Below are 57,134 nucleotides of genomic sequence, written 5' to 3'. Positions count from 1 at the left end.
ATGCCAAGAAAAACCTAGTGCGTATTCCTTTGAACAAGGTAACTGTTCCCCATGAGCAAAAAGGGAAGTACGGTGGTGCCCGGGTTTTTATTAAACCTGCATCCCACGGTACCGGGGTAATCGCCGGTGGTGCTGTAAGGGCGGTATTGGAAGCTGTTGGAGTACATGACGTATTGTCAAAATCCCAAGGTTCTTCAAACCCTCACAACGTGGTAAAAGCAACTTTTGATGCACTTTTGCAGTTGAGAAGTGCTGACACCGTAGCGCAGCAGAGAGGTATTTCTTTGGAAAAAGTCTTTAAAGGATAAATAGAGGATATTATGTCAAAGATAAAAGTAACACAGGTAAAGAGCGCTATCAAAAAGCCACAGAACCAAAAGAGAACTTTGGAGGCTCTAGGGTTGCGCAAGATTGGACAGGTTGTTGAGCATGATGCAACTCCCAATATCCTTGGAATGGTAAATAAGGTAAAACACTTGGTTTCCACAGAGGAAGCTTAAAATATAACGGCACATGGATTTACATAATCTTAAACCAGCGGAAGGCGCTGTGCACAAAGAGGGAAAACGTGTAGGTAGAGGAGAAGGCACCGGAAAAGGTGGTACCGCTACCCGTGGACACAAAGGAGCCAAGTCTAGATCTGGATATTCCAAAAAGATTGGTTTTGAAGGTGGTCAGATGCCTTTGCAGAGACGTGTTCCCAAGTTTGGTTTCACAAACATCAACCGTAAAGAATACAAAGGTATCAACTTGGGTAAATTGCAAGAGTTGGTAGACAATGGAGTTGTAAAGAAAGAAGTAACTTTGGACACCCTTGTTGAAAACGGTTTGGCCCATAAAAACGATTTGGTAAAGATTTTAGGAAATGGCGAATTAAAAGCCGGCCTAAAAGTGTCTGTACATAAATTTAGTGCTTCCGCAAAAGCTGCCATTGAGAAAGCTGGAGGTGAGGCAATAAGTTTATAAGGAATAATTATAGCATGAAGAAATTTATAGAGACCATATCAAATATCTGGAAAATTGATGAGCTAAGACAGCGTATCATCTTAACCCTAGGGTTGCTTTTGGTATACCGTTTTGGTACCCGAATTGTTCTTCCAGGTATAGATACTACCCAATTGACCCAGTTGGCTTCACAGACCGATTCTGGTATTTTGGGAATTCTTAATGCTTTCACAGGAGGCGCTTTTGCCAATGCATCAGTATTTGCGTTGGGAATTATGCCCTATATCTCCGCCTCCATTGTAGTTCAGTTGATGGGAATAGCCATTCCGTATCTTCAAAAACTACAAAAAGAAGGAGAAAGTGGCAGAAAGACCATCAATCAGATTACACGTTGGTTGACCATCGGAATCTGTATTGTTCAGGCCCCTGCATACTTGTACGGTTTGGGTGCACTTGGTGTTCCAGACAGTGCTTTTGTATTGGGTAAAGGATTGGATTTTATCATTCCAGCTGTAATTATCTTGGTGACCGGATGTGTGTTTGCCATGTGGTTGGGTGAGAAGATTACGGACAAAGGTATCGGAAACGGTATATCCTTGTTGATCATGGTTGGGATCATTGCCACCATGCCACAATCCTTCGCACAGGAATTTGTTTCAAGGACCACCAACAACACTGGAGGTATCATGTTCATGTTGATCGAGGTTATTGTTTGGTTCTTGGTAATCTTGGCCAGTGTCCTTTTGGTGATGGCTGTACGACAGATTCCAGTGCAATATGCAAGAAGAACAGCTTCTGGTGGTTATGAAAAGAACATCATGGGAGCACGCCAGTACATTCCTTTGAAATTGAATGCATCTGGAGTAATGCCCATCATTTTTGCGCAAGCCATTATGTTTGCCCCAGGTTTGTTGGGAAGAACATTCAATGACACAGCAGTGGGACAGTGGATGGAAGTTCAGTTTGCCGATATTTTTGGATTGGCCTATAACATCCTTTTCGCCGTATTGATCATCATTTTCACGTATTTCTATACAGCGATTACCGTACCTACCAATAAAATGGCAGATGATTTAAAACGAAGCGGAGGGTTTATCCCCGGTATTCGTCCCGGAAAAGAAACAGGTGATTATTTGGATAAGATTATGTCGCTGATAACATTACCTGGATCCGTGTTCTTGGCACTATTGGCTGTTTTACCAGCTATTGTGGTAAAGCTGATGGATGTACAGGCCGGTTGGGCATTGTTTTACGGAGGAACATCCCTGTTGATCATGGTTGGTGTGGCGATAGACACTGTACAACAAGTAAATTCATATTTGTTGAACAGACATTATGATGGCCTGATGAAGACCGGAAAAAACAGAAAAGTAGCATAATACATGGCAAAGCAAGCAGCAATAGAACAAGATGGGACTATTATTGAAGCATTGTCTAATGCAATGTTCAGGGTAGAACTTGAAAATGGACATGTTGTAACGGCGCATATATCGGGAAAAATGAGAATGCACTACATTAAGTTGCTTCCCGGTGATAAAGTAAAGTTGGAAATGAGTCCATACGATTTAACAAAAGCAAGAATTACGTATAGATACTAGTTACAATGAAAGTAAGAGCATCAATAAAGAAGAGAAGTGCCGACTGCATAATTGTTCGCAGAAAGGGCAGATTGTACGTTATCAACAAAAAGAATCCTAGATTTAAACAAAGACAAGGGTAATTATGGCAAGAATTGCAGGGGTAGATATACCTAAACAAAAGCGTGGTGTTATTTCGCTTACCTACATCTTCGGAATAGGTAAAAGCAGAGCGCAAGAAATTTTGGCTAAGGCCCAAGTAAGTGAAGATACCAAGGTTTCTGATTGGAACGATGATGAAATTGGTCGTATTAGGGAAGCTGTTTCCGAATACACCATTGAAGGAGAACTTCGTTCAGAGACCCAATTGAACATCAAACGTTTGATGGATATTGGTTGCTACCGTGGAATTCGCCACAGAGCTGGATTGCCACTTAGAGGTCAGCGTACCAAGAATAACTCTAGGACCAGAAAAGGAAAAAGAAAAACAGTTGCCAACAAGAAAAAAGCAACTAAATAATAAAACATAGTCATTAGTCTTTAGACGTTAGAAGAATCTGTTTGAAATGTAAAAGTCTAGGATTCCAATAACTCAGAACTAACACTAGAAACTAAAAAATATGGCAAAGGCAAGTACCAAAACAGTAAAAAAACGCAAGGTAATCGTAGAGTCTACCGGAGAGGCACACGTTGTTGCATCCTTCAATAACATCATTATTTCCCTTACCAACAAAAAGGGTGATGTTATCTCTTGGTCTTCTGCAGGAAAAATGGGATTCCGCGGTTCTAAAAAGAACACTCCTTATGCTGCTCAAGTAGCCGCTGAGGATTGCGCTAAAGTGGCCCACGAAGCAGGATTACGTAAAGTAAAGGTGTATGTGAAAGGACCAGGTAACGGTAGAGAATCTGCTATCCGTTCCATTCACAATGCAGGAATTGAGGTTACCGAGATCGTTGATGTTACCCCACTTCCACACAACGGTTGTAGACCACCCAAAAGAAGAAGAGTTTAATCAATTATAGTTTAATGGCCCCAAAAGGGTCTTCACCCCGAAGGTGCAGTTTAGATTATCGAAGGATAAGCCTTAATTCATAATCGCACTTTCCAATTAATAGAAGATGGCAAGATACACAGGACCAAAAACAAAGATCGCTAGAAAATTTGGAGAAGCGATTTTCGGAGACGACAAGTCTTTTGAAAAGAAAAATTACCCTCCAGGACAGCACGGTAACAACAGACGCCGTGGTAAAAAATCAGAATATGCTATCCAGTTGATGGAAAAGCAAAAGGCCAAATATACCTACGGTATTTTGGAGCGTCAATTTAGAAACTTGTTCGCCGAGGCCAAAAGAAAAGAAGGAGTAACCGGTGAGATTCTTCTTCAATTGTGTGAATCCCGTTTAGATAACGTAGTCTTCAGAATGGGAATCTCCCCTTCACGAAGAGGAGCACGCCAATTGGTTTCACACCGTCACATTACCGTCAATGGTAATGTTGTGAACATTCCATCATACTCTCTTAAAGCTGGAGACGTTGTAGGTGTTCGTGAAAAATCAAAATCTGTACAATCCATTGAGGATTCTTTGTCTGCCAACAGCAGCGTATACGAATGGATCACTTGGAATTCCGAAAAGAAAGAAGGTACGTATGTAGCTGTTCCAGAAAGAATTCAAATCCCTGAAAATATCAAGGAACAGTTGATCGTCGAATTGTACTCTAAATAAAATTCAACATTAATCCAATTATGGCATTACTTAATTTTCAGAAGCCCGATAAAGTTATAATGATAGATTCAACAGATTTCGAAGGGAAATTTGAATTCCGCCCTTTGGAACCTGGCTATGGATTAACAGTTGGGAATGCGCTGAGAAGGGTATTGCTTTCCTCTTTGGAAGGTTTTGCCATCACTTCTGTGCGCATAGATGGAGTTGAACATGAGTTTTCTGTTATCCCAGGCGTTGTTGAAGACGTAACTGAGATCATTTTGAACCTAAAACAGGTTCGTTTTAAAAGACAGATTGATGATGTTGAGAGCGAGACTGTTTCAATTTCCGTTAGCGGAAAAGAGCAGTTGACTGCTGGTGATTTTCAAAAATTCATCTCTGGGTACCAAGTGCTCAACCCAGAATTGGTGATCTGTAACATGGATCCCAAAGTGAGCATCAACCTTGAGATTATCATAGAAAAAGGACGTGGTTACGTTCCTGCGGAGGAAAACAAAAAATCCAATGCACCTTTGGGAAGCATTGCGGTTGACTCTGTTTACACTCCAGTAAAGAACGTAAAATACAGCATCGAAAACTTCAGGGTAGAGCAAAAGACCGATTACGAAAAATTGGTTTTTGAAATCCTTACCGATGGTTCCATCCATCCTAAGGATGCTTTGACCGAAGCTGCCAAAGTATTGATTCACCACTTTATGTTGTTCTCTGATGAACGTATCACCCTTGAGGCTGATGAAATTGCTCAGACTGAGACCTACGATGAGGAATCTTTGCATATGCGTCAGTTGTTGAAGACCAAATTGGTAGATATGGATTTGTCCGTTAGGGCTTTGAACTGTCTTAAAGCTGCCGAAGTTGATACTTTGGGTGATTTGGTTTCCTTCAACAAGAATGATTTGATGAAGTTCAGAAACTTCGGTAAAAAATCATTGACCGAGTTGGAAGAGTTGGTCATCAACAAAGGCCTACAATTTGGTATGGACCTTTCCAAATACAAATTAGATAAAGATTAATAATCATATTTTGCTCCCCAAGTTCAATTGGGTTTGGTAGCAAGATGATAAACCACAAAGATGAGACACGGAAAGAAATTCAATCACTTAGGAAGAACATCTGCCCACAGAAAGGCGATGTTGGCCAACATGGCTTGCTCCCTTATCGAGCACAAGAGAATCAATACCACTGTGGCCAAAGCAAAAGCTTTGAAGCAGTTTATTGAGCCTTTGATCACCAAAGCTAAGACCGAGAACAACCAAACTACCGAAAAAGGTACACACAACAGAAGGGTTGTTTTCAGTAACTTAAGAAGCAAGGAAGCCATCACAGAACTGTTTAGCACTGTTGCTGAAAAAGTAGCAGACAGACCAGGAGGATACACCCGAATCATTAAGTTGGGTAACCGATTGGGAGATAACGCTGATATGGCCATGATAGAACTAGTGGATTTCAACGAGGTATACAATGCTGGTAAACCTGCCAAGAAATCAACCAGAAGAAGTAGAAGAGGAGGAGGCAAGAAAGCGGAGCCTGTGGCACCGGTCGCTGAAACCAAAACTGACGATTCTGAAGAATAAGAAAGATGTTATTAACTATTGTATTAGTGGAAAAAGGATAAGTGAGAACTTATCCTTTTTTTATGTTTTTTTGTAAACTGAAAAATTGGAACACTTCATGAAGTATCACGAAAAGAAAAAAGCACTGTTATTGTTGGCGGATGGTACCATTTTCTACGGGAAAGCTGTAGGAGGCAAAGAAGGTACTGCCGTTGGGGAAGTATGTTTTAATACCGGTATGACGGGGTATCAGGAAATCTTTACTGACCCATCGTATTTCGGACAGCTGATGGTCACCACCAATGCCCATATTGGGAACTACGGTGCCCATTTGGATGAAATTGAATCCGACTCCGTAAAAATAGCCGGGCTTATCTGTAAAAATTTCAGCTACGAATATTCAAGACCCGATGCCAGCATGAGTTTGTTGGAATTCTTGAGCAACAACAACCTGTTTGCCATCTCTGATGTGGATACCCGCGCCTTGGTAAGTTACATTCGGGATAACGGTGCCATGAACGCCCTGATTTCCACAAGAGTCGATGAGATTGATACGTTGAAAGAGGAATTAAAACAAGTTCCGAGTATGGAAGGGTTGGAACTTTCCTCTAAAGTATCTACCAAGGAGCCCTATTTCTACGGAGATGAAAATTCAGCCTATAAGATTTCCGCACTGGATATCGGTATCAAAAAGAATATCCTTAGAAACTTAGCCAAAAGGGGAGCCTACATCAAAGTATTTCCATACAATACTTCCTTCGAGGAAATGGAAAAATGGAATCCAGATGGGTACTTTATTTCCAACGGACCTGGAGATCCAGAACCATTGACGGATGCCATCACCGCGGCCAAGAAAATGATCACTTCGGATAAGCCGTTGTTTGGAATCTGTTTGGGACACCAAGTGTTGGCCTTGGCCAATGGTGTTTCCACCTACAAGATGCACAACGGGCACCGAGGCATCAATCACCCCATCCTAAATTTAGTTACGGGCAAAGGTGAAATTACATCCCAGAACCACGGGTTTGCCATCAATAGGGAAGAGACTGAGGCGCATCCTGAGTTGGAGATTACGCATACCCACTTGAATGATCATACCGTGGCCGGAATTAAAATGAAGGATAAGGATGTATTTTCGGTACAGTATCACCCAGAAGCAAGTCCGGGACCACACGATGCCGACTATCTTTTCGACCAATTTTTTGATGCCATCAAAACAGGAAAGAACTAAAACGTTATAGTTTTTTTTTAGGTTACCAAGACCGTATTAGAGGTGATAACATAATGTTAAAAGGCACGTCTTTTCGTATCTTTGACCAATTAATTACAATCATAAACTAAGAGTAAAATGAGCATTATTGTCAACATTCATGCAAGACAGATATTAGATTCGAGAGGTAACCCTACCGTGGAGGTAGATGTAGTTACCGAAAATGGAATTTTGGGAAGGGCGGCTGTTCCTTCTGGAGCCTCAACCGGAGAACATGAGGCCGTTGAATTACGCGACGGAGGAAGTTCTTTTATGGGAAAAGGTGTTGGAAAGGCCGTGAACAATGTAAACACTGTCATTGCGGAAGAATTGGTTGGAACATCCGTTTTTGATCAAAACGCTATCGACCAGACCATGATTGAATTGGATGGTACGCCGAACAAATCTAAATTGGGAGCCAATGCCATTTTGGGGGTTTCCTTGGCCGTGGCCAAAGCTGCTGCCAATGAATTGGGAATGCCATTGTACCGATACGTAGGTGGTGTTAGCGCCAACACGCTTCCGGTACCTATGATGAACATCATCAACGGTGGTTCTCACTCTGATGCTCCCATTGCGTTCCAAGAGTTTATGATCATGCCTGTAAAAGCGAAGGATTTCAGCCACTCCATGCAAATGGGTACTGAAATTTTCCACAACCTTAAAAAAGTATTGCACGACCGCGGTCTGAGTACAGCTGTGGGTGATGAAGGTGGTTTTGCTCCAACGTTGGAAGGTGGTACCGAAGATGCTTTGGATACCATTGGTAAAGCAGTGGAAAAGGCAGGCTACAAATTGGGTGATGACGTGATGATCGCTTTGGATTGTGCTTCCGCTGAATTCTATGTGGATGGCAAATACGACTACACTAAGTTTGAAGGTGATAAAGGAATGGTTAGAACCTCAGAGGAGCAAGCTCAATATTTGGCTGACCTTTGTGAAAAATACCCTATCATCTCCATCGAAGATGGAATGGATGAAAACGATTGGGAAGGTTGGAAACTCCTTACCGATAAAATTGGAGACAAAGTTCAGTTGGTAGGTGATGATTTATTCGTGACCAATGTAGAGCGTTTGTCCAGAGGTATTGAAAACGGAATCGCCAACTCCATTTTGATCAAGGTAAACCAAATCGGAACCTTGAGTGAAACTATTGCCGCTGTGAATATGGCCAAAAATGCTGGTTATACGTCTGTAATGTCGCACCGTTCTGGTGAAACTGAAGACAACACCATCGCTGATTTAGCCGTGGCATTGAACACAGGTCAGATTAAGACTGGTTCCGCTTCTCGAAGTGATCGTATGGCAAAATACAACCAGTTGCTTCGAATTGAGGAAGAATTGGGAAGTGTAGCCTATTATCCTCAAGAAAAAGCCTTTAAAGTAAAATAAGGATAAAGATTATTTAGCATAATAAAAGCCTTTCTCATTTGGGAAAGGCTTTTTTTTGTTACAATAACAAACTTTAGCTAAATTAAAGGATTGAACTAAGAATACTACCAAAAAGTACCTCATGAACAACTTTCTATTTGTTGCAGCGGAAAATGATGCCTTGCCCAATTGCAAGGCTGGCGGGATGGGAGACGTGGTCCGCGATGTTCCAAGACAGATTTCAGAACGTGGAGATAAAGTGCACGTCATTGTGCCGTCCTATTCCAGGCTTCACAAAGATGGATTGTTCAAAACGAACCTGAATTTTTATCTACGGGGATTGCGTTACACCGCTGAGTTGTATGAGGTAAAACCCAAGAAGGAATTTCCAAATATTGTGCACTACGTGCTCCATCATCCAGAGATTGAGCCGGGAGATATTGCACATATCTACCACAATGACCCTGAAGAGCCATTCTACACCGATGCCATCAAATATTTTATTTTTTGTACAGCAGTGGCCGAAGCAGTAAAACAGGGTGCTTTTGGCGAAATCGATGTGGTGCATTTGCACGATTGGCATTCCAGTTTGCTGCTATTTTTAAGGGAGTATCACCCCGAATACAAAAATTTGAAGGATATCCGGTTTGTATACAGCATCCACAATTTAGCCATACAGGGTATCCGTCCATTTGATGGCAATTATTCTTCCATAAAAAACTGGTTTCCGACCGTGCCGTTAGATTACCAAAAGTTGATGGATTACCGATATCAGGACTGCATCAACCTTATGGCTGTAGGAATCCGTTTCGCTGATGCGGTGCATACCGTTTCACCATCCTACAAAGAGGATGTCTTGAAACCTAGTTCCCCTCCTGAATTTATAGGTGGTGAAGGTCTGGAAAAAGATTTGCAAAAAGCAGATAAGGAAGGAAGGCTGTTTGGTATTTTGAATGGCTGTAATTACAAGAACATCAATGCCGAGGCAAAGGGACAGATTTATAGAAATACGGTAAAAGCGCTATTTGGATGGCTTCAGCAAGAAGATAAAAAATACAAAGCCGACTTTTTGGCCCATACCGGTGAAAAGATTATGGATTATGTGGGGAATCGACCCAAGTTCATTGCATCCAGCGTAGCCCGATTGACCGAACAAAAGTTTTACTTCTTCATGCGCTCCCCAGAGGCGTTTGTGGAAATCCTAAAAAAACTGGAAAAGGTAGATGGTATTTTTATGTTGTTGGGTACCGGTGCTCCAGAGTATGAGGAGCTCTTCAGAAAACTCAGTTATGAGCACAAGAATTTTATCTTCACCAACGGGCAGTCAGAAAGCCTCATCGACTCCATGTATTTGGAATCGGACCTTTACTTCATGCCCAGCCTTTTTGAACCCTGCGGAATCAGTCAAATGTTGGCCATGCGAAACGGGCATCCCTGTTTGGTACATCATACCGGAGGATTAAAGGATACCGTTGAACACATGAAAACAGGCTTTAGTTTTGATGGTGATAGCTATGATGATAAAATAAAAAACATGCTGAAAGTGATGGATGAAGCCCTCGACGTGTTTGAAAATGACAAGCCCACTTGGAAAAAGATTCAAGCTGCTGCAAAACGAAAGCGTTTTACCTGGAAAAAGTCGGTTGATGCGTACTATGACCTTCTGTACGACATGGCCTGAACGTATTTTTTAATACCATTGATATTTTATTGTTAATAACTGCACAAATAAGAGTTGGAAATTGTTAATGGCTGCGCTTTTTCGTAATTTCCGCATTCTATTTTTACTAATCTATTAAAACATAAAATGTCGGATAAAGCTATACTCGAATATGGTGGAAAACAGTATGAGTTCCCCGTAATCAAAGGTACTGAAGATGAATTGGCAATTGATATTAAATCACTAAGGGCGGATACTGGAATGGTTACGATAGATCCCGGTTATAAAAACACGGGTTCTTGTGAAAGCGCCATTACTTTCTTGGATGGGGAGAAAGGAATTCTACGGTACAGAGGATATTCCATTGAGGATTTAGCAGAAAAGGCCGATTTTTTGGAAGTGGCCTACCTACTTATTTTTGGTGAGCTGCCCAATAAAGAACAATTACAGAAATTCCACAACGATATTAAAGAGGAATCCCATGTGGACGAGGAGATGAAAAAGATTTTGGATGCCTTTCCAAAAGCGGCGCACCCTATGGGCGTACTTTCCTCATTGACAAGTGCCTTGGTAGCTTTTAATCCTATTTCGGTAGATGTTTCCTCAGAGAAGGCGATGTATGGCTCAATCGTACGCATTTTGGCCAAATTCCCGGTATTGGTGGCATGGACCCAAAGAAAGAAAAAAGGACTTCCATTGGACTATGGGGATGATAGTCTGGGTTACGTAGAGAACATTCACAAGATGATGTTCAAAAAACCAAACCAAGAGTACAAAAAGGACCCAATTGCCATTGAAGCCTTGGATAAATTATTGATTCTGCATGCGGACCACGAGCAAAACTGCTCCACATCCACAGTGCGAATCGTAGGATCTTCACATGCAGGATTGTTTGCTTCGTTGTCAGCTGGAATCTCTGCGCTTTGGGGACCATTGCACGGAGGTGCCAACCAAGCCGTATTGGAGATGTTGGAAGCTATTGAAGCCGATGGTGGTGATACCAAAAAATATATGGCCAAAGCAAAAGACAAGGACGACCCGTTCAGATTGATGGGCTTCGGACACCGTGTCTATAAAAACTTTGACCCAAGGGCTAAGATCATTAAAAAGTCTGCAGACGATGTGTTGGGGAACCTTGGAATTGAGGACCCTATCTTAGACATTGCCAAAGGGTTGGAAAAAGAAGCTTTGGAAGACACCTATTTTGTGGACCGCAAGCTTTATCCCAACGTGGATTTCTATTCAGGAATAATTTACAGGGCGCTGGGCATACCAACGGATATGTTCACTGTAATGTTCGCTTTGGGAAGACTTCCCGGTTGGATTGCACAATGGAGGGAAATGCGCCTTCGAAAAGAACCCATAGGAAGACCCCGACAAGTATATATCGGGGAAAACCTAAGGCCTTTTGTTCCATTGGAAAAAAGATAAGACTTGGGGGACAGTCAAAAAAACGTGGGCGATATTAACATCGCCCTTTTTTAGTTAAAGGCTATGTGGGTTATTCCCAGAACCAAGGTTCAATAGCCTATCGTTGTCATAGCATATGCGCATGATCTCTCGGAGGTAATGGGCACGTATCCATGAAAGATCCTTGCTGTTTAATATGGTATTTTTTGAACGTTCAAACTCATGATGCAGAAAATTATGGGCATCGATTGCATTCAAATTCTTGATGGTAGAATCCAAGGATTGTCCGTATCTGTTAATGGATGAATTTACTTTCATTAAATCCCAGTCATTTTCAATGATGATCTTATCATTGGAGAAAGACCCCTCTGGAAAATCGCTTTGCATAATACAATCCCTATACTTTGCGGAATACAAAGAATCAGCATTCTTATCAAAAGAAGAATACGTTGCAGTAACCTTTTTCTTCTGGAATGCATTCATTGGTCCCCACAATGCAAATGCGGCTAAAACCAATAAAGATGAAATGAACAATTTTTTCATTTGTAGGAAAAATCTGAATACAAATGTAATAATAAAAAATGTACAGGCAACATTTATTATATAAAAAATCACATCAAGTGGTGAATTTTAACGCATTAACTTTCAGTTAGTTAAATTTTAAATATTTCTCATTTTTGTACTGGGAAAATCGCATAAATAAAAAAAGTGTTTTTGCCAATTTGTAGGAGGATAATAGGGGGCAAAACACTAGATTTGCCATAGAATTTTTGGGGAAAATCCCTATTTCAGTTCAAAAGATTCAAGGATTACGGTATGATGCAATTGAACATTGTAGATGAAACTAGCCCTTTAAAGGCCGTGATTTTGGGTACAGCTGTTAGCTGCGGGCCAACGCCCACCCCAGAGGAAGCCTATGACCCAAAGTCATTGGAACATATTTTAGCGGGTACGTACCCTATTGAGGCTGATATGGTAAAGGAGATGGAAGCATTTGCAAAGGTGTTCGATAAATATGGTGTAAAAGTCTATCGACCAGAAGTTCTTGAAAATTGTAATCAAATCTTTTCCAGGGATATCGCCTTTGTTATTGAAGACAAATTGTTCCATGCCAATATCCTGCCCGACCGCGAACGGGAGTTTGTGGCCATTCATGAAGTCTTGGAAAGTATCGATCCAAAAAAAATAATTCGCCCACCTGAAGAAGTACATATTGAAGGCGGCGACGTGATGCCGTGGAACGATTACATTTTTATTGGCACTTACACGGGACCGAATTATCCAGATTTTATCACTGCCCGAACCAATAAAGAAGCCGTGGAGTATATCCGAAGGATGTTTCCACACAAAACGGTAAAATCCTTTGAGCTGAGAAAATCAAATACCGACCCCAAGGAAAATGCCCTGCATTTGGACTGCTGTTTTCAACCTGTTGGAAAGGACAAGGCCATTTTACATAAAAATGGATTTTTGATGGAGGAAGAATACCAATGGTTGGTGGATTATTTCGGAAAGGACAATGTTTTTGAGATCACCAAGGATGAAATGTACCAAATGTTCAGCAATGTATTTTCCATTTCACCCGAAGTGGTCGTATCGGAAAAGAGCTTCACCCGACTCAACAATTGGCTGCGCGAACAAGGTTTTACGGTAGAAGAGATTCCATATGCCGAAATTGCCAAGCAAGAGGGGCTGCTCCGATGCAGCACCATGCCCCTCATCAGAGCATAAAGATTACCTCACAACAACATACATAACAAACAAACAAATTGAGAGCACAGATTACCAATACCATTCTAATGATTCGCCCGGTGAATTTCCGGATGAATGAACAGACCGCGGTCAACAATTATTTTCAGGAAGACTTGCACCTTAAAAATGCCGAAATAAACCGCAAGGCGCAAGAGGAGTTCGATGCCTTTGTGAAGGTTCTTCGCGAAAACGGCGTGAACGTAATTGTGGTTGACGATACCAAAGAGCGCGATACCCCAGATTCCATTTTTCCGAACAATTGGGTCTCTTTTCATGAGAGTGGGACCATCTGCGTGTATCCCATGTTTGCTGAAAACCGAAGAAAGGAACGCCGTGAGGATATTTTTGAAATCTTGGAAAAGGAAGGTTTTGTCATCAACAACATCATGGATTACACTTCGGCTGAGGATGAAGGTGTGTTTTTAGAAGGTACTGGGAGTATCCTAAAAGACCGTGCCAATCAAAAAGCGTATTGCGCGTTGTCTGAACGCGCCCATGAAGAGCTTTTTATTGAGTTCTGTGAGGATTTTGACTGTTTCCCTGTCATTTTCACCGCTTACCAATCGGTGGGTGGGGAACGATTACCTATTTACCATACCAACGTGATGATGGCGATGGCCGAAACCTTTGTGGTCATCTGTTTAAAGTCCATCGATGATAAAAAGGAGCGCAAGAGTGTTGTGGAACATATTAAAATGGATGGTCGGGAAATCATAGAGATCACCGAAGAGCAGCTTTATCACTTTGCTGGCAACATGCTCCAAGTGATCGGGGCCAACGATCAACGTTTTATGGTGATGAGCACCCAAGCCTACAATAGCCTTCGTGAAGATCAAATCAAGGCCATTGAAAAACATTGTGGCATCATCCACAGCCCTTTGGATACTATTGAGTCTTGTGGCGGGGGTAGTGCCCGTTGCATGATGGCGGAGGTTTTTTTGCCCAAGAAGTAGTCGTCACCCTGAACCAGTTTCAGGGTCTCATGAGTTGAGATGGGATGCCGAATCTAGTTCGGCATGAAGAATTACATTGTCCCCTTGAGAGCTTGCACTGAGCGAAGTCGAAGTGGGACTTCAGGGGTGTTTACTATCGATTGCCCCGAAATGAGCTCAAAAATACCGCAGCCATAAACACCATAAAAAAGGCAAAGGGCAAAGAGGTGATGATCAGCAATTTCTGAACGGCGGTAAGCACATCAATGTCCGGTTTGGCATTGCCGAGAAGAATAAGCGCCAAGGTGGCCAACAAAATAAAGATGGACCAGATGAGTCGGTGTTTGCGTTGTGGGTCGGGATTGCCTTTGTCCGTGAACATGCTGAGCACGAATACGGCGGAGTCCACCGAAGTGACCAAAAAGCTCACCAAAAGCAAAATCGTGATGCCATTCAATAGTCCTGAAAGTGGATATTCCCCAAAAAAGAGAAAGATGGAGGAGAACACACTGCCAAATTCATTATTGTAGCTGCCCCAACTTTCAATGATTTCAAAGGCCGAAGTGCCAAAGACCGAAAACCAAAAGAACGTTCCCAATGAAGGTAATATCAATACCCCCAACAACATTTGCCGCAAGGTGCGACCTCGGGAAATGCGGGCGATGAAGATACCTGTAAAAGGTGCCCAGGCCAACCAGAAAGCCCAATAGTAAAACGTCCAATCGGTGAGGAATTCGATGCCGGGGTTGTAGCGCCCCACAGTGATGCTCATCGGAACAAAATCTTTGAGGTAGTGCAACGAAGCCTTTCCGAAGGAAAGCAGGATATTCCCCATATTGCTATTGACAAACACAAAGGCCAACAGCAGCAACGTCACCAATATATTGAACTTGGAAATTTGTTTGATGCCCTTATCCACCCCCAACCACACCGAGACAAACGCAATGGCGGAAATCAGGAGTGCCAACAGCAGGGTGACCGTCACCCCAAACTCGGATTGAAACACGTGGTTGAGCCCTCCGGTAATCTGGGCGGTGCCCAAACCAATGGCGGCAATCAACCCGAAAACGGTGGTGATGATGGCTAGAATATCCACCGCATTGGCCCGTTTGGTACCCTTGAATTTATGCGGAATGGAACTGCTCACCAGTACTTTTTGGTTTTTGGCAAAGAGCGCATGGCCAATGATCAGGGCAAACAGTCCGTAAAAGGCCCAAGCGGTAAAGCCCCATTGGTAAAAGGTAAACTCCAGCGCCAAAATTTCCGGGGTGGTGTTGGTGGCAAAGGGTGGATTTTGCTGCATAAAAACAGGTTCTTGCACGGCCCGGAGCAAAATACCGGCCCCCATGCCCGTGCTGTAGAGCATACTGGCCCACGCCCAAGTGGAATGTTCCGGTTTTTCGTTGGGTGGGCCCAATTTAAGCTTGCCCCAGGGCGATATGGCAATGCCCAAGAGTAGCAATACACAACCGAGGCCCAGATACAGGTAAAAATACCCAAAGTGACTCCGCACCCAGAGCGAGAGCACCTCAATGGATTGGTAGCTCCACTCCGTAAAAAGGAACACTACTGCCGAAAACAGCAACAGTAGCCCCGTGGAGACCGCCAATAGTGGGTTGTTTTTTAGGAAGTTGTAAATGGCTATTGTTTTTCCCGAAGATAACAGGAAATCCCCAAATAAGGCTGTCCCCTTGAGGGGACTTTAGGGGTGTTTATGGTTTGACACGCCTGCCTGCCGCAGGCAGGAATTCCACGAATTATCTCGAATGCTCTATGTCATTCCTGCGAAAGCTGGAATCTTTTTCTTTTTGGCATGGTGGATTCCCGCGTGCGCGGGAATGACAGGGCAGGCTTGTTTCAGGGTCTTATGCTTTTGGGATGGGATGCCGAAACCCCGTGCCTAACGGCAGGCAGGAGTTCGGCATGACGCAGGATGGGTACTACACTGTCCCCTTGAGGGGACTTTAGGGGTGTTATTGCTAATTGTACATTGTCTATTGCCCATTGCAATAAGCATTATCGCGCAAGCATGTAAGATAATTTGGTAAAAAAAGTTTATATTGGTTTGATTTTTAGAAGTTTCCCTCCTGATTAAGATTGTATAAAACAAGCTTTATAATTAAAAATTTATCTAGAAAGTCTTTGGCTTTATCTGTTATTACCTATACCAGAAAATATGAGTAAAATAAATCCATTCAACCCCAACTCTCCAAGTGGGCCAGGAATGTTCGCTGGAAGATTACATGAAATAGAAACCATTGAAAAATTATTATTGCAAACAAAAGCTAACAAGGGTCATGGCTTTTTGTTGACTGGTCAAAGAGGGATAGGGAAAACTTCTTTGTTAAATTTAGTAAAATATCAAGCTGAGGGAGATATTGAGGTCAATGGGGAAAAATTAAACTTTCTTGTTGTAGATATTGATATTTCCAAGGACACAACACAGCACACTTTAATTAAGAAAATTGAACTCGCACTAAAAAGAAAATTGGCTCGGACGGAGAAAACTAGAGCGGTATTTGGAGAAATTTGGAGTTTCATTGGTAGAGTAGAAGCTGTTGGGGTAAAAATAGATACTAGTTCTAATGGAAAAAGCGAATTGATATTTGAAGAATTTTGCTATTCTTTGGCAGACACTTTAAATAGAGTTACTAAGGCAAAAGAGAATTCAGTTTTTGATAATTCTTATGATGGCCTTCTCATAATGATTGATGAAGCAGATAATGCTTGCTCCGAATTGGATTTAGGTACATTTGTAAAATTACTGTACGAAAGATTACAAAAAGAGGGTACACAACATCTAATGATTGGTGTTTCTGGTCTTCCCCAAATTAAACGGATTTTGTTGGATAGCCATCCTTCTTCACTTAGAATATTTGAAGAATTAAATCTTGATAGACTTGAAGAGCCTGATATCAAATACATTATAAAAAAGGTACTGGATCACTCTAGCGAGGCAAATGGTTTTAGCACTAAAATTGTTGAACGTGCTGAAAAACTTCTTATAAACCTTTCAGAAGGATTCCCACATTTTATACATCAATATGGATACTCTGCCTTTGACTTATCAGATGGTAAAACAATAAATGAAGATGATGTAGTTCAGGGAGCATTTGGGTCAAATGGAGCTATTGAAAAGATTGGAGATAGGTACTATAGAGATGATTATTACAATAAAATAAAGAAAGATAGCTATCGACAAGTGCTTATTATTATGTCTGACAAACTTGATTCATGGGTATCAAGAACATTTATAAAGAATAGATTCAAAGGAAAGGATACAACGCTGAATAATGCTATTGCAGCTTTAAGAAATAGGGGTATTATTCTTGACAAAGAGGGTTCGCGAGGAATGTATAGATTACAAGATAAAGGTTTTGCATGGTGGATTGTTATGAATCAGAAAAGAGAAGAAAGAGATAAAAGAGCACAGCATAAGAAATAGAGGTGATTCTTACATTGTTCTTAGTCTAACCACAATCCCTCTAATAGCCGCCACCACATTTTGCACTTCCTTTTGTTCAAAAGAACCTTCTTCCAAATAAAATAGCATTTCAATCCCGTAATCCAGAATTTTAGCCAATTCTTCCGGAGTTCCGTAGGTATCTTCAATCCAGTTCAATACAATTTCTGCTTTTTCCATAGTTGGAGCAAGAAAAAGGTTTTTCGGCAACGGGTACATGCCATATATGGCAAGTTGGGTGAAGGGTGTTGGGTTTTTGGTAAAAGGGTAAAGGGTTTTGGGTTAAAGGGAAAACACTGCTACCATCTACATCCTTTACCGCATCAGCCAAGCTTTGGATGTTCCTTTAGCTGACCTCTGCAATCTGACCTCTGAGAACTGAAAACTAAAAACTCAACCCTTACAACTATTCTTCCACAGTGAATTCCCGTATCGCTTGGTTGGGCTCCATAATGGTATGGCCTTGCCAAAACTCGGGGTCATAGGTGGGCATATAGGTGGCGCGTGCGGTCTTGTCCTCTGTAAAGTTGGTAAACTGGGCTTCGGGCACCACGGTTTGGTCAAACACTACCAGTTCCCATTTTTGGGTGGGGCTCATCCTAAAATCGATGTTCAGCGAGAGTTCGTTCTGCTTGCGGCGACCCTTTACGTGCTTGTTCTTTTCAATCACTTTTAGGGGGCGGTCCACGGCAAAGTAGCGGCCAAAGGTAAAGTCCATAAAGCGGAGGTCGTACTTGCCATTGGGCAGTTGGGCAAAGCGCATGGTGCCCTTGTAGAGCACTTCGCGGTAGGTAATGCCCAGCAGCCTAAAATTGCGCAGGCGCTCGGTGTTCTGCACATCCAACCGCATAATGGCGAAGTCCTCTATATTTATATAGAGACGGCCCTTGAACTCGGCACTGCTGCGCTTGGGTTCAAAGTCGATAACGTACACCCCGGCATCTTCAATTTCGGCATAGCCGGCCAGGGTAAACCGGTAGCGGTTGTTTTTTTCGATGAGGTCCAGTTTGCTGTTCTCGTTGTAGTACAGTTCGTTGAGCAGTTCCTTAAAAGCACTGCGCTGGCTGTCCACCAATCCTGAGTTTTTCTTTTTCTCAAGGTTTTGCGCTAGCTCTTCGGCCTCTTTGGCCTGCTCTTTTTCCATATCGCTGAGGATGGAATCTACCTGCACCTTTTGGCTAAAGATGCCCGATTTTATCTTCAGGTAGGAATCTGGTTTTATGTTCTGGGTGAAAATGGTCTGCATGCGCTCACCCAGTTCCTCAAAAGAGCTCACTTGGTTCTTGTCGTAAAGATCGGCGGCCTTGATGATGTCCAGTTTGTACTTGCCGTTGTTTTTATAGAGGTCGCCCAGACTTTCAGTATAGTGGTGGCCATTTCTAGGGATGGAAAGGGCAATGCTGTCCATGAGTTCCTTGTTGAGCTCTTCGATGGTGGATTTCTCAAAACCGAAGTCCACCTTGTCGATGTTAACAAACTCGGACTGCCGCAAAAAGAAGCGTTGCTTTACGGGTGCTTTGTTGACGTTCTGTGGAACGCGTTCCACCATTTTCTCGATGATATCGTCCACGGAAAGCTCTTTGTCGAAGACATACACGCCACTAAGTTCAATGGCTTTTGGTTGAAGTAGCACCACACTGTCCTGCAATTGCGCCAGGGTGAAACCCTTTTTGGAGTACCCCATGGAAGAAATGTAGATGGAGTCGGGGGCGGTGGTTTCGTCCAACGAAAAACTGAAACGGCCTTCATCGTTGGTGATCACGCCCTTGTGTTCCCCATATTGAATGGTGGCATACGGAATGCCTTTTTGGGTCTTGGGATCCACCAATTTGGAGCTGATGGTCTGGGCGGTCATGGGCAAGGCCATGAGAAAAAGTAACACGGGGAAGATCTTGGTGTTGGACAAGGTCATCTGTTCGTTTTTTGATGTGTTTTTTATATAGACAATGCAAACTGCAAAAGGTTGCATACGGGTTAGACGAACTGGGGTGGATTTTGTAACAGAGATTTTAAGAACTGTCCCCTTGAGGCCTTTCACTGAGCGAAGTCGAAATGGGACTTTAGGGGTGTTAGGGGTTTGACACGCCTGCCTGCCGCAGGCAGGAATTTCACGAATTTTCTCGAATATCTTTTTGTCATTTCGTACTGTCAGATTGAGCGCCCGCCTGCCGGACGGTCAGGTAGTCGAAATCAAAGTGAGAAATCTAAACCTCAGCAGAGATTTCTCAATCGCTCTGCTCATTTCGAAATGACCAGTTGTTACTTTTTAAAAATTTATCGCTTAGCTACCCTGTACATTTTAAAGACGTAGTAGAGCGGTAATAGCCCATTCAATACCCAAAGGGCAATAAGCGCTTTAATGTCCAGCGCATGCACCCAACCCAATATGTTGAAAAGGATGATCACGGTGGTGATCAAAAATGCAACGACAAAGCAGAGGTTCATCACAATGAGCATCCGACGTGCGATAGGGTAGAGTTTGGGAGCGTTTTCGGTGGTCACCCGTACCGGATAATTCATGTGCCACGGTTTCATTTTGGTGGCCATCAGTCCCATGGCCAAATAGAGTCCGGCACTGAGCATGGGAATGGCCCACAGGGTGGATTTATGCCCGTAGCCATCCACCCGCCCCTGAAGGTTAAAATGGGTTGGTATGGTTTCAGGGAGGTCAAAATAGAACTTCAACACCAAAATGGCATTCAGGATCACTACAAACCAGCCGGCCATGAACAATTTTTTATCTAGGGGAGAGGGTTTTACCTCAATTTTTGGGTTTTTTCTGAGTAGGCTCATAAATCCTCAATGGAAGTGGGCATATTGTCCGCTTTGTGGTCCAGCAATTTTTTAAAGAACCGCTGTATGGCTTGGGTATCCGATTTCACTTTGATGAAATGGTGGTCCATATAAATGGAATGAACGGTGCTCTCACCCTTGTAGAGCTTCAATTTGTAGTATGGGATGATGAGCCCATAGGTTTCCAACAACGACCGAAACCTTACAATGATGCCCTTGGGTCGGATTTCAATGTTGCAGGTGTTGAGGTTGTTGTCCAGAATCAGTAGGTTTTGGATTTCCACACTGGTCTCGGTAATATACAGCTTTGGCGAACCAATACCGCCCATGGCAAAGCGTTCCTTCAGCGGAAAGGGCTTGCCTACGGCCTCATCCACCTTTCGGGTGATGTTCTTATCTGTATAGGAAACGTTTAGAAGCATGCTTAAAAATAGTCAAAATTGCAACTATCTATAGGTCAATGCTTCGGGAAATATGTTACAAAAGGGCAAAAAATATGTAGTTTTGCGGCCTGAAACGCTTTTTAGATGAGTTTGCAAAACGATTTGGGCCAAAAGGTCAAGGATGCTGTAAAGGAACTGTACCAAGTTGAACTTCCAACGGTTGAGTTTCAACCCACCCGCAAGGATTTTGAGGGGGATGTAACGGTGGTGGTCTTTCCCATGCTTCGTTTTGTAAAGGGCAATCCGGTGCAGATTGGAACCCAGATTGGGGAGTATTTGCAGAAAAATGTGGCAGAAGTGGCCAAATGCAATGTGGTTCAGGGTTTTTTGAACATTGTGATTGAGGACAGCTATTATCTCAACTTTTTCAACAGCATTAAGGCTGAAGTGGACTATGGGTATGTGAAAACGCCTTCCACGGATGCGATTATGGTGGAATATTCGTCGCCCAATACCAACAAACCTTTGCATTTGGGACACATCCGAAACAACCTTTTAGGGTATTCCGTGGCGGAGATTTTAAAAGCTTCTGGAAAAAAGGTGTACAAGACCCAGATTATCAATGACCGAGGCATCCATATCTGTAAGAGTATGTTGGCCTGGCAAAAGTTTGGTGAAGGGGAGACTCCAGAATCATCAGATTTGAAGGGTGACCATTTGGTGGGGAAATACTATGTGGCTTTTGATAAGGCGTACAAAGAACAGATAGCCGAGTTGGTCGATGATGGTATGGACAAGGAAAAGGCGGAAAAGGAAGCGCCAATTCTTTTGGAAGCCCAAGAAATGCTCCGTAAGTGGGAAGCGGGTGATGTTGAGGTGGTTTCCCTTTGGAAAAAAATGAACAGTTGGGTTTATGCCGGTTTTGATACCACCTATAAAAATATGGGGGTTGATTTTGACAAGTTGTATTATGAAAGTGATACCTATCTGTTAGGTCGGGATGTGGTAAAGGAAGGCCTTGAAAAAGGGGTCTTCTTTAAAAAAAAAGATGGTAGTGTTTGGATAGACCTTACCGATGACGGCTTGGATGAGAAAATCGTATTGCGTTCCGATGGAACTGCGGTCTATATGACCCAAGATATTGGTACCGCCATTCAAAGGGTAACGGATTTTCCGGATATCAACGGGATGGTATATACGGTAGGGAATGAGCAAGATTACCATTTTAAGGTGCTGTTCCTTATCCTGAAAAAATTGGGGTATTCGTGGGCGGAACAATTGTACCATTTGAGTTATGGAATGGTGGATTTGCCTAGCGGAAAAATGAAGAGTAGGGAAGGTACCGTGGTGGATGCGGATGACCTTATCCAAAATATGGAAGAGACTGCCGAGACCATTTCTGCTGAATTGGGGAAATTGGAAGGCTATTCGGAGGAAGAAAAGAAAGTGTTGTACCGAACCATTGGTTTGGGTGCTTTGAAATACTATATTCTGAAAGTTGACCCCAAAAAGCGGATTTTGTTCAACCCGGAGGAGTCCGTAGATTTTCAGGGGAACACCGGGCCGTTCATTCAGTATACCTACGCGCGGATTCAGTCCATTCTTCGCAAAGCGGAAGATGTTAGGTCTAGCGCAGTCGAGACCTCTCTGAAACTCCATGAAAAGGAAAAAGAATTGTTGAAAGGCATTCAATTATTCCCAGAAACCGTGCAATTGGCTGCGGAAAACTTCAGTCCAGCCTTAATTGCCAATTATACGTATGATTTGGTAAAGGAGTTCAATTCGTTTTACCAACAAGTATCCATATTAGGCGAACCCGACGCGCAGAAAAAGCAGTTTCGGGTGCAGTTGTCCCAAAAAGTTGGAGAGGTGATTCAGTCTGCTTTTCGATTATTGGGGATTGACGTTCCGGAACGTATGTAGAAGGTCTGAACCCTCCGAGCTTTGACAAAAATTGTCATTCCGCACTTCCTGCCCGTCCGGCAGGCGGGGATGCGGAATCTTTTTGGATTCCTGCCTTCGCAGGAATGACATACGGATTGAATTAAAAACTCACTCTAAAACTCACATTCGGCGTAATGCCCAGTGAGACACTTTCCACCGTTTCTATCTGATTTTCATCATTGACCCGATAATAACGGTTAAGACTATTTTTTCGGTTGGTCATGTTGAGAACCGAGATTCCTGCATTTGCTTTGATGCCCCGCGTTAAGTCGAAGCTATAAATGGCCGAGGCATCTGCCCTGAAATATTCGGGTAGTCGGCTGCTGTTGGGGGCCTCGTAATTGATTCGGGCTGGAAAAAAGGAGGTGTCCAAGGCCTCATCACCCTCCAAAGGTTGGGTGTATGGGTTTCCCGTGCGGTAGTTGACCCCAAGACTCAACTTTATTTTTTTATAGGTGTAGGTTCCCGCAAAGGTGATGGTGTGCCGAATATCCAAATTGTTTGGGAATTTGTGCGGTACAATGGAGTCGAAGGTATAATCGTTTTTATTGTAGGCATAGCTTAACCACGTACTATATCGGTCGCCTCTTTTGTTAATGAGAAACTCAATTCCCTTGACATCATAACTGCCAATCTCACCATTGAATTGATCTTGGTTTTGAAACCCTTGGGTACTGGTGCTGATACCATCCACATTTTTATAAAAACCCTCAAGGCCCACATAAAAATTGTTCCGTTCGTAATTCATTCCCACAGAACCTTGCTTACTTTGGGTCACGGGTAGCGTGTCATCATCGGAGAGAATCCATCGGCGTTTTTCTATACCCAAAAAATTCTGCTCCAAATCAATGACCTGATTGGTGGTCTGGCTTTTGAATTCTCCCAAAACTTCGGCACGGAGATAATTGGCCAGGCGAAAGTTGAGGTTGACTCGAGGTTCCACCAAAAATGTGTTGAAGGTCTCCAAGTTTTCAATGAAGTTGAACCGGGCTCCAAACTTTCCGATAAATCTATTTTCAAAGGAAGCGTATCCAATTTCGGAGTAGGGGGAATGTATTCTGATGACTCCTTTAATGTTCGTGTCAAAATTGGGCTGATTGACAAAAGCGCGGTTGACGATGCCGGTTTCAATATATTGAAACCCATTGGTCCATTGTAAATTCTCCGAAACTTGGTAGCGGGTATTAAGTTTTACAGCTCGCTCATCCACACTGTTTTTTTGGTCCAACTGCCGTACTTGGTTGAATACACTTTGCCCGTCTAAGTTATAGTTGGAGTAATAGACATTTAAGTGAGAAGAAAATTGGTCTGTCCACTGACTTTGCAATTGCGCTCCCACCGATAAATTGGTTTGTTTCAATAAACTGATGGAGGTCTCATTATCCGTCATGTTATTTTCCACATATCGCAGATTGTTGTTCAGGCTGATGGCACTCAACCTAAATTTATGGGCATCGTTGATGTCATACAGCAGCTTTCCTGAAAAGTCGTAGAAATAGAAGTCCTCATCCCTGGAAATCTCATCATCCACGGCAATATTGTCCTCGTCTTTGACCTCACTGTCTTGGAAGGCGCGGTCGAAGAATTTGTTGTAAGTGGGGGTGTTCAGAAAATCTGTTGTGGAACGTCGGGCAGAGAATTGGAGACCCAATTTGTCATTCAATGGCAATTGTCCAAAAATATCTCCGCTGATAAAATTGAAACCGGCACCTCCTTCAAAACCTTCCGTAATTTGGTTCCCGGTTTCCATTTGAATGACGCTGCTGACACCATCGCCAAAATTGGCCGGGGTCCCATTTTTTATCACCGTAATTTTATCTGTTAGATAGGGGTTGAAGGCGGATATCAATCCAAAAAAATGCCCAGATTGGTACATTTTAATGCCGTTCCATAAAATCAGATTTTGGTCGTTGGTGCCTCCACGAACATTGATGTCGGATACGGTTTCATCGATACTTTTAATGCCGGGAAGGGCTTGAACGGTCTGCAAAATATCGGGTTCGATGAGTCCGGGAAGAATACCAAATTCCGCTGTGTTCATGGTGATACTGGCGTCGGATTCTTTGATGATTCCGGTAGTTAAAAATTTATACACGATGACTTCGTCCAATTGCTCATAGTGTTGGGCCATCAATATCTTCGGGCACCCGCCTTCTTGCAATAGACTTTCAACATTGAGGTATTTGGTCAGGTATCCGATAAATCGAATTTTAAGGGATGCATTTCGTGGAACATCGGTAAGGACAAAATCACCATTGGCATCAGTAGTTTTAGCATTTGTGGTGCCCAAGACTTCAATGGTGGCACCGGGAATGGTGTTTTCTGCAAAATTATCAAGGATGCTTCCACAGAGGGTGACCAATCTGCTTTTTGTTAAGGTATAATAGCGATCACTGAGTTTATTGGTCTCAATCTGATATCGCTTTTCGATATAGTTGAGAATGTCTTCCAATGAAACCAAGTTTTTGGGGATGGTCATGGAAATATCATCCAAATCTTCATTGAGATATGAAAATTTGATATCGAAGCGCTCTTCCAAGGTTTTTAAATATGGAATTAGACCTATGCGGTCTTGCTGTTTTTCTTGGCCAGAAAGGCTACAGAAGCACAGCAAAAAAACCAGAAAGAGGCTGACTTGGCTATTGCGGAGTGTTCCCAGCATAGAAAAGTACGTTATCACCCTCAACTGTAAAGTTAGTGCGAGATGGGGTACTTATACTTTTTAACGCCATATTGAGGTCTGTGTTGCTAAAGGTACCGGTAAAAAGTAAATTAGTGTCTACATTTTCGGTTTTTACCTTGATATTATATTGTCTTTCCAATTCATTAAAGACATATTGAAGGGGGATGCGCTCAAAACTACTTTCATTGTTCATCCAAGTGGGCTGATTGCCATTGGGTTTGGAAGTGTCAATAACCTTCCCATTGATGACCATGAACGAAGTGCCTGCGGGCAATTTTGTTTCGGTATTGTTATAGGTGACACTGACCAAGCCTTCGTAGCAGGTCACCTCAAAGAAATTCTTTCTGTTCTCTACATTGAACTGGGTGCCCAAAACAGCGACAGTGCCGTGTTCGGTCTCCACCGTGAATTTTTTTCCTTTGGCGACTTTGAAAAATGCTTCGCCGTTTAGGATTACGTTTCTTTTTTTGTCCCAATTCTTTTTGCTGAAGGAAACTTCAGAATCTGCATTTAGGAAAATTTCGGATTCATCGGGAAGAGTAAGTTCGGAACGTTCTGCAAATTCTGTAGAAATGGATTCGTTCAAGGTATTCAAATAAAAATAGGAACCTGTGATCAATACAGCAATGACGGCGGCAACCCGAAGGAATTTTTTGAAAGGGCTCAATGTAATGACCTTTGGGGTTTGGCCCATTCGCATTTCTTTTAGGCGCTCCAAACTTTGATCCACATTGAACTCGGGGGCTTCCAATGTACTGGAAACCTCCATGAGCTTTGCATAGGAAGCATACTCCTTGGAATTTTTAAATTCCGAAAGTTCTGCCTCGGAAAGCTCTCCGCTAAGCCATTTTGCCAAGTAATTTTCTTGCATGGTTTCTATGCTTTACTTCCTTATAACAACTATGGTATAAAATACCCTACCTTTTATCAGTCAACAATTTCCAATAAACAGTTAACAATGGTCCACAGCCTGATAATTGGTCATTGCTCATTGTCAATTGTTTATTGTTCACGGTATCATATTCCATCAATCTGCTCCCGCAGACTTTTTAGGGCCAAATGCATGCGTTTTTCAATGGCCTTTACACTTACCCCTTCCATTTCTGCAATTTCCGCATATTTCTTTCCATCAATCCTATTGAGCAAAAAAGTGGTCCGTTGGTTTTCTGGAAGTGCATTCAGTGCATTTTCCAGCTTTTCCTTGTATTCCTGTTCCTCCATCAAAAACTCAGGAGAAAGATTGGAAGATTTCTCATCAACCGCGTTGGCATATTTTAAACGCACCTTTTCCGCCTTGATTACATTAAGGTACAGATTATTCGCAACTGTGTAAACAAAGGATTTGGCTTTTTCAGGGCTTACCTTGGCGCAGTTTTCCCAGAGTTTCACAAAGGCTTCCTGTACGGCATCATTAGCCTTCTCCTCATTGCCAAACTTGTAATATATGTAATTGAAAACCGTTTTGGAATGGGCCTTGAAAAGGGAACTGAAGACATGATCTTCGCATACGTTGCTCATGGAAAAGAATTTGTTGCCTGTCCAAATATATTTGAAAAAAATTAAGATTAGGTAGGGTTTTTTTTAACAGGGTTGTTTTAGGATTGAATTGTAACCCCAAAATTCAAAACGTTATGAAAAAGTTGATTAACAACTTATTGTATGCAGGGCTTGTACTTATGGCCCTTAATTTTACCTCTTGCCAGAATGAATTCGAAGAAGTGGGAGGTACTGATGAACAAGAGACCATTCAGGCAAATTCTTCCACAGCCAAATTAATCGAGGAAACCTGTTCCCATGATGGTTCTTATGACAATATTGTGGATGGTGCCAGCTGTTTTGCCGTACAATTTCCCTACACGGTGGAAGTCAATGGTATTGAGATTACCATAGATTCTAAAGAAGATTTGCAGTCCATTGAAGATATTTTTGATGAGTTTGAAGATGATGATGACATCTTGAATATTTTATTTCCAATTACCATTACTCTTTCCGATTTTTCCACCATCGTAATCGAGAACAAGGAACAATTGATTGCCAAAGCTGAGGAATGCTTTGAAGGCGGTGACGACAATGATATAGAATGTATCGACTTTGTGTACCCAATTACGCTGTATACATTTGATATCAACGTGCAAATATCCAATGAAATTCATATTGAAAGCGATGAACAGCTGAGAAGGTTCTTTGCCGAATTGGAAGAAGGAGACCTCATCAGCATAGAATTCCCTTTGACCCTTAAAAAATATGATGGTACTGAAATTGTTGTTGAGAACAATGCAGCATTGTCCGTGGCGCTGAGCAATGCAAAAAACGAGTGCGACGAAGATGATGACAACGACTATAATGATGACGATTTCACTAAAGAACGATTGGATGCCTACTTAGTGGAATGCCCTTGGGAAGTTCGCGAATTGTATCGCGAAAATACTGACCAAACCGAGCAATATCTGGAGTACCTCATGGTATTCAATGAGGATGGAAGCGTAACCGTAAATGACCGTATTGGAAATGTTTTGAACGGTTCATGGAGCACAGCTGAAACTGATGCAGGTGTTCTTGTAACCTTGGATTTTGATGTGCTGGTTGACTTTAACCTTGAGTGGTTGGCCTACGAACTAGAAGAAGGCAAAATCAAGTTTTATAATGATAATGGCAACAAGATTATTCTAAAACAACGTTGTGATATCACACCAGGTGAAGAACCTAACCCAGACACCTTGAGGGAAATTCTTGGCGAATGCGGATGGATCATCAAAAAAGTCACCAATCAAGGTGAGGAAATCGACAGACTTTTGGGCTATGAGTTTAAATTCATGGCAGAAGGTGTGGTAACACTTAGCAATGGTGTAAACACTTCCGAAGGAACTTGGGAGATAGGACTTAACAGCCAATTGGTGTTATCCTTAATGATCAATATCGGAGATGAGGAAGGTGTAAGTTTTGAATGGCCTGTTCGCGATCTAACCGATACCAGACTTAAGTTTGAGATTGATGAAACCGATTACGAGTTGATTCTCCTAAAAGTCTGTGATGATAGCGCAGGTGATGGCGATGTCCTCGAAATCAGAAACATCATGATGGGAGGCCCATGGAATGTGGCTTTATATTCAGAAGGTGAAGTGGATATGACCTCAGAATTGGCCGGTATGGATTTCGATTTCTCCACAATGTACCAAGTTGAAGTTTCAGAATTGGGCGATGTAACCGCCGAAGGTCTTTGGAGAATACTTCGGGATTCCGAAGAAGGTCTGAAGTTTTACCTCAACTTTGATAGCGCAGATATATTAGGTGAATTGACCGACGATTGGAAGATAAACATGGTCGAGTCCAACCGAATAGAATTGAAGGATGAGAGCGGTGATGGCACCCTTAAAACCTTGGTCTTCGAAAAGCCATAAAACTTCAACAAACGAGAACACTATATTATGAAAAAGTCAATCTTAAATTTTGCAGCTATTGCTATGCTGCTACTTGCTACAAGCTGCACCGAAGATGAAGGGGGCAATGAAATGGCGAGCAACCTGTCGTCTGCTCAATTGGCGGAACTTAAATCCATCACGGAAGAAGGTTCATGGGTAATCACGTATTTTTATGATACGGATAAAGAGGAGACATCCCATTTTAGTGGGTACACATTCACCTTTAATTCAGATGGTACACTTGCTGCCACCAATGGAACAAATGAAGTAAACGGAACATGGTCCATAACCAATTCCGATAGTAATGATGATGATAGCAGTGATGACGATAGCGATGTGGATTTTAACATCTCATTTTCCGCACCATCTGATTTTGAGGATTTAAGTGATGACTGGGATATCGTAAAATACTCATCTGTCCGCATAGAACTCATCGACGTTAGCGGAGGAAATGAAGGGACTGATAACTTGGTCTTCGAGAAACAGTAATAATTTTTCCCCAATCTTTTTGATTTGAAAAGGACGGCTCTCCCCAAAGCCGTCCTTTTCTTTGTTATTATTCTTAACTTTGTCCTCCTTTTAAAATGAAGAGCACCTATGTTCGATAATTTAAGCGAAAAACTGGATAAGGCACTCCATTCCCTCAAAGGGCATGGACAAATCACGGAAATCAATGTTGCGGAAACCCTCAAGGAAGTTCGCAGAGCATTGTTGGATGCCGACGTCAACTTTAAGATAGCCAAGGAATTTACCAATAAAGTAAAGGACAAAGCATTGGGTCAAAACGTGTTGACCACCTTGCAGCCAGGCCAACTCATGGTCAAGATTGTAAAGGATGAGTTGACAGAATTGATGGGTGGTGAAACAGAAGGCATTGACCTTTCTGGAAATCCTTCGGTAATTCTGATGTCTGGTCTTCAAGGTTCTGGTAAGACCACCTTTTCCGGAAAACTGGCCAATTTCCTTAAAAATAAAAAGAGCAAGAAACCACTTTTGGTGGCGTGTGACGTATACCGTCCTGCCGCGATTGACCAATTGCACGTAGTTGGGGAGCAAATTGGGGTTGAGGTGTATTCAGACCGGGAGAACAATGACCCGGTCGCTATCGCCAAAGCAGGGATAAAACATGCAAAAAGTTTAGGATGTAATGTAGTAATCATCGATACCGCAGGTCGTTTGGCCGTGGATGAGCAGATGATGAACGAAATTGCCAATATCCACAAGGCCATTGAACCACAAGAAACCCTTTTTGTGGTGGATGCTATGACCGGTCAGGATGCGGTGAATACAGCTAAGGCGTTTAACGATGTCCTGAATTTTGATGGGGTTATCCTCACAAAGTTGGACGGTGATACTCGTGGTGGTGCGGCCATTTCCATTAAATCGGTGGTGAACAAGCCCATTAAGTTCATCGGTACCGGTGAAAAAATGGAGGCGATTGATGTATTCCATCCGTCACGTATGGCCGATCGAATTTTGGGGATGGGCGATGTGGTTTCCTTGGTGGAACGTGCCCAAGAGCAGTTTGACGAGGAGCAGGCCCGAAAAATCCAAAAGAAGATTGCCAAGAACAAGTTTGGGTTCGATGATTTCTTGAGCCAAATCCAACAAATCAAGAAAATGGGGAACATGAAGGACCTCATGGGCATGATACCAGGCGTTGGAAAAGCCATGAAAGGGTTGGATATAGACGATGATGCCTTCAAACATATTGAAGCCATTATCCATTCCATGACTCCGGATGAACGATCTACACCTTCCAAATTAAATGCAAGTCGTAAAAAGCGAATCGCTGCCGGTAGCGGTACTTCCATCCAAGAAGTAAATCAACTGCTAAAACAATTCGACCAGATGAGCAAAATGATGAAGATGATGCAAGGTGGTGGCGGCAAAAAGATGATGCAGATGATGCAGAATATGCGATAACTTTATTCAGAAGTCAGAGACCAAAAACCAACAACCAACAACCCAAAACCAAGATTATGGAAATCCTTGACGGGAAAAAAATATCCAACCAAATTAAAGAAGAAATCACCGTTGAGGTGGCCCAAATGAGGGAAAGAGGTGAAAAAGTTCCCCATTTGGCTGCAGTTCTGGTGGGCAATGACGGCGCCAGTCTTACCTATGTGGGGAGTAAAGTGCGTTCATGCAAAAAAATTGGCTTTGAATCTACCTTGATTCATCTACCCGAAGAAACCTCAGAAGAGGAATTGCTCAAGCAGGTAGCCGATTTAAATGCCAATCCAGACATTGATGGGTACATTGTGCAATTGCCGCTTCCCAAGCATATTGATGAAGAAAAGGTACTTATGGCCGTGGATGCCGATAAGGATGTGGATGGGTTTCACCCCACAAATTTCGGAAAAATGGCGTTGGAAATGGAATCCTTCATTTCAGCGACTCCATTTGGAATCATGGAATTATTGCGTCGATATGATGTAGAAACCGAAGGAAAACATACCGTTGTCATCGGAAGAAGTCATATTGTGGGTAGGCCCATCAGTATTTTGATGAGTCAAAAAGGAAAGGCTGGAAATTCCACCGTAACCCTCACCCATAGTCGAACCAAGGATATTGCTTCCATCACCCGCCAAGCCGATATTGTGGTTTCCGCGTTGGGTGTTCCCAATTTTTTGAAGGCCGATATGGTAAAAGATGATGTTGTCGTTATTGATGTGGGCATCACCCGCGTTCCTGATGAGTCACAAGAAAGAGGATATTACATCACTGGTGACGTGGATTTTGAAAATGTCAGCAAAAAGGCATCCTACATCACTCCAGTACCTGGAGGTGTAGGTCCCATGACCATTGCAATGTTACTCAAAAACACCCTTTTGGCAAGGGAAAGACATCAAGCTAAAAAAGCTTAATTTTTTTGCTCATCAACTTGGGTTCCCATTAAAAGAACCTCTTCCTCATCATTGGGGGAGATGAAATCCATATCGCTGTCAGCTTCATCATTGGTGCAGCTGGTCACGGCCATGGATGAAACCAATACGGTAATCAATAGTAGAATAATCTTCATAATAGTACGATTTGGGGGCACTATTGCCTGTTCAACTTATTTTATAACGATTTAGGGTTGCGATTCTTGTTTTTCAACCCAAATATTCGATAACTTACCCGTCTGAAAATCATATCATATGGCGGCTAGTGCACGAAATAAGGTAGCTTGGGTGGTATTTGCCCTATTGGCTATTTGCATTGGGCTGTATCCTTTGGCCTATTTCACTTCTTCAGGGGATTTTGGACTAGCGGCTTCAAAACCCGAGGAAATAGCATCCAACCAGATTTGGAGAATCGGCTTTTATGGGCATATTATCTTTGGCGGGTTGGCCTTGTTGACCGGTTGGTCGCAGTTCAGCAAAAAACTTCGTTCCAGAAAATTGAACCTGCATCGCACACTAGGTAAAGTTTATGTCATTTGCGCATTGATTTCAGGCGCATGCGGGGTGTACATTGCCCACTATGCAGATGGTGGACTCATTCCGGCCTTGGGATTCATTTGTTTGGGAATCGTTTGGATCTATACGACCATTAAAGCCTATTTGGCCATACGAAAAAAGGACCTCTCTTTGCATCAAGGTATGATGATTTACAGCTATGCAGCGTGCTTTGCGGCGGTAACGCTTCGTATATGGTTGCCTTTGTTAACGATAGCTCTGGGCGAATTTTTGGTGGCGTATAAGATTGTTGCCTGGTTGTGCTGGGTGCCCAATATGATATTTGCCCATCTCTGGGTTCGAAGAAAAGGCCTGACTATAGATTGATTGCTGTTATTTCGCGAATAACTGACCCATGTCTTTGAACGCTTTGAATTCAAGTGCGTTTCCGGCGGGGTCCAGAAAAAACATGGTGGCTTGTTCGCCCACTTCACCCTTGAATCGGATGTAGGGAGCAATGACAAAGTCTATCCCTTTTCCTTCCAATTTTTTTGAAAATGACTGAAAGGTGTCCCACTCCAACACAACGCCATAATGAGGTACTGGGACATTTTTGCCGTCTACAGGGTTGGTATGCAGTTCTTCTTCGGATTTGGGTTTGTAATGGATCACCAATTGGTGTCCAAAGAGATTGAAATCCACCCAATGGTCACTGCTCCGGCCTTCCTCGCATTCCAAGACATCTCTATAAAAAGCCCGGCATTCATCCAAATTATGAACGGGGATGGCAACGTGAAAAGGGGTAATGTTTTGCATGATGGATTTTTTCTGAAAATTAGAACATCTTTTTTAAGACTCCAAAAAAGAGATGATTTGGTTGTTCACATCTTCTTGATGCATGGAATGGCCCAATCCCTCTGTGGTGACCAATTGGCTCCCTTTCCATTTTTTGTTGACCTCCACAGAAGCATGGTAGGGTGTAATGGCATCGAACCGATCATGGAACAATAACCCTTTTTTGGTGTTTGATTCTGCAAATTTTGAAGTGGAAAAATCACGAATTTTAAACCCAAACCGGTCTTGAACATACTTATCCATGACATTCATCACACGGTCATTAAAACGCAAAAGGTCTTGATAATGCTCCATAATTTCATGAAACTCTGAAGGAGACCCAATAAGGACCATTTTTTCAACTTTTGGGTTTGGATTGATGTACTCGTTATACATCAAAGTCATTCCGCCCACTGAATGACCCACAAGATGTTTTGGGTTGAATTGTTGCGCCATATGATGTAACGCTTTTTCATATAACGGAACATGCAAATATTTTCCGGAGGAATAACCATGGGCAGGTGCATCAAATGCAAAAATGTTAAAGTTGGCTTCCCTTAGCTTTTTAATAAGGTTCCGCCACCGAAACGTATTGCTTTCCCAGCCATGAACCAACAATACAGTATCCTTTTCACCTTTCCAGTGGTAGGTTTGAATCTGTAGATTCGCGACGTGCTCAACGGAATGTTTGGCTTCCTCCAAATAAGCTGCCTGCTGGGGTTGAACACGACCTTTACGAACCGTGCAAAACAGATTGAACGCCTTATTGGCTGCCTTTTTTTTGGCAAAAAGGGTATAGAGGTTAAAATATTGGCCATAGGCCAAGGGTATTATTTTGGTCAGAAGTTTTTTCATTTGGTTACTTTTTGTAACTTACTCTTTAATAGTTACTAAAAGTACATATTCATTTTAGAAGAAAAAAGAAGTCACCTTAACAAAACTAAGTAGGCGTATGGAAACTGTTACTGAAAATCAGCAAGTTGGAACCGCTAAAAAATTGGAAAAAATGTTTGGGCATATCGATTTTAGGAATCCGCCTGAGCTTTGTCCAGTGCGGGACGTAATGTCCGTGGCCTCTGACCAATGGAGTACCTTGATTATTCTTTGGTTGGCCTATTTTCCTGTGCTCAGGTTCAACAAGCTTAAAAAATACGTGTATGGAATCTCCAACAAGGTGCTGAGTCAACGGCTAAAAGTACTCGAGGCCGATGGTTACATTTCAAGGAACGCGTATGCCGAAGTCCCTATTCGGGTGGAATACAGCCTTACCGAGTTTGGCCAATCTTACGTGGAAAAATTGTTGGAGTTGACCGAATGGATGCAAGAGAACAGTCCAAAGGTTTTGGCCAACCGGGAAAAATATGGATTGCTCTAATTTGAAACGACCAGAAACTATTCCCACCCCAACATCAAGTATTTTATTTTGGCTTCATCCGGAATTTGAACTGCTTCAATGTTCGATGTTGAGAACCTGAGATTGGAAGGAAGCTCCTCCTTATCAATGGTAAAGTAAAGATTACTTTCCTTTGGAAAAATCACGATACTGTTGATTGTGGTCACAATTTTTTTGATGGTATACTGCTTTTGAATGTCCTTGAAGGTACTTTGCAGTCCAATGCCTTTTTCAGTGGCATAGCGAGGGTCCATGACCCTGACATTTTCAACAATCTGGATGCTGTCAGTGCTCGGTGTCAAGGTCAACAAATGTTTTCCTCCTTTCTCAAAAACCTCAATCTTTTTGGATGAAGTAGTGCCAATAGCAAGATTTGAGGTGTCCTTAACAATGGAATCATTAGAAAAAAGGGACTCCAATTCAGAGACTTTGGAACTCATCTGAAGTGGACCTACACTATCTTCAGTGATGAGGTAGGGGGTGTCTTTTTTACAGGATTGTACAAACGCCAATAGGCAGATTAACATAATAACGGTAGGTCTGTTTCTCATGGAATTATCGGATCACTTTTTTTAATACCCCAAGTACGCCACGGATAAACGTTGCGCTGGTAAGTACTTTGACTACGGGGTTCATTCGGGTACTTCTTCTTGTGGAGGTTGTTCGTCGGGAGCTGGTTTGTTCTCTTTCCTTTACTTTTTCAGCCTCTTGTTCTGCTTTTTCAATTTTTTCATTCAAGATTTCGTAGGCACTTTCACGGTCGATGGTCTCATTGTATTTTTTGACCAATTTGGATTTGCCCACCGTTTCTTTCAATTCTGCTTCGGAAAGAATATCCATTCGGCTCATTGGGGCGCGCATCATGGTGGCTGCCAAAGGAGTTGGCCTTCCTTTTTCATCAAGAGCAGAGATCAATGCCTCTCCTGTTCCCAATGAAGTCAGAACGTCGACAGTGTTATAAAATTCGGTGATGGGGTAGTTCTCCGCCGTAAGTTTGATGGCTTTTCGGTCTTTTGCGGTGAATGCCCGTAGGGCATGTTGCACCTTCAATCCCAATTGGGCCAGAACATCATCTGGAACATCGGTGGGGTTCTGGGTCACAAAATAGACGCCAATACCTTTGGAACGAATTAGTTTGACAATATTTTCAATCTGGTCCAACAAGGCTTTTGAAGCATTGTCGAAAATTAAATGGGCTTCATCAATAAAAAGAACCAGCTCAGGTCGCTCACTATCGCCTTGCTCTGGAAAAGTGGAATAAATTTCAGCCAAGAGGCTCAACATAAAGGTTGAAAAAAGTTTGGGTCGGTCTTGGATATCCGTCAACCGGATGATGTTCACATACCCTCTGCCATTTTCATCAATCCGGACCAAATCCTCTACATCAAAAGATTTTTCTCCAAAGAAAAGGTCGGCCCCTTGCTGTTCCAACTCAATAATTTTTCGCAAAATGGTACCGGTAGAGCTCGTGGAAATACGCCCATACGATTCCTGAAATTCATCTTTGCCCTCACCAGTGGCATATTGGAGCACTTTTTTGAAATCCTTTAGATCGAGAAGAGGAAGTTTGTTATCATCACAATATTTGAAGACTACCGCAACAATTCCTTCTTGGGTAACGGAAAGATCCAGGATTCGCGATAGCAAAACCGGTCCAAATTCGGAAACCGTGGCCCGCAACCGCACCCCATCTTGTTCTGATAGCGATAAAATCTCAACGGGAAATCCTTTAGCTTCGAACGGAAGACCTATTTTTTCGTGTCGCTCATCAATTTTTGGGTGGCCTGGGCTAGGTTGGGCAATACCACTAAGATCGCCTTTAAGGTCCATCAATAGCACAGGAATCCCCTTGTCCGAAAGGTTTTCCGCCAACACTTGGAGGGTCTTGGTCTTTCCCGTTCCAGTGGCCCCAGCAATAAGACCGTGACGATTCAGCGTTTTTAAAGGAACTTTTACAAAGGCATTGGTGATGGTCTCGCCATCCAACATGCCCGCACCCATAACAATGAAGTCACCTTTGGTGGCGTAGCCTTGTTCTATATGTTCAAAGAATTTTTCTTTGTTGCCCATCGCATTCAATTTCCGATAAAAATAGGGTAATTTTAAGCAAATCTAAAAACCCTGCCATGAAACCTTTTCAATACATTTTATTGCTGGTCATATCTATGGGAACTATCGTGTCCGCACGAGCTCAGGAAGAGACCGAGCTTATTTTCCATAAATCCCATGAGGCTAAAAAACAGGATGCGCCGTTCAGTGATGTTGTTCAAGCGGGGAACCTGTTTTTTCTGGCGGGTCAAATCGGTATGGACCATTCCACCCGCACGTTGGTGGCCGGAGGGATTCAACCCGAAACGGAACAGGCCATTAAAAACATTGAGGAGGTCCTTAAACAGCATGGTATGGACTTGGGTAATGTGGTGAAATGCACTGTTATTTTGAGTTCGATGGACGATTTTGCTAGCTTTAATGAAGTTTATGCCCAATACTTCACCCAAAAACCGGCTCGAACCACCTTTGCCGCCAGTGGATTGGCAAGGAATGCAAAAGTGGAAATTGAAGCTGTGGCTGTAAAGTAACGAGTTGTCCTGTCGAGTATTATAACACATTTGACTGGTAAAGTTGAAACCTATGGCTTACTTTGTGATCTTAGGACAGAGAGCCTAAGATAGAATGGGAAAAACGAAAAAAAATTATGTTTTGTTTCATAGGGCAATGCGGCCTCAACTATTGGGGTTTATGTTGTTCGTATGGGTAACTAGCATTTCTGCCCAAAATAATAGTGCTCCTGAGGTTATGGCAAGTGGTGATCAAACCTACTGCCCACAGACTGCCATTCCTGTGGCCACCTCTTTCAATATAATTGATGTGGATGACACGGAAATTGAATCGTTTCACATTCAAATTTCTACGGGATATCAAAGAGGGCAGGATATGCTCCGGTTGGAAAATAACCACCCCATGGTGACCACAACATGGAACAATCAAGAAGGTAAAATGACTTTCAGAGGTCCATCAGGAGGTCCTGTGGCATATACAGATTTAATAGCGGCGGTAAATGATGTGGTTTTTGAAAGCACATCTGAATCACCAGCAGAGGAAAAGTTTTTCTCCTTTACGATTGGAAGTGCCAATTACCTACCGGAAACACAACATTATTACGAGTACATCCCCAATCTTGGAATTCGTTGGGACGACGCAAGAACGGCTGCGGAGAATAGAACCTTTTTTGGGCTACAGGGGTATTTGGCAACAGTGACCTCCGAAGCCGAAGCCCAGCTTACCGGTGAACAGGCTGCTGGAACAGGTTGGATAGGAGGGTCGGACGAGGAGACTGAAGGAACATGGAAATGGGTTACGGGTCCCGAGGCTGGTCAGATATTTTGGAATGGAAATGTTACAGGAAGCAGTCCAAATTTTGCCTTTTGGAATAACCAAGAACCCAACAATTTGAACGGTGAAACCGGTGCGGGTGAAGATTATGCGCATGTTACCGCTCCCGGAGTTGGCATAGCAGGGTCTTGGAATGATTTACCAGTTGGTGGAAATTTAACAGGCGATTATCAACCCAAGGGGTATATCGTAGAATATGGCGGACTCCCCGGGGATCCCATTTTGACTTTGTCGGCCAGCACCAAATTAACCACGCCCAGAATAGCACAAGCTTCTTCTGGCAGCGTTTGTGGTCCCGGAACGGTTACTTTGGAAGCCGAATCAACACGCGGAGATGTGGTTTGGTTTGATGTTGCAACTGGAGGGGTCCCATTAGCCGCAGGAAATACTTTTCAAACACCTTGGTTGACCAACACCACTACCTTTTATGCCATGGCATCCTATAACGGTTGCCTCACAGGTGAGCGAATTGCGGTAGAGGCCGAAGTAAAACTACAGCCCTTGGTCAATGAAGGGTTCACTATTTCCAATTGTGATGAAGATGGGGTGATGGATGGATTTACTGATTTTGACCTGACGCAATACCTACATCTTATTAAATTGGAGGATATCAACTTGGACATCACTTTTTATTTGACTGAAACTGATGCTGAGAACCAAGTGAATGAGCTGTCGGCAACGTTGTTCAATAACAGCATTGCCAATGAACTTTATTTTAGAGCGGAGGGAAGCGGTGTGTATTGTCATTCCGTTGGTAACTTGTTCTTGGATGTAACCACAACATCTTTTCCGCAAAATTACCTCTATGAACTTACCACATGCGATGAAGATACCGCAGATGGAATTTCTGTATTTGATTTGAATGAAGCGGAGGCCGATATGTTGGCTCAATTTCCAAGTGGACAAGACCTATCGGTCTCATTTTACCAAAATGAAGATGATGCCTTCTTGAAACGGAACCAAATCGCAAATACCACAACGTACTATAATAATCAGGCGTACTCGGAAATGTTGTATGTACGAATTGAGGATGAACAATCGGGTACTTGTTATGGTGTTGGCGAACATTTGTTGCTCACTGTATTTCCAATTCCGTCTTTTGAGGTGAAAGAGAAGTATGTTTTTTGCAGTGGTGATGAAGTTCAGGTTACCCCCATCAATGCTGATGGAAACCACCAATACATTTGGTACAATGCCCAGAATGAGATTGTAGGGAATGATACGCAGATTACCATTTCGGAAATAGGGGATTATAGGGTGGAGGCTGTTTCCGTAAATGGCTGCCATTCAGAACAAAAAAACTTTGAAGTAAGAGAGTCTGGGCCTCCTATGCTATCTTCTCAATTCGTAAAAGTGGACTACGTTGGGGACTCCGGAACCATAAGCATACTCCATGAAGATGGAGAACTGGGTCTTGGAGATTATGAATTTTCTTTGGATAATCCTTTTGGACCTGAACAAGATGAGGGTTTTTTCAGTAATGTGGAGGCCGGGGTCCATACACTGTATGCCTGGGATAAAAATGGCTGTGGAATGGACCAGATGAAGGTCGGTGTTATTGGTGTTTCCAAGTTTTTTACCCCTAACAATGATGGTATAAACGATGAAGTCAAAGTGGTGGGGATTACAGGGGAGTTTTATCGCGAAGGTACCTTCTCGGTCTTTGACCGTTATGGAAAGTTGTTGGCACGAAGAAATCCTATGCAAGCTGGATGGAATGGCCTGTATAATGGCAGCCCTTTACCACCTTCGGATTATTGGTATGTCCTTGAATTGGTTGATTTTGATGGAGTTTTTTATCAGAAAAAAGGACATTTCACGCTAAAGCAATGATAAAAAGGTAAGAAGGTTAAACTATCTTAATCGTATCTTTGCCGCATGGTAAAAGACAATGTGATGGATTTGGTGGAAAAGGGATTAATGCTTCCTTTGATGGAAGAATTTTACACCATTCAGGGAGAAGGTTATCATAAGGGAACCGCAGCGTATTTTATTCGAGTGGGCGGTTGCGATGTGGGTTGTCATTGGTGTGATGTGAAGGAGAGTTGGAATGCCGATACACATCCTCCTACGGCAATTGAAAGTATCGTTGAGAATGCGGCCAAGTATTCGGATACCATCGTGATAACTGGTGGTGAGCCCTTAACGTGGGACATGGGTCCCTTGACCGAAGGATTGAAGTCCAAAAACCTGCAAATCCATATTGAAACATCCGGTGCTTATCCGTTAACTGGAACATGGGACTGGATATGTCTTTCACCCAAGAAAAATAAACTCCCCGAAGAAGATATCTATCAACAGGCACACGAATTAAAGGTGATTGTCTACAATAAGCACGACTTTATTTTTGCTGAAGAACAGGCCGCCAAAGTTGGCAAACACTGTATACTTTATCTACAACCGGAATGGAGTGTTCGGGATAAAATGATTCCCATGATTGTGGACTACGTGATGAAACATCCCAAGTGGAAAGTTTCCTTGCAAACCCATAAATACCTGAATATTCCTTAGTCTTTTTGGAATCAACGGCCTCCATTGCCTTGAAGGTCCAAAATACATTCTGCATCCAAATCGGGTATTGGCGTCAAACCTTTTGAAGCATTGCTCTGCATCAGTTTCATCATGGGTCCTCCAAATTGAAGTTCTGCCCGCATAAGGCAACCGTCCGTAGTGCAATGACTGTCCGCATCGGGGTCCTCATGGTCGTTGATAGCGGTGGTCCCAAGGTTTACAAGACCCAATAAATGTCCAAATTCATGATTTAGGGTTGCAGCCTCAACTTCAGCAACAGATACAGATGAGCTGTTACCTACCAAATTACGGATGGTTGACTCATAGATTACCATAGAAGTATTTTGGTACACCGCGCCCAATGTAACGATGTCCGCCCCCACATCATCAGAATCTGTAGGCGCATCAGCAAAATAAATGTAGAGGGCCAAGGTGGAACCATCATTGTAGGCGGTTCTGTTTTCCTTTTCCAAGTTGACAATTTCAGTGAGTGTCAACGTTTCTTCATCTGGGGATGGAAGTTGTTTGTAGCTGACGGTTATGTTGTCTTTAAAAGTGTATTGCCGAATAAATGCTTCTAAAGTTTCAATGGCTAAACTGGTTGGTTGAAATCCAGCTACATAACCAATTTCTATCAATAATTCGTCAAATTCTGTGTTGGCAAGAAGGTCATTTGCGGATGCACCAGTGCCCAGTAGATTCGCGGATTTATCAATTTGGGCATTTTTGTTTGAAAGCAGGTCCGAATCTTTGGAGCAAGCCACCAAAAAAAGTAATCCAAAAAGTGAATAAAGGGCAATTTTCTTTTTCATGATCATTGATATTACTTAAAACGTTCCATTTTTTAAACTAGTATTACGTTTTGGTCAGTTTGGCCAAATAATCAAAATGCTTTCCAGACATGACCAGCTCGCAATTTAGACCATTGGCTTCACAAGCGTTCTGCAAGGTATTGAAATCAACATAAAGCCAGTCAAACGGTTCACCCTCTTCCCCTTTATATTCCATGGTAAAGGTAACTTCACCGTAGTATTTTCCGTTGTCGGGAATCCAGTAACCCCCATCTTCATCATCTTGTTCAAACATATAGATGATATCGCTGGAATCCAACAAGATTTGTCCTTTTGGCTGCAATAACGAGGCCAAATGTTGTAAAAAAGGGTCCAAATTGTCCAAAGATCCTGCTAATCCTATTCCATTCATCAGCAGAAGCAAGGTGTCAAATTTTTCTTTGTCATACGTAAGGATAGAGGTATTCACGGCAGATTTCACTCCTCTTTCTTTACATACGGAAATTGCACCCACGGAGTTGTCAAGGCCGGTGACTTCGAACCCATTGTTTTGAAGATATAGTGCATGATTTCCTGCTCCACAGCCAATATCGAGAATCCTTCCATAGGCCAATTTCAAGGCTTTTTGCTCCAATTTGGGCATTTCCTTGAAATCACGAAACAGATAAGGCAGGGGAATTACGTCCTCTTCATCCAAGGATGAGTAGGTTTTTATGTCTTCTGAATAATTTCCATGATGATAATCCATCAAGGCCTTACCAAAAATGTCCGCCATGTTTTTAAATAATAGTCAAGAACAAAGGTGTGACTTTAATCGCAGACTTGGGTTTAATTGGAATCTCTTTTTTATGTTTGTTCCCATGCAGTCAGAATTGGAACAATTGCCGCAAAAGGCAAGGGAAAAACATGCGGAGAACAAAAAATTCTTCGCGAAGCTCAAAAAGCGTCCACCCAAGGACCTGGATTATATTATGCAGGAATTGCACCATGCCGAATTTGAACGAACTGACTGCCTCACCTGTGCCAATTGCTGCAAGACCACCGGTCCCCTGTTCACCAATGCGGATATCGAACGAATCGCCAAACACTTCAAGATAAAACCCTCCGAATTCATAGACCGATATTTAAGGGTTGATGAGGAAAACGATTATGTGCTTCAATCGGTGCCTTGTGCATTTTTAGGAGCGGATAATTATTGTTCCATCTATGAAGTTCGTCCCAAGGCCTGCCGCGAATTCCCACATACAGACCGAAAAAAATTTCAACAGATCAGTAATCTTACCTTAAAAAATGTGGCTATCTGTCCTGCGGCCTTCCATATTGTGGAGGAAATGAAAAGGCGGATTTTTAGATAGTGCATAATAAAAGTTGAAATCTGATGTTTGCTTATTGAAGAAAAAGACCTCAAAATATGAAGATTAATCTTGCACTTGGTATAAGTGCTATTTTTTTATCCTTGTCCATTCACGCACAAAATGCAAAGGTAACGTTGGCCAACGGCACAGTGGTAGAGGGAGAGATGCAGGAATTCAGTAATATGTCCAGAACCCCGGACCAAATTAAAGTACTCGTTGGTGGGAAGTTGGAAACCTATGATCCATCGCAAATTACTGGCTTTGAAATAAATGGAGATAGATACATTTCAAGGGTTGTAGATTTGAACATCAATGACCAATTTGCCCAAAACTTAAGGGATTTTTCTGAATTGGAATGGGTTCTAAAACGGGTTTTCTTGAGGGTTTTGATTGACGGCACGGTAAGTTTATATACGTATCGGGATACAAGACTGCACTATTTTGCAATCAAAGAAAACGCTAATGTGGAGTTGGTAAAGCTTAATAGGTTGAACAAATCAACCATAAATCAATATGTGGGACAGTTGAGCATCTTGTTTTCTGATTGTAATAAATCAATGAATACCAGGGAAATACAATTTAACACCATAAGCCTAAAACGAGCTGTAATAGATTACAATGAGTGTGTTTCGGGAGGAAGTGATTACATTGAGAAAAGAGAACCTGCGGATATTTCATTTTATGTCTTAGGGGGCTTAAACCTTACCTCATTCACGGTTTCAGGGGATGGCCCTTTTGCGGGTTATCAAGCTGACCCTAAATCGGCCAGCAGTTTTACCTACGGTGTTGCTTTTGATATCCAAATGATTCGCAAATCAAGAAAAATGGTTTTTTATAATGAGATTCTTCTCCAGAACTATGTGTTTGGGGGATACACTCGAAACCAAGTCAATTCACAACAATACATTGACTATTATTTTGATGTTGATTTGAAATATTTGGAAATGACCAATGCATTGCGATTCAATTTTGGAAATGAGACATCTGACGCGAATTTTTTCGGAAATTTTGGGGTGAATCATGGTTTTTTGGTTTCAAGCAAAGGGTCGGAATATTCCAATAATGTATTTTATGGCACAGAAACTCTTGCAGAAAGAGAATTGTTGGGAGATGATATTTCAACCTATCGGATTTCCTTTTCGTTGGGAATAGGGGTCCGCTACAAAATTGCGATGGCTGAAATGAGATATGGGTTTAAACCCAAAGTTTCCAATAATCCAATTACCACCCAGACAAGTCCCCTTAATTTTCTGTTAGCCTTGAAAGTTTTTTGATTTTTAACAGAAAGGCAGCTTACGGGTTTTTCCAATATTATTTTTATTTTAGGTAATTGTGTAGTAGCATTTTTAATGAACATGGAACAACTCATTACCTACTTTGAAACCATTCCCTCATGGCACCGAAGCCTTATTTTAGTGGGCGGAATCACCTTCTTTTGGATTTTGGAAGGAATCATGCCGCTTTTTAGTGTCCCCTATAAAAAATGGAGGCATTCCATCCCCAATTTTTTCTTTACACTGACCACGATTATCGTAAATTTTCCACTGGCATTTTTGCTGTTAAAAACCTCGGATTGGGCGATTCAAAACCAATTTGGCATCATAAATTGGCTGCCCGAAATGCCTTTGTGGCTTTATGTTCTGTTGGGAGTGCTATTTTTGGATTTAATCGGCGCTTATGCGGCCCATTGGGTGGAACATAAGGTTAAACCTCTTTGGATGGTCCACTTGGTACATCATTCCGATCATAATGTGGATACCACTACGGCCAATAGACACCATCCGTTGGAAAGTTTAATTCGGTACACATTTACGTTGATAGGTGTTTTTCTTGTTGGGGCTCCCATTGGAATCATCATGTTGTATCAAAGTCTTTCCGTGGTACTTTCCCAGTTCAACCACGCCAATATTCGATTACCCAAAAAGGTGGATACGGCCATTAGCTGGGTTATCGTTAGTCCCGATATGCATAAAGTGCACCATCACTATCAATTACCGTATACCGATTCCAACTACGGGAATATTTTTGCCATTTGGGACCGACTTTTCGGGACCTATATGACCATGGATGTAGATAAAATTGTGTACGGAGTGGATACTTTCCCGGATGAAAAAGAGAACAGCAGCATCAAAGGATTGCTAAAGCAACCTTTTCATAAGTATCGTAGACCAACTACGGAAAGCTAACATTTTAATGGAGGTGTACATCGAAAAAATGTCACATCGAGCGCAGTCGAGATGTCGTTAAAATGAGACAAACATTAACTCTGCTGTGATGCTGAAACGAGTTCAGCATGACGTCCTGAAAATAATGGGTACATTCTAGTGATTTGCGAAATTCTTACCTACGGCAGGCAGGCGTGTCGGACTAATTACACCCCTAAAGTCCCCTCAAGGGGACACTACAATACGTACACCAAGTCATGCCGAACTGGATTCGGCATCCCATCAACCCTGAAACCAGTTCAGGGTGACGAAATCTTTACATTCGAGAGCGTTCGTGTAAATCTGTGAAATTCCTGCCTACGGCAGGCGTGTCAGGCTACAGGTTAATTATAAATCAAATACTTCTCCCGAATTTTTTTAAAAGCCTCCAAATCATCTTGCCAAGTGGCCTTTATCTCGGCTTCGGAAAGTCCGGCTTCAATTTGCTGCTGCAAAAGAGCTGTTCCAGCATGTTTAGTGAATCCGTCAGTAAGGAAGAATTTGGACTTGTCCATGGTATTTTGGTAAGCATCCATAACCCATTGTAAGGAAACTTCATACATGCGAGGAGATTTTGATAAATCCTTTCCAAAACACATTTTTCCCTCCTCTTTAGGGCTTTTCGACCCAAAATTAGGTTCGGGAACATAGCTGAAATCATATTTTGTACTGTCCATAAATGAGGCCCCATATCGTTGAAACTGAAACTCCGTTCCCCTTCCGGCATTTACATTGGTACCTTCAAAAAGGCCTAGACTTGGATAAAGCGTAATGGAGACATCATTCGGTAAGTTGGGGGAAGGACGAATAGGGAGGTGATATTCGGAATCGTGCGTATAGTTTTCCAATTGAATCACGGTCAAATCCGCTCTTTGTCCATTTTCCAACCATCCTTCGCCGTTGAGTAGTTGCGCATATTCGCCAATGGTCATTCCATACACCAAAGGAATGGTCGTCATCCCCAAAAAACTGGTGTTTTCCTTTTCCATAGTAGGTCCGTCCACATAATGTCCGTTGGGATTGGGTCGGTCCAAAACAATAATGGGTGTTTTGTGCTCCGCACAGGCCTCCATCACCAATTGCAGGGTGGCAATAAAGGTGTAAAAGCGAACCCCAACATCTTGGATATCAAAAACAATGACATCCAGTCCATCCAAGAGGTCTTGGGAAGGTTTTCGGTTTTTGCCATACAATGAAATGATGGGAATTCCCGTTTGGGCATCAACCCCATCCTTAACATGCTCTCCTGCGTCGGCCTGACCGCGGAATCCATGTTCCGGAGCGAAGACTTTCTTCACTTCAACATGTAAAGAAACCAACGAATCCACCAAGTGCGTATACCCTTGATTATTAAAAACAACACTGGTTGGATTGGCCACTATTCCCACCTTTTTTCCTTGGAGCATGGGCAGATAAGCTTCGGTTCTATTGGCGGCCACTTTAATTTTTGGAATAGGGGTCTCGGAGACTACGGCCGACATAGGTTTTACTTCTTTTTGCTGTCCCCTGCACGAAGAAAACGCCAAAACCAACAATAAAACTGTACTTTTGAATAGAGATAAAATGGGCATTCGTTGAATTTAGAATTGTTTATTGCCAAACGCCTGATTACAGGGAAGGAGCATAAAATTAGTATTTCCGCCCCTATAATAAAAATTGCCATTGCCGCAATCGCCATTGGCGTGGTCATGATGCTCATAGCCATTGCCACAGGGGTTGGGCTCAAGCGTAAAATTCGGGAAAAAGTAGCTGCGTTCAACGGACACATCCAAATTTCTAACTACGATAACAACACTTCCGATGTTTCTATCTCTCCCATTGATCTAAATCAAGATTTTTACCCAGAGTTTACCAATGTGGACGGAGTACAACATGTTCAGGCAGTGGCCACCAAAGGTGGAATCATAAGAACGGAAGACACTTTTGAAGGAATTTTGGCCAAAGGCGTAGGCAAAGATTATGATTGGTCTGCATTTGCCGAATATCTAGTTGAAGGAAGACTGCCCGATTATTCTGGAGAACTTAATGAAGAAGTGTTGCTATCCCAAATGATGGCCAATCGCCTGCAATTGGGTGTGGGAGACACTTTTTTTTCCTTCTTCCTGAAGGATGGAGATGCCAGCAGACCTCCCAACACGCGTAGGTTTGAAATTGTGGGTATTTACGATAGCGGTTTTGAGGAGTTTGATGCCACCTATGTTTTTGTGGATATCCGTCACATTCAGCGCATGAACCAATGGGATGAAGACCAAGTGGGCAGTTTTGAGGTTTTTCTGGATGATTTTGACCAATTGGAGGCAAAAAGTGATGAAATATATGGCAAAACACCTTCCAGTTTGGATGCGCAGAACATCAAGACCAAATACTATCGCATTTTTGAGTGGATTGGACTTTTCGATTTTAACATAGCCCTCATCATCGGGATTATGATCATTGTGGGGGGTATCAACATGATCACAGCACTTTTGGTGTTGATATTGGAGCGAACCCAGATGATTGGTATTCTAAAAGCACTGGGTTCGGCCAACTGGAGTGTCAGAAAGGTGTTTTTGTACAATGCCGCATACCTGATTGCTGTAGGGTTGCTGTGGGGCAATGTTTTAGGGTTGGGACTTCTATTTATTCAAGACAAATACCGTTTGTTTAAATTCCCAAACCCAGAGGAATATTACATTGACTACATCCCGGTTTATATGGACGTACCTACGGTAATTTTTCTGAATGTAGGGGTAATGTTGCTATGCCTGCTGATGCTGTTGGTGCCATCCTACATCATTACAAAAATAACTCCGGTCAAAGCCATTAAGTTCGAGTAGGCCATATCGATTCAAGGGATTAATCCATATAAAATTGATACCTTGGGACGTAAAATAGGCCAACATGATTTTAAAGCGAATTCTCACCCCAGCCCTCCTTTTTCTAACCATAACGCTCACAGCTCAAAAACTGTCCAGAACCGAAAAAAAGATTGTATCCTCCATTGAAAAAAATAATGGAGAGGCCATTGATTTTTTAAAAAAAGTGGTCAACATCAATAGCGGCACATTGAACGCAGAGGGTGTCAAGGAAGTGGGAATGGTCTTTAAGGATGCTTTTGACAATATTGGTTTTCAGACAAAATGGATTGAAATGCCATCAGAAATGGACCGAGCTGGGCATTTATTTGCTGAAACTTCAGGAACGAAAGGAAAGAAACTATTGCTTATCGGTCATTTAGATACGGTTTTTGAAGAGGATAGTCCTTTCCAGACTTTTGAAATGGTCAATGATAGTATCGCCCATGCCCCAGGGGGCAACGATATGAAGGGAGGCGATGTCATTGTACTATACGCTTTAAAGGCATTGCAAGAGAATGGATTGCTGAAGGATGCCCAGATTATTGCCGCCTTTACAGGAGATGAAGAAAGCACTGGTAAGCCCTTGACCATAAGTCGGAAGGATTTGGTGGAGGCCGCACAGCGAAGTGATATTGCGTTGGGTTTTGAGACGTCAACAGGCTTCAATTATGCCACAGTCGCCCGAAGAGGAGCCTCAGGATGGGAAGTTGAAGTGGAGGGAAAGCGCGCCCATTCCTCCGGAATTTTTAGTGAAAACACAGGAGCTGGGGCTATTTTTGAAATTTCCCGGATCCTTCATGAATTTTACACCGACGTAAAAGGTGAAGATTTATTGACGTTCAATCCTGGGACACTTTTGGGAGGTACCTTCGTGAATTTTGATGCTTCAACGAGCAAAGGCGACGTTTTTGGTAAAACCAATGTGGTTGCACAAAAAGCCATGGTTCGGGGCGGCCTCCGATTCATTTCCGAAGAACAAAAAGAAAGGGCCCGTTCCAAAATGCGGGAAATTGTGGGTCAAAATCTGCCCAAGACATCGGCTACCATAAGTTTCACGGATAGTTATCCAGCCATGCAGCCCACCGAGGGCAATATGCAACTGCTGGAAACGCTAAACCAAGTAAGTTTGGATTTGAACCAAGGGGAAGTGCTTGCTTATGACCCTGGCAAAAGAGGTGCGGCAGATGTGTCCTTCGTGGCCCAATATGTGGATTGTTTAGACGGATTGGGAACAATGGGCTCAGATGCACATACCCCAGAAGAGACCGTAAACCTAAACACCATCGAGGCCTTGACCAAGCGTACAGCAATTTTGATCTACAGATTGATAAATACCAAATAATGATCGAGCTCAAAAATGAAAATACCGTTGTCGGTATTGATGCAGGGGAATTAGTGAGTTTTGCAGTAGATGGACATGAGTTTATCCATCAAAAAGGAAGTCCGGGATGGCGAAGCTCAGACACCGAAATGTTTCCTATCATTGGCCCAACCAATGAAGCTAATTTTAGAGTTGAGGTTCCCAAGGGCGAGGCTATTCAAGATCAACATGGATTGTTGCGGGAGTTGGACTATAAATTGCAATCCCAAACTGAGGACTCCGCTGTTTTTGTAAAGGAATATCAAGCCGGTAGCCCCATAAAGAATTCGAAATTTCCCGATAAATCTTCTGAAGCAGTGTTGATTTGGCCCTATAACTTTCGGTTTAAAAAATCCTATTCTTTGAAAGACCAAACCTTGGAAGTGACCTTCACCATTTCAGGGGAAAGAGATATGCCTTTTATGCTAGGTTATCATCCTGCGTTTAAACTACATTCAGCAGCCCCGACCATAATCGCCAATAATCAGAAAATTTTATTGGATGAGGTCTTGGAAGTGGGAAGTAGAGCATTGCAACTGGAAAACTGCACATCCATCACGCTAAAAGATGAAAAGGAAATTACCATAAAAACGGAAGGTTTTGGAAACTTTATGTGTTGGACCGAGGTAAGGAACATGGTCTGTATTGAACCCATTTCATTTTATCCCTATGCCGTCAATCAGCGGGATTTATATAAAGGTTTTCAGTATTTGGGAGATGAGGATGCCATTTTTAAGGTTTGGTTGACGGTCTGATGTGGAAAATGTGCCAAAATTCATGATTTTCTAACATTGCGTAAACTTTTTCTTACTAAATTAGAATTGAGAAAGCATGGCTACTGAGTTGGTTTTGCTTTACTGCGCCCTTTTCAAGGGAAACAATACGAATTCTCAACCAAGAATTCTGGTGTCGGGGCTACATGACCAAAACCAATCCAATTATGGAAATCATACTTCCTTATATTGTTGTAGTTGCCCTGATTATAGTCTTTTGGATAGCCTTTGTGGTACGCATGTATCGAAAGATAAAAGGGTTATAGCACAAAAGACTCCAATTTAGGCAGCAGGGACTCCACAATACGCTGGGCTTCCAAAGTATTTTTTTGTGGAATGATGAATGATTCAATATCCTCTAGACTGGAGACTTCCATTTCTTGGTCAATGAATCCGTATCCTTTGTAAACGCCTTCTGAAATTAATATTACCGCTTGCTCATTCGGATTTCTTCCTTTTTCCCGGATGACGCGCACCTCTGCATCTAAAGCTTTCATTGCTGAAATGGCCGTCCCAACCTTTTCATTATAACGTTCAACAGGTTCCTCTGACCTGCAAATCCCTTCGCAAGTGGTAATTCTGTGATGGGAACAAGCGGCATTGGTCTGTTGCAAATGACAATACTTGGGACATAGCGCAAAATTTTTGCATATTTCCTCCAAATAGGCCCTGCAGTCCGTTTGGTTATAAAAGACTTTTAAGGGATTGGGGATACCCTTTAGGGTATTGAACGCTAAATGCCGGATTCCGTTCCGGTCCTCATACTCAAAAATGGCATATTGTTTCAATGTTCGTTTTTGGGCGCGATTGTATGGTGGAAACAGCCTTTTTATTTCTGCGGATTCCATCAAAAGGGCAACCAGCTCACTGCCCGAAAGTTTAAAATCGATATCCGCGGTTTCGCTGCACATTTGAATTTCCTTGACGCTCTTGTCATAAAAATGGCCCAACACCCTTTTTTTTAGGTTGATGGCCTTGCCCACATAAATGATGCCGCCTTGCTGATTTTTAAAATAGTAAATGCCTGGTTTCGGCGGAATTTTATCAAAAACTGACTTGGGCAAATGGGGAGGTAAGGTTGCCTCTTGACTTCGGGCATTCAAAAACTTTTCAAAAACAGGTTCTGCGTCAGGAGTGTTCAACAATCGTTGAAAAAGTAGGGTAGTGGCATGGGCATCCCCACGGGCACGGTGTCGGTCCGTTAATGGAATTTGAACTGCGGAGCAAAGTTTACCCAAACTGTACGAACGCAATCCAGGAATCAACTTTCGGGACAGACGAACGGTACAAAGTTTTTTTCGGGTAAAGTCCACACCAATTTGGCGGAACTCTTCTTTGATCACACCATAATCAAAATTCACAGCGTGTGCCACAAAAACACAACCATTGGTAATTTCTTGGATTGATTTGGCAATCTCTTGGAAGGTAGGAGCATCCTTTACCATGTCGTCATCAATCCCAGTAAGGCCAGTAATAAAATAGGGAATGGGGCACTGTGGGTTCACCAAGGAAGTGAATTCATCCACAATTTGGTCGCCATCATACTTAAAAATGGCAATTTCGGTGATTTTATTCCCCTTTATGCCATTTCCAGTGGTTTCTATGTCGATTATGGTGTACAAGCTTTCAAAAAGTTCAGGGCATTAAAGTTAGAACTTTTTCCAAGCACATCATAGGGCCAAATGGGTTAGCCTTGGTTATTATTTTCCTGTCTGGCCCGGTTCATTTCTTCCTGAATTTCTGACTGTCTTCTACGAACAGGCTGTACCGACTGTTTGCCAAATCGCCATGAAACGGAAAGGGTGGCATAGCGTGTATCGCGATAGCTGGTGAAGGTATCATCCAAATTCCCAAACCGTGTTCTACCCGTAGGGTATTGGTTCCAGAAAATATCATTGACATTGAACCGAAGTGTCATGGCATCATTGAACAGATTTTTTTGAAGTCCCAATGAAAAAGACGAAATGGTTCGTGCCTTGGTTATGGTGGCATAGTGCGGGAACAGATAAAATGCCCCGGCTTGCAGTCTATATCCCTTTCCAAGTCCAAAACTGTGGTTGGTATTTAAACTGACCACGGGATTGTTGCGGTCAAAATCGAACCCATTAATTTCCCCATCAAAATCATTTAGGGAGGCATTAAGGTTCCAATTGCTCTGCCACCAATTGGTAAATTTTATGGGCAAACTGGCCACAAGTGAATAGCTTTTTAAATTGGCAATATTGATGGGGCGCACAATGACCACCTCTTCATCTCCATCACGAACTATGGCCATGGTAAGAACGTCTTCCGTATACCCAACATTGAAAGCAAAATAATACCGCTGTTTAAAGGTGTAATTGACTTCACTTACCCACGTAAATTGAGGTTGTAGGTAAGGATTTCCTTCCCTGTATGTGTTGGTATTCACAAAGGTTCTAAAGGGGTTGAGCTGTGCATAACCCGGCCGGTCTATGCGGCGTCCTGCGGATAGGCCCAGGGTATGGTTTTCATTAAACGTGTAGTTGTAAGAAGCCGTTGGAAACAAGTTTAAATAATCCCGTTCATTGATGGTATTTGTGGTTACTTGGTTTCCGATTACAGAGGTGTTTTCGGCCCGTAGCCCAAATTGCGCATTCCATTTTTCACGGTTGATGTTGTAGCTCGCATAGGCCGCATAAATATCTTCATCATAGATGAAATGGTTGCTCAAATTGGTGTTAGGGGCGATGACCCCGTTGTTTTCGTTGACATACACCAAATCATTGTCCGAAGTTACCCACGTGTTCTTCCAACCGGCTTCAAACCTATCCCCATTTTTCAGCGTGAGTTCATAATCCAAAGTAAGTCCGGTAAGATTCAAATAACCATCAATATCACCCAAAAGGATGTCCTGCGCTGTTGTATTGTCTTCAAAGAATTCAAAATTGGAGGTGAACCGCTGGTTGGACCAATTGCTATAACGGGCGTGGTCAAAGTTGAAGTTCAAGATACTTTTTTCGGTAAAGGTGTGCCGTGCATTAAAGTTAGCGGTCAACTGGTTCCATTCCGAGTTGATATTGGTATCGGTATTTTCTTCCGAAATGAGTTCGCGGTCCGTATTGTAACCCAGAATATTGCTGGTGGATATGTTCTTGTTGCCATTGTTGAGGCCAGTGAAGAGCACACCAAGGGTAGTTTTTTCGCTGGCGGTATAATCCAAGCCCAAGCGTCCGGTATGCGTTTTCAATGGAAGCTCAAAATCGTTTTGAAGGTCATAGTAGCCCATAGGTTGCTCCCCATCCAAAAAAGTTCGATCAATGACAATTTCCTGATATTGGTTGCGGTCGGTATAGGAATACTGTCCATACAGGTTGAATTTTTCCGTTCGATGATTAAAATCCACGGAGCTATTCCAGCGAAAATACCGACCATATCCTGGACTGAGGGTAACGCTGCCATTGGTGCCATACAATTTTCCTTTTTTGGTTACAATGTTGATGATTCCGGCATTGCCCTGTGCTTCGTAGCGGACAGAAGGATTGGTAATGATCTCCACTTTTTCGATGTTGGATGAAGGTAGGCTCCGCAGAAGATTCGCCAATTGTTCGCCTTGAAGACGGGTATCCTTGCCATCAATATAAATGCGAACGCCCGTTCGTCCACTCATTGATATCACATCATCTTGGTCAATGATTACACCCGGTGCTTTCTCCAGAATTTCCATGGTTGAATTTCCCGTGTTGACGATGCTGTTCTCAATATTCAAAACGAGTTTGTCCTGCTCCTTTTGGATGAAGGGCTTTTGTGCCACCACAGCGACCTCTTGTAGTTCTTGGGCTTGGTCGTCCAAGGAGATTTTCCCGAGATCGGTTGTGCTTAAATTGGACAGGACTTTGGTCTTGTACCCCACGTAGGAAATGGACAAAAAGGAATTTTCAGGTTGTTTTATATCGATGCTGAACAAACCGTCCATATCGGTGATGGCTCCTTTAATTAGGGTGGAGTCGGTTTGACTTATGGCCACTATGTTGGCAAAAGGAATCGCATCCCCATTGGTGTCCACAATTTTACCTTTAAACGCTGTTTGCGCAAGTGCTTGCCCAACCATGAGAATGAACAGTAGTCCTAGTATTTTTTTAATCATAAGCTGTTGTAAATAAGAACGAAAGCCAACTTAAAAAGTTGGCTTAAGAATAAATCATCAAACAAAACCATCGTTTTGAAAACAATGCTAAAATCAGATTTTACGCAGTTGATTGTTCAGAATTGATTTGATTCTCTGAGCATTTGATGTGAACTCCTTTAATCCTGCATTGAAGGTTTTGGATTCAGGAATAAGGAATGGTGATAACGGTCCTGACTCCACTGGCCATGTTCTCAAAATGGAAATCAGACTTACCATGATACAGTGCCTGTAACCGCTCTTTAATGTTGATGATGCCGATGCCACTGTTGGAATAAATAGGGTATTTGGGTAATTTTTTGCCATTGTTCTCCACCGAAAGCTCAATGGAATCCTCGTTTTTAGCAATGGATAAATGAATGCGAAGCTTTTTGTTTTTCTGCGAAAACCCGTGTTTAATGGAATTTTCAATAATGGGCTGAATCAGCAATCTTGGTATCTGTTTGTGAAGCAAAGCCTCCTCCACTTGTTTCGTAATCACCAAGTCTTCTTGAAATCGTTGTTTAAGAATGTTGGTATAATAATCGAGGATTTCCAGCTCTTCTCGAACGGTTATAAAATTTTTATCATCTATGCTCAAGAATTTGCGTAGCAAAAAGCTGATATCGGCTACCATATCTTGGGCGGCATCGGGATTATTGGGAATAAGACTGGAGATGCTATTTAGCGTATTAAACAGAAAATGGGGGTTAAGCTGACTTTCCAAAGTCTTTAGTTTGAACTTGATCAAACTGTTCTCCAACACCTTGTTCCGGATTTCCTGATCTTTGATTTGCTGTAGATAGAAATAGGCATAAATAATCAGTGTCATGGAACTGTACAGCAAAATGTTGGTAGTGACATTGAATAAAAACGTGTGGGTCACCTTGTCCAAAAAGGCGAAATTGGCGTTGATCATGGAATAATCCAAAAGCAAAGGAGGGATAAATCCCACCAAATAGCTTTGAATAATACTCAGCACAATATGTAAAGGAATGATCTTGATCCATGCGACCCTTTTTAAAAGAAGATACTTGGTGAGTAGTGAAACCGAGCACATATAAATGAGTACCAAGGCCCAGTCCATAAAACTGACCATGACAAGACCGACGAGGTCATCTGTTACGCGTTGTGGACCACTGTACAAAAAGTAAAAGCCGCGCAAAAATTCAACCAGCGCGATAAACGTATAGAAGACCACCAAATAGATGATCAAGCGTTTTTCACTATATTTTTTCAACGTTTTTAGCATTAGCCCAATCCCAATTTTTGAAGAAATTCCTTTTTATACGATTTACTGATTCGGAATAGTTCCTGATCTTGCATGCGTACATCCATTTCGTTGTAATCTGAGTGCACCAATTCTTGCATATAATCCACATTTATGATGGTTGACCGATGAATTCGGATAAACTTATGGGTATTCAGTTGGGGCATAAGATTTTTTAACGATTCCCGAACCGTGTATTTTTTTTCTACACTAAAAATATCTGAATAATAGCTGGATGCACAGATATATTTAATACGGTCCTTGTTCACAAAAACTGTTCTGTTATTTTCGCGAATGGGCAATCGGGATGCCAGTGGATTGGCGGAACCTCCCTGGACATCCAACAAGAATTTGCGAATATCGATTCCGTTGGTATTGAGTTTTATGCGCTCCTCAATACGATCTAGTGTTTCAAAAAAGCGGTGATTTTTGAAGGGCTTCAATAGGAAATCCAAGGCGTAGTTGTTGAATGCTTGGATAGCATAATTGTCATAAGCGGTGATGAACACAATCAGGGGCATTTTTTGGAGACTGATTTGTTGGAGCACATCAAAACCGGTAAGGTCTTTGAGCTCAACATCCAGAAAAAGCACATCAGGTTGAATTTTATTGATTCTAAGCACAGCCTCTTCGCCATTGGCACATTCTGCTTCAATCTGAAACTCGGGCCGTGTGCCCAGAAGTTCCACAATCCGTTTCCGCGCCAGCAATTCGTCGTCTACAATAATTACCCTGTGAGCCATCGTTGCAATTTAGGCGAAAATACTAAACAAATGGTTTTTTAAGCTTTCAGGATGAACCCCATATTTCAAGATGAAAGGGTTTCAAATCAGATACTTGTGCTTTCGCATCAAAATAGAGGTGATTCAATTCATTCTTGGCAGCCCACTTGGGGCATCACCTAAATTTATCCCGAAAACGTACAGTTTTTTATCAATCAAAAAGCGCAATCAATCACCATGACGGTAGCTCAAACTGCCCAATAGGTTTCCTGTTATCCAAAAAAGGGTTTTGGGAAACCTAATTGGTGTTGATTTGTACCTTAATTGGATTAAAAAAACTTTCAATTTAATACCAATTACTCATGAACACGTCAAAAATTATCTACACCCTATTCTTAGTAACCCTGCTTTCGGCATGTGCCAAGCAAGAAAAAGAGCCGTCAAATGAAATGATGGAAACTTGGAAGAAAGAAATTGCGGATGCCGAAGCGGCCTTTGCCCAAATGGCCAAGGAAGAAGGGATGAACAAGGCGTTTTTGGCCTTTGCAGCAGAAGATGCCGTATTGATGCGAGGCAATCAGCTTATTGAGAAGAAAACGGGCATAGCCGAATATATGAAAGATCAAGACTCAAAAGGATTGGCCTGGTCGCCAGAATTTGTGGACGTGGCCAAATCTGGCGATTTGGGCTATACCTACGGCTACTACACGTTCAGTTATGAAGACCAAGAAGGGAATCCTGCGGAGGCAAAAGGTGTGTTCCATACGGTATGGAAACGCCAAGAAGATGGTTCGTGGAAATTTGTTTGGGATTGATCAGAATTCGCAATAAAAAATCAAAAACGGCAGCTATGAAAAATAAAATTGTATTGCACCTGGTTTTTATGGCTTATGGTAAACAATGTTGAATAAATTTCAAGAAATTCTTAAAAGCGTTCAACATGTGAAGAAGGGGCAAAATGCGTCGAGAGGAAATTATAACCATCTGGTAAAAAATGGAAGTATAATATATAAAGGTATATGTAAGGTGATAACATTTCGTAATAGTTAAGGATGTAGATACATTTTTTCAGACGTTGCCTTACAATAAAGGGTCGCTCATTTTGAGTGGCCCTTTTTCTTTTTTGAAAGCCGACGCCAGAAATTTAAATGAACAATTTCTAAAGTTAGGAAGGAGCTCTGACAACCGGCACCACTTTTGAATACTTGGATTACGGATAAATGTGAAAAACACACACAATTTTAACATTTGATGACTTTCGGGCCTATAAAACCCCAAATTTTAACGGCATAAATCAATATAGTATCAAAATGGGCTAACATTCCC

Annotated in this window: 56 protein-coding genes (1 of these 56 cut by a window edge); 35 read left to right on the top strand and 21 right to left on the bottom strand. The window is 42.3% G+C overall.

The annotated features are described in order from the left end of the window. The 15 genes from rpsE to ACFSJE_RS17600 all read left to right on the top strand — a co-directional run. Positions 1–308, top strand: the 3' portion of a protein-coding gene (rpsE, locus tag ACFSJE_RS17670) for a 30S ribosomal protein S5 (RefSeq protein WP_379832198.1). 217 nt of this gene lie to the left of the window's left edge; 308 of the gene's 525 nt are visible here — the last part of the coding sequence; its start codon lies beyond the left edge, outside the window; the stop codon is at positions 306–308. 12 nt (positions 309–320) lie between these two features. After that, on the top strand, positions 321–500 hold the full coding sequence (gene rpmD, locus ACFSJE_RS17665) for a 50S ribosomal protein L30 (RefSeq protein ID WP_067029297.1): 180 nt from the start codon (positions 321–323) through the stop codon (positions 498–500). A 13-nt stretch (positions 501–513) separates the two neighbouring features. After that, the gene (rplO, locus tag ACFSJE_RS17660; protein ID WP_379832197.1) at positions 514–966 is read left to right on the top strand and encodes a 50S ribosomal protein L15; all 453 of its coding nucleotides are present in this window, start codon (positions 514–516) and stop codon (positions 964–966) included. 14 nt (positions 967–980) lie between these two features. After that, entirely contained in the window at positions 981–2,324 is a 1,344-nt protein-coding gene (gene secY, locus ACFSJE_RS17655) for a preprotein translocase subunit SecY (protein WP_379832196.1), read from the top strand. A 3-nt stretch (positions 2,325–2,327) separates the two neighbouring features. Then, positions 2,328–2,543: a translation initiation factor IF-1 gene (gene infA, locus ACFSJE_RS17650; RefSeq protein WP_011710675.1), complete on the top strand. Its 216-nt coding sequence runs from the start codon at positions 2,328–2,330 to the stop codon at positions 2,541–2,543. 5 nt (positions 2,544–2,548) lie between these two features. Further along, on the top strand, positions 2,549–2,665 hold the full coding sequence (gene ykgO / locus ACFSJE_RS17645) for a type B 50S ribosomal protein L36 (RefSeq protein WP_379832195.1): 117 nt from the start codon (positions 2,549–2,551) through the stop codon (positions 2,663–2,665). Between the two features lie 2 nt (positions 2,666–2,667). Continuing rightward, a complete protein-coding gene (rpsM, locus tag ACFSJE_RS17640; RefSeq protein WP_207096778.1) occupies positions 2,668–3,042 on the top strand; it encodes a 30S ribosomal protein S13 in 375 nt (124 codons plus the stop codon). 100 nt (positions 3,043–3,142) lie between these two features. Further along, entirely contained in the window at positions 3,143–3,535 is a 393-nt protein-coding gene (gene rpsK / locus ACFSJE_RS17635; protein WP_379832194.1) for a 30S ribosomal protein S11, read from the top strand. 106 nt (positions 3,536–3,641) lie between these two features. Continuing rightward, a complete protein-coding gene (gene rpsD / locus ACFSJE_RS17630) occupies positions 3,642–4,247 on the top strand; it encodes a 30S ribosomal protein S4 (RefSeq protein WP_379832193.1) in 606 nt (201 codons plus the stop codon). A 20-nt stretch (positions 4,248–4,267) separates the two neighbouring features. Then, complete coding sequence (locus ACFSJE_RS17625) at positions 4,268–5,260, top strand: DNA-directed RNA polymerase subunit alpha (protein WP_036379800.1); 993 nt, start codon at positions 4,268–4,270, stop codon at positions 5,258–5,260. Positions 5,261–5,320: 60 nt separating this feature from the next. Beyond that, positions 5,321–5,821, top strand: a complete 501-nt coding sequence (gene rplQ / locus ACFSJE_RS17620) for a 50S ribosomal protein L17 (protein WP_379832192.1) — start codon at positions 5,321–5,323, stop codon at positions 5,819–5,821. Between the two features lie 97 nt (positions 5,822–5,918). Then, the gene (gene carA / locus ACFSJE_RS17615; RefSeq protein WP_379832191.1) at positions 5,919–7,031 is read left to right on the top strand and encodes a glutamine-hydrolyzing carbamoyl-phosphate synthase small subunit; all 1,113 of its coding nucleotides are present in this window, start codon (positions 5,919–5,921) and stop codon (positions 7,029–7,031) included. A gap of 117 nt (positions 7,032–7,148) precedes the next feature. After that, positions 7,149–8,441 carry a phosphopyruvate hydratase gene (gene eno / locus ACFSJE_RS17610; RefSeq protein ID WP_379832190.1) on the top strand — a complete coding sequence of 431 codons (1,293 nt, stop codon included), beginning with the start codon at positions 7,149–7,151 and terminating at the stop codon, positions 8,439–8,441. A 121-nt stretch (positions 8,442–8,562) separates the two neighbouring features. Beyond that, positions 8,563–10,101, top strand: a complete 1,539-nt coding sequence (locus tag ACFSJE_RS17605; RefSeq protein ID WP_379832189.1) for a glycogen synthase — start codon at positions 8,563–8,565, stop codon at positions 10,099–10,101. A 126-nt stretch (positions 10,102–10,227) separates the two neighbouring features. Continuing rightward, positions 10,228–11,511 carry a citrate synthase gene (locus ACFSJE_RS17600; protein ID WP_379832188.1) on the top strand — a complete coding sequence of 428 codons (1,284 nt, stop codon included), beginning with the start codon at positions 10,228–10,230 and terminating at the stop codon, positions 11,509–11,511. A 54-nt stretch (positions 11,512–11,565) separates the two neighbouring features. Here ACFSJE_RS17600 and ACFSJE_RS17595 read toward each other — a convergent pair whose 3' ends face one another. Next, a complete protein-coding gene (locus ACFSJE_RS17595; protein WP_379832187.1) occupies positions 11,566–12,033 on the bottom strand; it encodes a hypothetical protein in 468 nt (155 codons plus the stop codon). 273 nt (positions 12,034–12,306) lie between these two features. On the opposite strand from ACFSJE_RS17595, the gene ACFSJE_RS17590 reads away from it, so the two are divergent. Both ACFSJE_RS17590 and ctlX read left to right on the top strand, forming a co-directional pair. Further along, entirely contained in the window at positions 12,307–13,221 is a 915-nt protein-coding gene (locus ACFSJE_RS17590) for a dimethylarginine dimethylaminohydrolase family protein (RefSeq protein ID WP_379832186.1), read from the top strand. A 68-nt stretch (positions 13,222–13,289) separates the two neighbouring features. Beyond that, positions 13,290–14,195, top strand: coding sequence for a citrulline utilization hydrolase CtlX (ctlX, locus tag ACFSJE_RS17585; protein ID WP_379832308.1), 906 nt, complete (start codon positions 13,290–13,292; stop codon positions 14,193–14,195). A 133-nt stretch (positions 14,196–14,328) separates the two neighbouring features. Here ctlX and ACFSJE_RS17580 read toward each other — a convergent pair whose 3' ends face one another. Further along, on the bottom strand, positions 14,329–15,783 hold the full coding sequence (locus tag ACFSJE_RS17580) for a BCCT family transporter (protein ID WP_379832185.1): 1,455 nt from the start codon (positions 15,781–15,783) through the stop codon (positions 14,329–14,331). 567 nt (positions 15,784–16,350) lie between these two features. On the opposite strand from ACFSJE_RS17580, the gene ACFSJE_RS17575 reads away from it, so the two are divergent. After that, complete coding sequence (locus tag ACFSJE_RS17575; RefSeq protein WP_379832184.1) at positions 16,351–17,619, top strand: AAA family ATPase; 1,269 nt, start codon at positions 16,351–16,353, stop codon at positions 17,617–17,619. 9 nt (positions 17,620–17,628) lie between these two features. On the opposite strand, the gene ACFSJE_RS17570 is transcribed toward ACFSJE_RS17575, so the two are convergent. From ACFSJE_RS17570 to ACFSJE_RS17555, 4 genes are all read right to left on the bottom strand, one after another. Next, complete coding sequence (locus ACFSJE_RS17570) at positions 17,629–17,817, bottom strand: hypothetical protein (protein WP_379832183.1); 189 nt, start codon at positions 17,815–17,817, stop codon at positions 17,629–17,631. A 226-nt stretch (positions 17,818–18,043) separates the two neighbouring features. Next, positions 18,044–19,549, bottom strand: coding sequence for a peptidase associated/transthyretin-like domain-containing protein (locus ACFSJE_RS17565; RefSeq protein WP_379832182.1), 1,506 nt, complete (start codon positions 19,547–19,549; stop codon positions 18,044–18,046). A 362-nt stretch (positions 19,550–19,911) separates the two neighbouring features. Beyond that, positions 19,912–20,430 (bottom strand): DUF1648 domain-containing protein, encoded by a 519-nt coding sequence (locus ACFSJE_RS17560; protein WP_379832181.1) that lies wholly within the window; start codon positions 20,428–20,430, stop codon positions 19,912–19,914. Then, positions 20,427–20,852 carry a hypothetical protein gene (locus tag ACFSJE_RS17555; RefSeq protein ID WP_379832180.1) on the bottom strand — a complete coding sequence of 142 codons (426 nt, stop codon included), beginning with the start codon at positions 20,850–20,852 and terminating at the stop codon, positions 20,427–20,429. The genes ACFSJE_RS17560 and ACFSJE_RS17555 overlap by 4 nt, the downstream gene beginning before the upstream one ends. Positions 20,853–20,957: 105 nt before the next feature. Between ACFSJE_RS17555 and argS the strand changes: the two genes are divergently transcribed. Further along, complete coding sequence (argS, locus tag ACFSJE_RS17550; protein ID WP_379832179.1) at positions 20,958–22,736, top strand: arginine--tRNA ligase; 1,779 nt, start codon at positions 20,958–20,960, stop codon at positions 22,734–22,736. Positions 22,737–22,857: 121 nt separating this feature from the next. Here argS and ACFSJE_RS17545 read toward each other — a convergent pair whose 3' ends face one another. From ACFSJE_RS17545 to ACFSJE_RS17535, 3 genes are all read right to left on the bottom strand, one after another. Continuing rightward, positions 22,858–25,419, bottom strand: coding sequence for a carboxypeptidase-like regulatory domain-containing protein (locus tag ACFSJE_RS17545; RefSeq protein WP_379832178.1), 2,562 nt, complete (start codon positions 25,417–25,419; stop codon positions 22,858–22,860). Then, on the bottom strand, positions 25,397–26,311 hold the full coding sequence (locus tag ACFSJE_RS17540; protein ID WP_379832177.1) for a FecR family protein: 915 nt from the start codon (positions 26,309–26,311) through the stop codon (positions 25,397–25,399). Before ACFSJE_RS17540 ends, ACFSJE_RS17545 begins: the two co-directional genes overlap by 23 nt. 146 nt (positions 26,312–26,457) lie before the next feature. Beyond that, the gene (locus ACFSJE_RS17535; protein WP_379832176.1) at positions 26,458–26,958 is read right to left on the bottom strand and encodes an RNA polymerase sigma factor; all 501 of its coding nucleotides are present in this window, start codon (positions 26,956–26,958) and stop codon (positions 26,458–26,460) included. 113 nt (positions 26,959–27,071) lie between these two features. Here ACFSJE_RS17535 and ACFSJE_RS17530 point away from each other — a divergent pair, with 113 nt between their 5' ends. The 4 genes from ACFSJE_RS17530 to folD all read left to right on the top strand — a co-directional run bounded on the left by ACFSJE_RS17530 (position 27,072) and on the right by folD (position 31,729). Continuing rightward, positions 27,072–28,838, top strand: coding sequence for a hypothetical protein (locus ACFSJE_RS17530; RefSeq protein ID WP_379832175.1), 1,767 nt, complete (start codon positions 27,072–27,074; stop codon positions 28,836–28,838). Positions 28,839–28,865: 27 nt separating this feature from the next. After that, entirely contained in the window at positions 28,866–29,348 is a 483-nt protein-coding gene (locus tag ACFSJE_RS17525; protein ID WP_379832174.1) for a hypothetical protein, read from the top strand. Positions 29,349–29,456: 108 nt separating this feature from the next. Then, positions 29,457–30,785 (top strand): signal recognition particle protein, encoded by a 1,329-nt coding sequence (ffh, locus tag ACFSJE_RS17520; RefSeq protein ID WP_379832173.1) that lies wholly within the window; start codon positions 29,457–29,459, stop codon positions 30,783–30,785. Between the two features lie 56 nt (positions 30,786–30,841). Further along, a complete protein-coding gene (gene folD, locus ACFSJE_RS17515; protein WP_379832172.1) occupies positions 30,842–31,729 on the top strand; it encodes a bifunctional methylenetetrahydrofolate dehydrogenase/methenyltetrahydrofolate cyclohydrolase FolD in 888 nt (295 codons plus the stop codon). On the opposite strand, the gene ACFSJE_RS17510 is transcribed toward folD, so the two are convergent. Next, positions 31,726–31,884, bottom strand: coding sequence for a hypothetical protein (locus ACFSJE_RS17510; protein ID WP_379832171.1), 159 nt, complete (start codon positions 31,882–31,884; stop codon positions 31,726–31,728). The two genes, folD and ACFSJE_RS17510, sit on opposite strands and share 4 nt — an antisense overlap. A 118-nt stretch (positions 31,885–32,002) precedes the next feature. Between ACFSJE_RS17510 and ACFSJE_RS17505 the strand changes: the two genes are divergently transcribed. Continuing rightward, entirely contained in the window at positions 32,003–32,629 is a 627-nt protein-coding gene (locus ACFSJE_RS17505) for a DUF2306 domain-containing protein (RefSeq protein WP_379832170.1), read from the top strand. A gap of 6 nt (positions 32,630–32,635) precedes the next feature. On the opposite strand, the gene ACFSJE_RS17500 is transcribed toward ACFSJE_RS17505, so the two are convergent. Further along, positions 32,636–33,058, bottom strand: coding sequence for a VOC family protein (locus ACFSJE_RS17500; RefSeq protein WP_379832169.1), 423 nt, complete (start codon positions 33,056–33,058; stop codon positions 32,636–32,638). Between the two features lie 33 nt (positions 33,059–33,091). Beyond that, positions 33,092–33,931, bottom strand: a complete 840-nt coding sequence (locus tag ACFSJE_RS17495) for an alpha/beta hydrolase (protein ID WP_379832168.1) — start codon at positions 33,929–33,931, stop codon at positions 33,092–33,094. A gap of 97 nt (positions 33,932–34,028) precedes the next feature. Here ACFSJE_RS17495 and ACFSJE_RS17490 point away from each other — a divergent pair, with 97 nt between their 5' ends. Continuing rightward, a complete protein-coding gene (locus ACFSJE_RS17490; RefSeq protein WP_379832167.1) occupies positions 34,029–34,451 on the top strand; it encodes a winged helix-turn-helix transcriptional regulator in 423 nt (140 codons plus the stop codon). A gap of 17 nt (positions 34,452–34,468) precedes the next feature. Here the strand turns inward: ACFSJE_RS17490 and ACFSJE_RS17485 are convergent, their stop codons facing one another. Continuing rightward, positions 34,469–34,996 carry a hypothetical protein gene (locus tag ACFSJE_RS17485; protein ID WP_379832166.1) on the bottom strand — a complete coding sequence of 176 codons (528 nt, stop codon included), beginning with the start codon at positions 34,994–34,996 and terminating at the stop codon, positions 34,469–34,471. A 28-nt stretch (positions 34,997–35,024) separates the two neighbouring features. Beyond that, positions 35,025–36,539: a helicase HerA-like domain-containing protein gene (locus tag ACFSJE_RS17480; RefSeq protein ID WP_379832165.1), complete on the bottom strand. Its 1,515-nt coding sequence runs from the start codon at positions 36,537–36,539 to the stop codon at positions 35,025–35,027. 56 nt (positions 36,540–36,595) lie between these two features. Here ACFSJE_RS17480 and ACFSJE_RS17475 point away from each other — a divergent pair, with 56 nt between their 5' ends. The 3 genes from ACFSJE_RS17475 (at position 36,596) to ACFSJE_RS17465 (ending at position 40,373) form a co-directional block, all read left to right on the top strand. Continuing rightward, complete coding sequence (locus ACFSJE_RS17475) at positions 36,596–37,048, top strand: Rid family detoxifying hydrolase (RefSeq protein WP_379832164.1); 453 nt, start codon at positions 36,596–36,598, stop codon at positions 37,046–37,048. 160 nt (positions 37,049–37,208) lie between these two features. Beyond that, on the top strand, positions 37,209–39,695 hold the full coding sequence (locus ACFSJE_RS17470; RefSeq protein ID WP_379832163.1) for a T9SS type B sorting domain-containing protein: 2,487 nt from the start codon (positions 37,209–37,211) through the stop codon (positions 39,693–39,695). 45 nt (positions 39,696–39,740) lie between these two features. Beyond that, positions 39,741–40,373 (top strand): 7-carboxy-7-deazaguanine synthase QueE, encoded by a 633-nt coding sequence (locus ACFSJE_RS17465; RefSeq protein ID WP_379832162.1) that lies wholly within the window; start codon positions 39,741–39,743, stop codon positions 40,371–40,373. A gap of 11 nt (positions 40,374–40,384) precedes the next feature. Here the strand turns inward: ACFSJE_RS17465 and ACFSJE_RS17460 are convergent, their stop codons facing one another. After that, on the bottom strand, positions 40,385–41,185 hold the full coding sequence (locus ACFSJE_RS17460) for a hypothetical protein (RefSeq protein ID WP_379832161.1): 801 nt from the start codon (positions 41,183–41,185) through the stop codon (positions 40,385–40,387). 43 nt (positions 41,186–41,228) lie between these two features. Further along, entirely contained in the window at positions 41,229–41,939 is a 711-nt protein-coding gene (locus ACFSJE_RS17455) for a class I SAM-dependent methyltransferase (RefSeq protein ID WP_379832160.1), read from the bottom strand. A gap of 85 nt (positions 41,940–42,024) precedes the next feature. Between ACFSJE_RS17455 and ACFSJE_RS17450 the strand changes: the two genes are divergently transcribed. From ACFSJE_RS17450 to ACFSJE_RS17440, 3 genes are all read left to right on the top strand, one after another. Then, entirely contained in the window at positions 42,025–42,519 is a 495-nt protein-coding gene (locus ACFSJE_RS17450; RefSeq protein ID WP_379832159.1) for a YkgJ family cysteine cluster protein, read from the top strand. 56 nt (positions 42,520–42,575) lie between these two features. Next, entirely contained in the window at positions 42,576–43,793 is a 1,218-nt protein-coding gene (locus ACFSJE_RS17445; protein ID WP_379832158.1) for a hypothetical protein, read from the top strand. Between the two features lie 81 nt (positions 43,794–43,874). Beyond that, entirely contained in the window at positions 43,875–44,705 is an 831-nt protein-coding gene (locus ACFSJE_RS17440) for a sterol desaturase family protein (protein WP_379832157.1), read from the top strand. A gap of 362 nt (positions 44,706–45,067) precedes the next feature. Here ACFSJE_RS17440 and ACFSJE_RS17435 read toward each other — a convergent pair whose 3' ends face one another. Next, positions 45,068–46,294, bottom strand: coding sequence for an exo-beta-N-acetylmuramidase NamZ family protein (locus ACFSJE_RS17435; protein ID WP_379832155.1), 1,227 nt, complete (start codon positions 46,292–46,294; stop codon positions 45,068–45,070). A gap of 3 nt (positions 46,295–46,297) precedes the next feature. Here ACFSJE_RS17435 and ACFSJE_RS17430 point away from each other — a divergent pair, with 3 nt between their 5' ends. From ACFSJE_RS17430 to ACFSJE_RS17420, 3 genes are all read left to right on the top strand, one after another. Beyond that, the gene (locus ACFSJE_RS17430; protein ID WP_379832153.1) at positions 46,298–47,539 is read left to right on the top strand and encodes an ABC transporter permease; all 1,242 of its coding nucleotides are present in this window, start codon (positions 46,298–46,300) and stop codon (positions 47,537–47,539) included. Between the two features lie 64 nt (positions 47,540–47,603). Continuing rightward, a complete protein-coding gene (locus ACFSJE_RS17425; RefSeq protein WP_379832152.1) occupies positions 47,604–48,902 on the top strand; it encodes a M20/M25/M40 family metallo-hydrolase in 1,299 nt (432 codons plus the stop codon). Continuing rightward, complete coding sequence (locus tag ACFSJE_RS17420) at positions 48,902–49,675, top strand: aldose 1-epimerase (RefSeq protein ID WP_379832151.1); 774 nt, start codon at positions 48,902–48,904, stop codon at positions 49,673–49,675. The genes ACFSJE_RS17425 and ACFSJE_RS17420 overlap by 1 nt, the downstream gene beginning before the upstream one ends. A gap of 278 nt (positions 49,676–49,953) precedes the next feature. On the opposite strand, the gene ACFSJE_RS17415 is transcribed toward ACFSJE_RS17420, so the two are convergent. From ACFSJE_RS17415 to ACFSJE_RS17400, 4 genes are all read right to left on the bottom strand, one after another. Continuing rightward, positions 49,954–51,315: an exonuclease domain-containing protein gene (locus ACFSJE_RS17415; RefSeq protein WP_379832149.1), complete on the bottom strand. Its 1,362-nt coding sequence runs from the start codon at positions 51,313–51,315 to the stop codon at positions 49,954–49,956. 65 nt (positions 51,316–51,380) lie between these two features. Next, positions 51,381–53,798 (bottom strand): TonB-dependent receptor domain-containing protein, encoded by a 2,418-nt coding sequence (locus tag ACFSJE_RS17410; protein ID WP_379832148.1) that lies wholly within the window; start codon positions 53,796–53,798, stop codon positions 51,381–51,383. Between the two features lie 184 nt (positions 53,799–53,982). Next, on the bottom strand, positions 53,983–55,068 hold the full coding sequence (locus ACFSJE_RS17405; RefSeq protein WP_379832147.1) for a sensor histidine kinase: 1,086 nt from the start codon (positions 55,066–55,068) through the stop codon (positions 53,983–53,985). Further along, positions 55,068–55,829, bottom strand: a complete 762-nt coding sequence (locus tag ACFSJE_RS17400) for a LytR/AlgR family response regulator transcription factor (protein WP_379832146.1) — start codon at positions 55,827–55,829, stop codon at positions 55,068–55,070. Before ACFSJE_RS17400 ends, ACFSJE_RS17405 begins: the two co-directional genes overlap by 1 nt. Positions 55,830–56,170: 341 nt before the next feature. Here ACFSJE_RS17400 and ACFSJE_RS17395 point away from each other — a divergent pair, with 341 nt between their 5' ends. Then, positions 56,171–56,623, top strand: coding sequence for a YybH family protein (locus tag ACFSJE_RS17395; RefSeq protein ID WP_379832145.1), 453 nt, complete (start codon positions 56,171–56,173; stop codon positions 56,621–56,623). The last annotated feature ends 511 nt before the right edge of the window (positions 56,624–57,134 follow it).

Source organism: Flagellimonas iocasae (assembly GCF_042682725.1).
GTDB classification, from domain to species: domain Bacteria; phylum Bacteroidota; class Bacteroidia; order Flavobacteriales; family Flavobacteriaceae; genus Flagellimonas; species Flagellimonas iocasae.
This window is presented reverse-complemented; position numbering and strand designations above follow the sequence as displayed.

Excerpts from the sequence above, each read along its gene's own strand:
- rpsM (WP_207096778.1), top strand. The coding sequence starts at position 2,668 with ATGGCAAGAATTGCAGGGGTAGATATACCTAAACAAAAGCGTGGTGTT.
- ACFSJE_RS17590 (WP_379832186.1), top strand. The coding sequence starts at position 12,307 with ATGATGCAATTGAACATTGTAGATGAAACTAGCCCTTTAAAGGCCGTG.
- ACFSJE_RS17400 (WP_379832146.1), bottom strand. The coding sequence starts at position 55,829 with ATGGCTCACAGGGTAATTATTGTAGACGACGAATTGCTGGCGCGGAAA.
- ACFSJE_RS17525 (WP_379832174.1), top strand. The coding sequence starts at position 28,866 with ATGAAAAAGTCAATCTTAAATTTTGCAGCTATTGCTATGCTGCTACTT.
- ACFSJE_RS17410 (WP_379832148.1), bottom strand. The coding sequence starts at position 53,798 with ATGATTAAAAAAATACTAGGACTACTGTTCATTCTCATGGTTGGGCAA.
- ACFSJE_RS17490 (WP_379832167.1), top strand. The coding sequence starts at position 34,029 with ATGGAAACTGTTACTGAAAATCAGCAAGTTGGAACCGCTAAAAAATTG.
- ACFSJE_RS17475 (WP_379832164.1), top strand. The coding sequence starts at position 36,596 with ATGAAACCTTTTCAATACATTTTATTGCTGGTCATATCTATGGGAACT.
- ACFSJE_RS17450 (WP_379832159.1), top strand. The coding sequence starts at position 42,025 with ATGCAGTCAGAATTGGAACAATTGCCGCAAAAGGCAAGGGAAAAACAT.
- ACFSJE_RS17565 (WP_379832182.1), bottom strand. The coding sequence starts at position 19,549 with ATGACCTTGTCCAACACCAAGATCTTCCCCGTGTTACTTTTTCTCATG.
- eno (WP_379832190.1), top strand. The coding sequence starts at position 7,149 with ATGAGCATTATTGTCAACATTCATGCAAGACAGATATTAGATTCGAGA.
- rplO (WP_379832197.1), top strand. The coding sequence starts at position 514 with ATGGATTTACATAATCTTAAACCAGCGGAAGGCGCTGTGCACAAAGAG.
- ACFSJE_RS17460 (WP_379832161.1), bottom strand. The coding sequence starts at position 41,185 with ATGAAAAAGAAAATTGCCCTTTATTCACTTTTTGGATTACTTTTTTTG.
- ctlX (WP_379832308.1), top strand. The coding sequence starts at position 13,290 with ATGATTCGCCCGGTGAATTTCCGGATGAATGAACAGACCGCGGTCAAC.
- ACFSJE_RS17535 (WP_379832176.1), bottom strand. The coding sequence starts at position 26,958 with ATGAGCAACGTATGCGAAGATCATGTCTTCAGTTCCCTTTTCAAGGCC.
- ACFSJE_RS17625 (WP_036379800.1), top strand. The coding sequence starts at position 4,268 with ATGGCATTACTTAATTTTCAGAAGCCCGATAAAGTTATAATGATAGAT.
- ACFSJE_RS17555 (WP_379832180.1), bottom strand. The coding sequence starts at position 20,852 with ATGCTTCTAAACGTTTCCTATACAGATAAGAACATCACCCGAAAGGTG.
- ACFSJE_RS17500 (WP_379832169.1), bottom strand. The coding sequence starts at position 33,058 with ATGCAAAACATTACCCCTTTTCACGTTGCCATCCCCGTTCATAATTTG.
- ffh (WP_379832173.1), top strand. The coding sequence starts at position 29,457 with ATGTTCGATAATTTAAGCGAAAAACTGGATAAGGCACTCCATTCCCTC.
- ACFSJE_RS17570 (WP_379832183.1), bottom strand. The coding sequence starts at position 17,817 with ATGGAAAAAGCAGAAATTGTATTGAACTGGATTGAAGATACCTACGGA.
- ACFSJE_RS17560 (WP_379832181.1), bottom strand. The coding sequence starts at position 20,430 with ATGAGCCTACTCAGAAAAAACCCAAAAATTGAGGTAAAACCCTCTCCC.
- ACFSJE_RS17470 (WP_379832163.1), top strand. The coding sequence starts at position 37,209 with ATGTTGTTCGTATGGGTAACTAGCATTTCTGCCCAAAATAATAGTGCT.
- ACFSJE_RS17455 (WP_379832160.1), bottom strand. The coding sequence starts at position 41,939 with ATGGCGGACATTTTTGGTAAGGCCTTGATGGATTATCATCATGGAAAT.
- ACFSJE_RS17605 (WP_379832189.1), top strand. The coding sequence starts at position 8,563 with ATGAACAACTTTCTATTTGTTGCAGCGGAAAATGATGCCTTGCCCAAT.
- ACFSJE_RS17480 (WP_379832165.1), bottom strand. The coding sequence starts at position 36,539 with ATGGGCAACAAAGAAAAATTCTTTGAACATATAGAACAAGGCTACGCC.
- ACFSJE_RS17540 (WP_379832177.1), bottom strand. The coding sequence starts at position 26,311 with ATGCAAGAAAATTACTTGGCAAAATGGCTTAGCGGAGAGCTTTCCGAG.
- rpsD (WP_379832193.1), top strand. The coding sequence starts at position 3,642 with ATGGCAAGATACACAGGACCAAAAACAAAGATCGCTAGAAAATTTGGA.
- ACFSJE_RS17530 (WP_379832175.1), top strand. The coding sequence starts at position 27,072 with ATGAAAAAGTTGATTAACAACTTATTGTATGCAGGGCTTGTACTTATG.
- ACFSJE_RS17435 (WP_379832155.1), bottom strand. The coding sequence starts at position 46,294 with ATGCCCATTTTATCTCTATTCAAAAGTACAGTTTTATTGTTGGTTTTG.
- rpsK (WP_379832194.1), top strand. The coding sequence starts at position 3,143 with ATGGCAAAGGCAAGTACCAAAACAGTAAAAAAACGCAAGGTAATCGTA.
- infA (WP_011710675.1), top strand. The coding sequence starts at position 2,328 with ATGGCAAAGCAAGCAGCAATAGAACAAGATGGGACTATTATTGAAGCA.
- ACFSJE_RS17545 (WP_379832178.1), bottom strand. The coding sequence starts at position 25,419 with ATGCTGGGAACACTCCGCAATAGCCAAGTCAGCCTCTTTCTGGTTTTT.
- ACFSJE_RS17485 (WP_379832166.1), bottom strand. The coding sequence starts at position 34,996 with ATGTTAATCTGCCTATTGGCGTTTGTACAATCCTGTAAAAAAGACACC.
- ACFSJE_RS17420 (WP_379832151.1), top strand. The coding sequence starts at position 48,902 with ATGATCGAGCTCAAAAATGAAAATACCGTTGTCGGTATTGATGCAGGG.
- ACFSJE_RS17575 (WP_379832184.1), top strand. The coding sequence starts at position 16,351 with ATGAGTAAAATAAATCCATTCAACCCCAACTCTCCAAGTGGGCCAGGA.
- ACFSJE_RS17600 (WP_379832188.1), top strand. The coding sequence starts at position 10,228 with ATGTCGGATAAAGCTATACTCGAATATGGTGGAAAACAGTATGAGTTC.
- ACFSJE_RS17510 (WP_379832171.1), bottom strand. The coding sequence starts at position 31,884 with ATGAAGATTATTCTACTATTGATTACCGTATTGGTTTCATCCATGGCC.
- ACFSJE_RS17440 (WP_379832157.1), top strand. The coding sequence starts at position 43,875 with ATGGAACAACTCATTACCTACTTTGAAACCATTCCCTCATGGCACCGA.
- carA (WP_379832191.1), top strand. The coding sequence starts at position 5,919 with ATGAAGTATCACGAAAAGAAAAAAGCACTGTTATTGTTGGCGGATGGT.
- rpmD (WP_067029297.1), top strand. The coding sequence starts at position 321 with ATGTCAAAGATAAAAGTAACACAGGTAAAGAGCGCTATCAAAAAGCCA.
- folD (WP_379832172.1), top strand. The coding sequence starts at position 30,842 with ATGGAAATCCTTGACGGGAAAAAAATATCCAACCAAATTAAAGAAGAA.
- secY (WP_379832196.1), top strand. The coding sequence starts at position 981 with ATGAAGAAATTTATAGAGACCATATCAAATATCTGGAAAATTGATGAG.
- ACFSJE_RS17495 (WP_379832168.1), bottom strand. The coding sequence starts at position 33,931 with ATGAAAAAACTTCTGACCAAAATAATACCCTTGGCCTATGGCCAATAT.
- ykgO (WP_379832195.1), top strand. The coding sequence starts at position 2,549 with ATGAAAGTAAGAGCATCAATAAAGAAGAGAAGTGCCGACTGCATAATT.
- ACFSJE_RS17595 (WP_379832187.1), bottom strand. The coding sequence starts at position 12,033 with ATGAAAAAATTGTTCATTTCATCTTTATTGGTTTTAGCCGCATTTGCA.
- argS (WP_379832179.1), top strand. The coding sequence starts at position 20,958 with ATGAGTTTGCAAAACGATTTGGGCCAAAAGGTCAAGGATGCTGTAAAG.
- ACFSJE_RS17505 (WP_379832170.1), top strand. The coding sequence starts at position 32,003 with ATGGCGGCTAGTGCACGAAATAAGGTAGCTTGGGTGGTATTTGCCCTA.
- rplQ (WP_379832192.1), top strand. The coding sequence starts at position 5,321 with ATGAGACACGGAAAGAAATTCAATCACTTAGGAAGAACATCTGCCCAC.
- ACFSJE_RS17405 (WP_379832147.1), bottom strand. The coding sequence starts at position 55,068 with ATGCTAAAAACGTTGAAAAAATATAGTGAAAAACGCTTGATCATCTAT.
- ACFSJE_RS17395 (WP_379832145.1), top strand. The coding sequence starts at position 56,171 with ATGAACACGTCAAAAATTATCTACACCCTATTCTTAGTAACCCTGCTT.
- ACFSJE_RS17465 (WP_379832162.1), top strand. The coding sequence starts at position 39,741 with ATGGTAAAAGACAATGTGATGGATTTGGTGGAAAAGGGATTAATGCTT.
- ACFSJE_RS17445 (WP_379832158.1), top strand. The coding sequence starts at position 42,576 with ATGAAGATTAATCTTGCACTTGGTATAAGTGCTATTTTTTTATCCTTG.
- ACFSJE_RS17425 (WP_379832152.1), top strand. The coding sequence starts at position 47,604 with ATGATTTTAAAGCGAATTCTCACCCCAGCCCTCCTTTTTCTAACCATA.